Raw genomic sequence first — 57,671 nt, forward strand, 5'->3', positions numbered from 1 at the left:
CAGACCCAAAGCGCCAAGGTTGAAGCTGAAGGTGTTGAAGTAGGACTTCTTGTTGCTGCCCACAGCGCCGTCATGCGGGCCTGCGGCAAAGCCCCAGCCGGAACCTTCGGTCATGCTGCCGGCCGTCAGGAAGGTGCCCGAGGCCATGGCGAAGGGGTGTGCGGCGGCGTGGCCGTTGTACACTTCATTGGACCAGCTGCTTACCGAGTAGAGGCCGGCGGCATCGGTGCCCAGATTGGTACCGTAGTAACCTTTGGTCAGGTTGCCGAAATCCACGGCGTATTCGTACGTGGATTTATCGCCATCGAACGACAGCGCCAGATCACCGTTGTAGTAATCGCGGCCGCCGGTGTAGTGATGACCATCGATAATATCAAAACCGGTTTGCAGGCCAACGCTCAGCGTGTTGGTGGCTGAATCGAATTTGTAAAACAGAAATTCCACGTCGAAGGCCTGACCGCCGCCACCCGGGCCGACGATGCCGTCACCGTGACCGGCGGTTTGGCTCATCTGGGTCCAACCGTCCGTGTCCCAGAATGAAAGCTTGGTAGCAGAAGCGGTTGTTGCCAGTGAAAGCAATACTGCCGCTGCGAGTGTTTTGCTGAAAAAAGACATTGTTAAACCCTTCCTGAGTTTCAGATTGCGCGTGGCATTAAGCGCCAAAGCTCTTTGCCCTTTTAGCATTTTGTGTGCCAATTCGTAACTGATTGAAAATTATGGGCTTTTATCAGCATTAATGACCTAGGTGTTAAATATTCCGACGGGTTAAAAGTGGCAGACAGAGGTTTTCCGGCTGGTGCTAGTGACTGACTTGTTAAAATTCCCGACAGGTCAAAGGCAGTTGAGGCGGGCGTCTTATTCAGGCTGTCTGGTGCTGGCCGTCGTCTACACTTAGCCCATAGCTGGCCCGGGTGGGCCACACGATCTGATCAAGGGGCTGACATGCGGTATGTGTGGGGTTTGGGGGTGCTGTTGGCGCTGGCACCCTGGGTAAGTGCAGACACCGGCTGTAAAGTGGAACGCTCGGCTCAGGTGGGTTTTCAATCGCCCGGGTCTAAAGACCGGTTGACCGTCACGGTGGCGGGCGAACCCTGCAGCGAGGCGCAACTGACCATAAAAATAGATGACGCCAAAGGCCGGGAGCTATACCTCTACGAAGGTCTGTTGCTCGATCATCTGCCGTTCGTGGTTTACGAGCCGGACCTGCAGCCTTTGGTTACCTACTTTGCTGAAAAGGTGATTCGCGACGGTTTTATCCGGACCACCCGGGATCTGCCGGCGTGGGAGCCGGTGGAATCCTATTACGAGAAAACCAATGACATCATTATTATTCCGCAGGCGGCCTACCGGGCACTGCGCGAGACCCCGCGCCCAATCTTCTGGCACGCGGCCGGCGATGCCACCTGGGTGCATGTGGTGTTTAACCCGGACCAGCGCTATGGCCAGATTATCATGCGCGGTGGCGTGTTCCAGAGCGCGGTGAATAACCCCGAGAGTGCCGATTGATGCAACAGGCCTTTCCTGCCATCAAACCCTTTGCGCGTCGTCATCTATCGCTTCAGCATCAACAGATTTATCTGGAGCAGGCGGGCACGGAATCCGGTATTCCACTGCTGTTTCTGCACGACGGCCCGGGCCTGGGCTGCCATCGCGCGGATCGCTGTTTATTTGATCCCCAGCATTTTCACATGCTGCTGCCGGACCAGCGCGGCTGCGGACGCTCGACGCCGCATCTGGTGGTAGAGGCGAATCACCGGGATAGCTTGTGCGACGACCTGAGGCAGATGCAAGACGCCTTGGGCATAGACCACTGGGTGATTGCCGGGGTGGGCTGGGGCGCTCAACTGGCGTTGTGGTTTGCCCATCAGCATCCCGAGCGGGTGCGGGCCTTGCTGCTGATGTCGACCAGTTTGGGGCGCAGGGCGGAGCTGGCGTGGCTGTTCGAACAGGGGGCGCCGCAGGTGTTCCCCGATGCGTTTCAGCAGTTTGTGGAATCGATCAAACCGACGGCGCTGACCGCCGACGCAATACTGCAAAAGGTGTGCGATGTCTTTGCCCGCGGCAATGAAATCGAGCGCATGGCGTTGGCGCGGCAGTGGGGCAATTGGATGTGGCGATGTGCCGGCGTCAAACCCCAACAGGAGTTGCAGCAGGAATACCTTGAACCTGCGGTGGTATTGGCGCACGCCACCCTGGCGTCACATTATATGGCCCGCCAATGGGGCTATAAGCAGGCCGAAGGCCTGTTGCCATTTTTGTCATTGCCCGAAGGCCTGCCGATGATTGCGGTACACGGTCGTTTCGACATGGTTGCGCCCCTGTCTGGCGTATTGGCACTACAGCGCCACCAACCGCAATTACAGCTGAACATAGTGCGCGAGGCAGGCCATTCGGTGCGCGAAGCCAGCATGGTTGATGCAATTGTCAAAGCGCAGGCCCGTCTGGCCGATATCTGTGGCGCAACCCCGCCTGCCTGCGGTTAAATTCCTCCTTTTGGGTGGAAATTCAGTGAAGGCATTAATCCAGCGGGTGTCGCAGGCTGCAGTGACGGTGGACGGTGACACGGTGGGCGCAATTGATCAGGGACTGTTGGTCTTGCTGGGCGTGGAGCGTGGCGACGACCAGGCCATGGCGGATCGTTTGCTGGACCGCTTATTACGCTACCGGGTGTTTTCCGATGCGGACGGGAAGATGAACCTGAGCGTGTCCGACATTGAGGGTGGCTTATTGCTGGTGTCGCAATTTACGCTGGCAGCCGATACCCGCAAGGGCCTGCGTCCGGGGTTTTCCGGTGCGGCCGAACCGGCGTTGGCAGAATCCCTGTACAACTATATGCTGGATCAATTGCGTACACGCCTGGCCAGGGTCAGCAGTGGTTGTTTCGGGGCCAACATGCAAGTGAGCCTGATCAATGACGGGCCGGTGACTTTTTTATTAGAATGACTATCTATCGACGCACAGGGAAGTTAATCACAGTCGGGAGGCGAGAGCAGTGAAAGTGCATCAGGGCAAGGTGCTGATTGTTGACGACAATGCCGTCAATATCGTCATCGTGGAAAAAATTCTGCGCCAGGACGGATTCAATAATATTTATTCCACCACCGACGCCAAGTCCGTCCGGGATCTTTATCGGGAGCATGATTTCGACGCCATTTTACTCGACGTGCATATGCCGGAAATGAACGGCTTTGATGTCATGGCCGAGTTACAAGCCGATAACCCGGATGATTACCTGCCTATTTTAATGCTGACCGCAGACCACACCCCTGAAACACGTCATCTCTCCCTCAGTTCGGGCGCCAAGGATTTTATCAGCAAGCCGTTTGAGCGGGTGGAGGTGCTGTTCCGCGTGCGCAACATTGTGGAAGTGCGCATGTTGCACAAAGAAGTATTGAACGCCAACGAGGTGTTGGAGGACAAGGTGCGCGAGCGCACTCAACAGTTGTACGAGGCCCAGATAAAACTGATTGAATGCCTGGGTAAGGCGGCGGAGTACCGGGACAATGAGACCGGCATGCACGTGGTGCGCATGAGCCAGTCGTCCGCATTGTTGGCGCGGCAAATGGGGCTTTCGGCGGAAGAGTGTGAAATTATCCTGCACGCCAGCCCCATGCACGATATTGGCAAGATCGCCATTCCCGATAGCGTGTTGCTGAAGCCCGGAAAGCTGGAGGGCAAAGAGTGGCGGACCATGCAGTCCCATGCGGAAGTCGGTGCCCAGATCCTTGCCAGCTACGATTCCAAACTGATGGAAGTGGCCTCTATTATCGCCCGGACCCACCACGAACGCTGGGATGGAAAAGGTTATCCGGAAGGCTTGCAGGGAGAAGAAATTCCCCTGTACACACGCATCGTCAGTGTCTGCGATGTGTTTGATGCCCTGACCTCCACCCGGCCTTACAAAGTCGCCTGGCCTGTGTCCAAGGCATTGGGTTATCTGAAGGAAAACAGTGGCAGCCAGTTTGATCCGCAAGTGGTGAACGAATTCATCGCCATTATTGACCAGGTGCTGGAAATTCGTCAGCAATACCCGGACAGTCAATCGGCTGGGCAGCATTGATCCGTACTGCCGCAGTGCAATAAAAAAAGGGCCTGAAGGCCCTTTTTTATCGCTTGGCGAGGTATTACAGCGGGGTAACGTTCTCTGCCTGCAGACCCTTCTGGCCCTGTGTGACGTTCATGGTAACTTTCTGACCGTCGCGCAGGGACTTGCGTCCATTGCCATTGATAGCGCTGAAGTGAACAAAAACATCTTTGCCGCCTTCTTGCTCAATAAAACCGAAACCCTTTTCGTCGTTAAACCACTTCACAGTGCCTTGGATCAAATCAGACATAGTCCTTCCATCTTTTAATGCTGCCCCATTTTGGGGCCGTTTAGCCCGTCCGTGCCAACTCCGATGATCTTGCGCGTGTGTGATCAGTTGGTCGAACACCTCTCTGTGCACTCTCACATCCGGCACAGTCAACCCGATTCTACACATTTAGAATGAATTTGTTAGGGGCGAATCACGCTTTGTGCAGAAAAAATCCAACGAAAAATCAGGGTTCAGAGGATGTGTCTTTTGAGTGTTCTTTTTTGGCGTCTGTTTTCTCAGACTTTTGGATCAGGCGTCCCACCAGTATCCCGCTTTCAAACAACAACCACATGGGCACCGCGAGCAGTGACTGTGAAATGATGTCGGGCGGCGTGAGTAGCATCCCGATCACGAAACAACCCACGACAATGTAGGGTCTTTTTGCGATTAGCGAATCCACGCTGGTCATGCCGGCGCTGATCATCAGTACGGTGGCGACAGGAATCTGGAATGCCATGCCAAATGCAAAAAACAGTTTCAGCACAAAGTTCAGGTACAGGCTGATGTCGGTCATCACTGTGACCCCGGCCGGACCGACACTGGTGAAAAAGCCGAACACCAGCGGGAACACAATAAAATATGCGAAGGCCATGCCCGCGTAAAACAGGCTGACACTGGCCACCAGCAAGGGCGCAGCGTAACGCTTTTCATGTTTGTACAGCGCCGGCGCCACGAAGGCCCAGATCTGGTAGAGCAAATAGGGAATTGCGATCACAACCGAGGTGAACAGTGTGAGTTTAAACGGCGTGAAGAACGGCGACGTGACATCGGTGGCGATCATGCTGGCGCCTGCAGGCAGAAATTTCTGCAGCGGCGCGGCCACAAACGCATAGATGTCATTGGCGAAATAAAACAGGCCGGCAAATACCAGCAATACCGCGAGCAGCATGCGCAACAGGCGATCACGCAATTCAATAAGGTGTTGTACCAGCGGCAGCGGTTGGTCGGTCATTTTTCGGGCTTGTCCTTCGCGTCGCTGTCGGGGCCTTCTTTTTTGGTGTTGTGCTCGGGGTCGTCGCCGTGGGCGTGATCGGGCAGCTCTACGTGCTCCACATAGTTGTCGCGCAGCACCCGTTCGATTTCTTCCCGGCTGGCATTGAGCTCGCGCATGATGGATTCATTGTGCAGCTGTCGCCGGATATCGTCCGCACCCAGCTGTTGCTCCAGCTCCGCTTTGGTATTGCTCAGGCTGCGTTTGATCCGGCCTATCCACAGGCTGATGGTGCGGATGGTCTCGGGCAGTCGCTCGGGACCAATGACCAGCAGCCCTACAATGGCCACCAGCAAAAGCTCAAAAAAGCCAATATCAAACACCGGCCGGCTCCTGCGTTACTTCTGTTCTGACTTGATGTCGGACTTTGTGGCAGCGCTGTCTGCAGGCTTGTCGGCCTCCAGTTTTTTATCTTCCTGCTCGGGCGCCGGTTTGTCGTCGCTCACCGATTTGCGAAAGCCTTTGATGGCATCGCCAATGTCGCTGCCCAGGCCTCTGAGTCGTTTGGTCCCGAACAGCAGAACCACAATCAGAAGAATAATGAGTAATTGCCAAATACTGATACCGCCGAGTCCCATGGTCGTCTCCTTTGGGGGTGGTTAGGATTTATTTCGGTTGGCCTTTTCTTCCAGGCCCGACAGGTCGAACCGGCGCGCCAGTTCGTCCAGCACATCCTGTGCGGTTAAATCTAAATGCGACAGCATCACCAGCGAGTGAAACCAGAGATCGGCGGTTTCATACACCAGGTCGCGCTTGTCGCCGCCATTGGCGGCATCTTTCGCGGCGAGAATGGTCTCGACGGATTCCTCGCCCACTTTTTCCAGGATCTTATTCAGGCCCTTGGCGTGTAACGATGCTACATAGGAACTGTCGGCGCTGGCCGATTTGCGCGCTTCCAGCACCTGCGTCAGGGCTGTGAGTAGGTCACTCATGAGTAAATGTCCTCGGGGTTCTTCAGTACCGGGTCGACGGTTTGCCATTGCCCGTCCTTGAATACCCGGTAAAGACAGGACTCGCGCCCGGTGTGGCAGGCGATGCCGCCGGCCTGGTCGACCTGCAGGCAAAGGAGGTCGCCGTCGCAATCCAACCGGATTTCGCTCACTTTCTGGGTGTGGCCGGAGCTTTCACCCTTGTGCCAGAGTTTCTGGCGCGAGCGACTGAAATAGACGGCCTCGCCGAGCGCAATGGTGCGCGTCAGCGCCTCCCGGTTCATCCAGGCCATCATCAGTATTCTGCCGGTCGCCGCATCCTGGGCAATCGCAGCGACTAAGCCATCGCTATTAAAATTCACGTCTTTGAGGTATGTGTCAGACATACAATCCTTCAATAGATCCAGTTTATCGCATTCTCATCGCTCGCCAATCCTCCGGATGAACTAGGCCATGGCTCGGGTCAGGCACTTATCCAGAGGACGCCGGCAAGGCTCGCCAGCCCCCAGCTGATCGGCGGCACGGCAGCGAGGCTGGCGCCCACAGTGGGTATTGCCAGGGCGACGGCCGTCAACGCGGCAGCGGTGGCCAGCCATCGCTTGTGCTGGCTGCGGCGCCGGCGTGCGCCGGATACACTCAGGTTCTCTGCCAGTTGTTCCAGGCGTGCAAGCTTAGCACTGCTGGCTTCCAGGCTGGACAGGGCACCGTAGAGTTTTTGCGGCATGTGTGGCAATTTTTCCAGCCACTCGGGGCCAAAGCGCTTGATATCGGCCCACAGTGTGCGCGGGTGATAGCGGTCTTTCAGCCAGGCTTCCAGGAACGGGTGGGCCGTGCTCCACAGGTCCAGCTGGGGATAGAGTTGTCGCCCCAGGCCTTCGATATTGAGCAGGGTTTTTTCCAGTAACACCAATTGCGGCTGCACTTCCATGTTGAACCGGCGGGCAGTGCGGAATAATTGCACCAGCAGTTGGCTGAACTCAATTTCCGCCAATGGCTTCTGGAATATCGGTTCGCACACGGTGCGGATGGCGGATTCAAACTCGGTCACCACTGTTCCGGCCGGCACCCAGCCGCTGTCCACATGCAACTGGGCTACGCGCCGGTAATCGCGCCGGAACATGGCCACCAGATTGGCGGCCAGATAATACTGATCGTCCTGGGTCAGGCTGCCCATGATGGCGGTGTCGATGGCGATGTACTGGGGTTGGTCCGGGTGTTCGCGCGCGACAAAAATGTTGCCCGGGTGCATGTCGGCATGGAAGAAATTGTGCTTGAACACCTGGGTAAAAAAGATTTCTACCCCGCGCTCGGCCAGCAGCTTCATGTCGGTGCCCTGTGCCTGCAGGGCATCCACGTCGCTGACGCCAATGCCATAAATGCGTTCCTGCACCAGTAAATTTTCGCGGCAATAGTCCCAATAGACGTCCGGCACATACAGCAGCGGTGAGTCACTGAAGTTACGTCGCAACTGCGCGCAATTGGCGGCTTCCCGTTGCAGGTTGAGTTCATCCAGGATGGTGTGGCGGTAGTCTCTCACCACATCCACCGGGCGCAAACGGCGACCGTCGTCGGACAGCTGGGCCACCAGTTTGGCGAGTTTGAGTAACAGGGTAATGTCGCGTTCGATGGTGGGCGCTAAGCCCGGCCGCACCACTTTGACGATGACCTCCTGGCCGGACTTGAGCTGTGCCGCATGCACTTGCGCGATCGATGCACTGGCCAGCGGCTCGGCGTCGAAGCGGGCGAAGACATCATCTACGCCTTGTCCCAGCGCCTGTTCGACCAGTGCGCGGAAGCGCGCCGGGGCAAAGGGTGTGACTTCATCCTGAAGCTTGCTCAGCGACAGCACCAGGTCGGCGGGAATCAGGTCGGGGCGGGTGGATAACAGCTGGCCGAATTTAATGAAAATCGGGCCGCGCGATTCCAATGCGGCCCGCAGACGCTCTCCCCGGGAGTGTGCGCCGCGCGGAATCAGGTACGCGGGCAGCAGGGGCAGTCGGACCCACCAGGGCGCCTGGGCCGGGATCAGCTCATCTAATCTGAAGCGCAGAACGGTCAGGTAAATGCGGAGCAGGTGGATGGTGGCAATCAGGGTGTTCACGTCAGTGTCCGGATCGGGTATTCAGCAGCGCCTGCAGCCGGGCTTCGAGCCGGTCGGCGGCCTGGGCCAGCGCCTGGACATCGCGGCTGAATTGATTGAGCGAGGGCTTGGTGGCCAGCAGCGCCAGTTCTTCGGAAAGCCAGGGTTCTACCTGTGCGCGGGTTTGCGCCAGTTGCCGGCAGCCATAACGATGAAAGGTGCGGGCGCCCTGTGCCAAAGGGTGCGCCAGTTCGTCACCAAGCAAGCCTGCCAGCCAATCTTCCCAGTCGATGTCGAGTTGGGCGGCGATTTGCTTGAGTGTCTGCAACAGCGACGTCTCGCCTTTGACGTTAACGCCCGAGCCCGCCAGATTAAAGCGCTCCTCCCGGGCCAGTGCCAGCAGGTCGGCGAGTTTACCGGACACCGTGCAATGCGCCGGCAGCTCGCAATGGGTGCGCAAATCGACGCCGTGGTCCAGAAAGCAGACCCACAGGGACAGGTTGGGCTCGGTCATTTCCACCCGCAGAACTTTGCCGCAGAGCTTGCGCACGGCGGCCTGGCTGGCGGGATCATATTCGAGCGCTTTGTTGAGCAGTGTTTCTGCACTGGCAACCGCGAGCATCAGGCCTTCGTTGATCAAGGTTTGATGCCCTTGTGCAGCGCCACAATACCGCCGGTCATATTGTAAAAACGGGTTTCTACGAAGCCGGCGTCGTCCATCATGGACTTGAGTGTTTCCTGATCCGGGTGCATACGGATGCTCTCCGCCAGATAGCGGTAGGAATCGGCATCGTTGGCGATAACCTTGCCCATGAACGGCAGCAGACGAAAGGAATAGGTGTCGTAAACTTTTTCCAGCAAGCCGCTGGTGGGTTTGGAAAACTCCAGCACCAGCAGCCGCCCGCCGGGCTTCAGCACCCGAAGCATAGAGCGCAGGGCCAGATCTTTGTCGGTCACATTGCGCAGGCCGAAAGCGATGGTGATGCAGTCAAAGGTGTTGTCGGGAAACGGCAGATACTGGGCATCGGCCTGGGCGTAGTGCAGGTTGCCGGCGTGGCCCAGGTCGGTGAGCTTGTCGCGTCCCACCCGCAGCATGGATTCATTGATATCCGCCAGGATAACCTGGCCTTCGGGGCCCACCAGGCGGGCGAATTTATGGCTCAGGTCACCGGTCCCGCCGGCAATGTCCAGCACCTTGTGGCCACTGCGAACACCGGACAGTTCAATGGTGAACCGCTTCCAGAGCCGGTGGATACCGCCCGACATCACATCGTTCATCAGGTCGTATTTGGCGGCTACCGAGTGAAATACACCGGCTACCCGCCCGGCCTTGTCTTCCTTGCGGACGGTTTCGAAGCCAAAGTGGGTGGAGTTGTCGTCGGTCATCGCTGTGTGCCTGGCTACTGCATGAATAGAGCGGATTCTACCCTGTTAGCGGGGCTTTGTCCTTGCGGCCAACGTATGGGGGAACAAACGTTAGCGACGCAGTGGCGCCGCCAACGTTGAGGTGTGGGTCAGGCCTTGGCCTTAAACTTTTCCCGCATCGTCTGGATGCCCTGATAAAACGAGGGCAGCAATACGGTGCCAATAAGCGTGGCGGCCAACATGCCACAAAGCACCGTGGTGCCGAGCGAGACCCGCGACGCGGCGCCGGCGCCGGTGGCGACGACAAGCGGAATCACGCCCAGCACAAAAGACAAGGCGGTCATGAGCACGGCGCGGAAGCGCAGGCGGGCAGCGTTGGCGGCAGCGTCGGTGATCGAGTGACCATCGGCCCGTTGTTCCATGGCGAATTCCACAATCAGAATTGCGGTTTTTGCCGCTAACCCGATCAATAAGACCATGCCTACCTGGGCGTACACATCATTGACCATGCCGGCCAAAAACAGACCGGCCATGGCCCCGAAAATGGCAATGGGTACGGCCGCCATCACTGCAAACGGAATGTTCCAGCTTTCGTACTGGGCCACCAGGAACAGGTACACGAACAGCAACGCCAATCCGAACAGTACCGGCGCCAGGTTGCCGGCCTGGATTTCCTGGCGGGACTGGCCGGCCCACTCAAAGCTGTAGCCATCGGGCAATTGCGTCGACAGGTTTTGCATGGCCGCCAGCGCATCGCCCGAACTGTAACCGGGTGCCGCTTCACCGCTGATGGTGGCAGAGCGGAACAGATTGAAGCGATTGATGGCGGTGGGGCCCTGGGTTGGGGTCAGGGTCGCCAGCGTCGACAAAGGCACCATGTCACCATCTTTGTTGCGCACGAAGAAATGCAATAAATCGTCGGGTTCCTGACGGAACTCGCTTTCGGCCTGAATGATGACCCGGTAATTGCGGCCAAACTTGGAGAAGTCGTTGATGTAGAACGAGCCCAATTGCGCCTGCAGTGTCAGGAAAATATCCGACAGCTGAATGCCCATGGCTTTGGCTTTGTTGCGATCCACATCCAGATAGTACTGCGGCACATTGGCGCGGAAGGTGGAAAAGGCGTAGGCCAGATCACTGCGTTCGTTGGCGGCGAAGATCATGCCGCCCATTACCGCGGCCAATTCTTTCGGATCGCGGCCCTGAGTATCCTGCAGTCGGAAGTCAAAACCGGATGAGCTGCCAAGCCCCGGCACCGGCGGCGGGTTGATCACCATCACCTGGGCGTCGGGCATAGCCCACAATTTGCCTTGCAGTTTTTTCTGCAGGGTATCGGCAAACAGCATCGGGTCGCGGCGCTCGGACCAGTGGTCCAGAATCACAATGCCCAGACCGCCATTGGTGGCGCCCCCGCTCAACAGCGAGAAGCCGGACACGGTAATGACGTTTTTCACCCCGGCTTCCTGCCGGGCCATGGCTGTCACTTTCTGCATAACAGCTTCGGTGCGGTTGGCACTGGCCGCGTCGGGCAGCTGGACGTCAATGAACAGGAAACCCTGGTCTTCGTTGGGCACGAAGCCGGTGGGTGTGGACTTCACCAGCCAGCCGGTGCCCGCGAGCAGCAGCACCGAAAATACGGCGACCCGGCCGCCGCGCTTCAACAGCCAGCCCACCAGTCCGGTGTAACGGGCGGTGGAAAAATGAATCAGTTTTTCCACCGGCGCCAGCCAGCCGATGGGCTTCATGTATTCCGGTTTCAACAATACCGCGCACAGCGCGGGGCTGAGTGTCAGGGCGTTGATGGATGAAATAAACACGGCCGAAGAAATAGTGACGGAGAACTGCTTGTAAATTTCACCGGTAATGCCGGGCATAAAGCCCACAGGGACGAACACCGCCATCAGCACCAGTGTGGTTGCAACGATGGGGCCGGTAACCTGCTCCATGGCCTTGAGCGTGGCTTGCACGCCATCCAGACCTTCTTCTTTCATTAATCGCTCAACGTTTTCGATCACCACGATGGCGTCATCCACTACCACACCGATGGCCAGCACCAAACCGAACAGCGTGATGACGTTGATGGTGTAGCCGAGCGCGTTCATCAGGGCAAAGGTACCGATCAGTGATACCGGAATGGCGATGGCGGGAATCAGGGTCGCGCGCCAGTTCTGCAAGAACAGGAACACCACCAGAATCACCAATGCCACCGCGACAAACAAAGTCTCGTACACTTCGGCAATGGATTCGTTAATGAAATCGGTGGTGTCGTACAGAATCTGATAGCTGACGCCATCGGGTAGCATGGTGCCCAGACGCTGCATTTCTGCGTGCACGGCTTCCGCCACCAGTGTGGCGTTGGCGTCGCTCAACTGATAAATCACCAGGAAGGCGGTGTCTTTACCGTCGAGCTTGACCGCATTGCGGTAGCTGCTCGAACCCATCTCGACGCGGGCCACATCCTTCAGGCGCAGGTAGCTGCCATCGGCGCGGGCGCGGATAATGGTATCGGCGAATTGTTCTTCGTTCTGCAACCGGCCTTGGGTCTGAATGGTGTATTCAAATTGCTGGCCGGGCACCACCGGACCGTCACCGAGTTTACCGGCCGCCACCACCGTATTCTGTTCGGAAATGGCGGTTTGGATATCGGTGACGGTGACGCCCAATGCGTTCATTTTGTTGGGGTCCAGCCAGATCCGCATGGCGTACTGGAAGTCGCCCATCACCTCGGCTTTGGCTACGCCCGGAATCCGCGCCAGCGGTTCCTTCAGATTACTGATGGCGTAGTTGGACAAAAAAGTGGTGTCGAACTGGGCCTGCTCACCAATCAGGTTGATACCCAACAGCATGCTGGTGGATTGTTTGAGGGTCTGTACGCCGTTGCGCATCACTTCCGGTGGCAGTGAAGACTCGGCCAGCGAGGCGCGGTTTTTGACATTGACCTGCGCCATGTCCCCGTCGACGCCGTTTTCAAACGTGACGGTGATGGTGGCCTGGCCGCTGTTGCTGGCGGTGGATTCCATGTACTCCATGCCTTCCACGCCGTTGATCTGTTCCTCCAGCGGGCGCAGCACGGTTTCTTCCACCACCGCGGCCGACGCACCGGGGTAGCTCGCCGTCACCTGGATCTGCACCGGTGCGATTTCGGGATAGAGGTTAACGGGCAGGGTTACCAGCGATAACATGCCCGCCAGAGTGATCACGATGGAAATGACAAAGGCGAATTTCGGACGGTGAATAAAAAATTGGCTGATCATGGATTAGCCCTCGGTCTTTTCACCAATGGCGCTGACAGCACCGGTGATTGGGTCCACAGTTTTCACCGTGGGTGCGACCTGGCTGCCTGTGCGTACTTTTTGCAGACCTTCCACAATCACTTTTTCACCGGCGTCAATGCCTTCCTCAACTACCCACATAGCGCCGTAACGCTGGCCGAGTTTGGTGAACCGTTGGGATACGGTATTGTCGTCGCCTACGACCAGCACAAATTTGCCTTGTTGGTTTTCCTGAACGGCGGCTTGTGGAATCAATGCCCGCTGTTCCTTGATCTGGCTTTCGACCCGCAGGGTGGTATACAAGCCCGGTAAGATAGTGGCGTCGGGATTCGGGAACAGCGCACGCAGGTTGACCGTACCAGTGGTAGCGTCCACTTTGGTATCGGCAAAATCCAGCTCACCGGGGTAGGGATGCTCGGTTTTATTCGGCAACAGCAGGCTCAGCGTGTAGAGCTTTTCTGCCTCCGCGGAACGGGCGCGCTCCTGCAAATAGGCGGTGTAGCTGGCTTCTTCCAGCTGGAAATTCACCTTGATTTTGGAAAGATCCACCAAGGTGGCGAGGGCGCCGGTGGTCGGCCCCACGGTGTTGCCTTCGGAGTAGACCGATTTGCCGATCTGGCCGGCAAAGGGAGCGCGGATCTGGGTGTAACTCAGGTTGATTTTGGCGGCTTCGACCGCCGCCTCTGCGGCCAGTACCGCCGCTTCGGATTGCTGCTTGTTGGTGATCAGCTTGTCCAGATCCGATTGGGAAATGAAGCCCTGAGGTGCCAGCTCCTCGCCGCGCTTGTAGTCGCGGGCGGCCCGGTCGCGCTCGGCAGTGCGCGCGGCCAGCTCGGCCTGCGCCTGCGCCAATTGCGCTTTGTAGGTGTCCGGGTTGATTTCGAACAGCAGCTGGTCTTTTTCGACCATGCGGCCCTCAGAAAAGTTCTTCTTCAGCAGCGTGCCTTCTACGCGCGCCACCAGCTGTACTTCGGAAAACGCTTCTGTTCGCGCCACGAACTCGCGGCTGCCGCCGATATCCTGAGTGGCCACTTCAATGACGCTGACCGCCGCCGGTGGTGTGGGGGGCGGTGTGGCGTCACCGCTGCAGCCAATGAGTAGCGCGGTGCTGACCAGTGAAAGAAGGAGGGAAGATGTGCGGATAGTTTTCATAACGCGTCCTTGTGTAAGCGTGACGTTAGTTGATGAAGCGCACGACACTGGTCTCAGGGTCGCGGGTTTTTTGTTGTGCGTGCAGGGTATCCAGATAGACCTGCCAACGGGCTTCGCGTTCCGTTGCCAGCTGGTAAAGGTAGGCCCAGGTGTAAATGCCGGAGTCGTGACCGTCATTGAAGATGAGCTTGAGCGCGTAATTGCCCACCATTTCCACCTTGTCCAGCTTTACATGGCGTTTGCCGTATTGCAGCACGGCTTGGCCCGGGCCGTGGCCCTGCACTTCCGCCGAGGGCGAATGCACCCGCAGGTACTCTGCGGGCAGTTCATAGTCCTGGCCCGCAAAACGCAGTAATAGCAGGTTAGCGCCTCGATGAAGCTTTATCTTTTCGGGAATCATGGGTAATTCCGCTAGAAAAAAGCGGAGTATACCAGTGCAAAGGAGATTTGTGCTTCACACGCAAATACGGTTCAGGGACGAATCCACCTGATTGGCTTCCTTATCCAGGCTTTTTGCCAGATTGGCATTGCCGCTGAGCTGCTGGCTCAATTGATGGCTGACCTGATTGATGTGCAGCATTTTCTGGTTGATGGATTGGGTGGCGTCCTGTTGTGCCTGGGTGGCGCGTGCCACTTCGTGGGTGAGTTTGTTGACGTGCGCGGTGGCGTCGCGTGCCTGCTGGATGACCGATTCCATGGACATGCTTTGCTCAAGACTGGTGTGGCTGAGGCTGAGGCATTCACTGATCGCCGATACCGCATGGCTGGCGCTGCTTTGCAGGTCGGACACTGTCTGCTGGATTTCGATGGTGGATTCCTGTGTGCGATGGGCCAGGGCACGCACTTCATCGGCCACTACCGCGAATCCCCGCCCTTGCTCGCCAGCACGGGCAGCCTCGATAGCGGCGTTGAGCGCGAGTAAATTGGTCTGCTCGGCGATGCCGCCAATTACATCCAGCACGCTGCCGATCTGGGCGCTGCGCTGTTTCAGGTGTTCGATATCATTGGCAATGGCCTGAATATTGTCCCCCAGATTTTGTACCGAGGCGCGGCTGGCGCTGTAGGCATGCACACCGCTGTCTAGCAGTGAGCGGGTGTTGTCGGCGGCGCTGCTGATGGCCTGGCCCTGTTCGGACAGGCTGCGTGATGCGCTCGATACCTGTTCGATCATGTGGGTCATTTGCTCGATGTCGCGGGATTCCTGATCAATTTCCGCATGCGCTTCATTCGTTGCCTGATTAATGGTGTGGGACAGTGTGCGCATTTGGGCGGATGCGTGGCGGGCTTCAACCAGCACTCCGCGCAAGTTCTCGACAAAATCGTTGAGTTGCCGGTTGAGTTGGCTGATTTCATCGTCGTAGTCGTCGGTAAGGGCATTGTTGGGGGCGCGCTTGGGGTCCGCCACCAGCGTCAGGTACTCATTGACCTTCTGGCAGCGGGCAATCACGCGCATCTGGATGCCAGCGACAAGCGTTAACGCCACGACCAGGCCGCCTGCCAGCGTTGGCCACAGGCTGGCTGTGCCACCGATAAGCGCGGCGATGCCGCCGGCCAATACAAGCGCCACAGCGCTGATGAGGATGAGAAATTGGGTCAGGCTCGCGCCAGCCTGGCTGCGGTGCGTCATTGGGGGCCCCGGTGCTGCGTTTTATTTCTTTCAGTGTAGTCAAAGGTTAGCGGCAGCAACCGGGGAAGCTTGAGGCGCCGCAGCGCCCCGGGGTTTTTCGATAGTTCGGTTAGAGGATATAGCGACTCAGGTCTTCGTCTTTAGCAAGCTGGCCCAGTTGCTGGTCCACAAAGGCGGCATCGATAGTGAACGCTTTGTTGCCATTGCCGGACTCAAACGAGGCCTGTTCCATCAGTCGTTCAATGACCGTGTGCAACCGGCGTGCACCGATGTTCTCGGTGGACTCGTTGACCTGGTAGGCGGTTTCGGCAATGCGGCGGATACCGTCGGGGGTGAAGCTCACTTCCACGCCTTCGGTGGCCATCAGCGCTTTTTGTTGCTCTGTCAGCGACGCTTTCGGCTCTGTCAGAATGCGTTCAAAGTCTTCCGGCGTGAGGGCTTTCAGTTCCACCCGGATTGGCAGGCGGCCCTGCAATTCGGGAATCAGGTCCGAGGGTTTTGCAAAGTGAAAGGCGCCGGAAGCCACAAACAAAATGTGGTCGGTTTTAATCATGCCGTGCTTGGTGGACACGGTGCAGCCTTCAATTAACGGCAGCAGATCGCGCTGCACGCCTTCGCGCGACACATCCGCCCCGCTGGCGCCGGAGCGCTTGGCCACCTTGTCGATTTCATCGATAAACACAATGCCGTTTTGTTCGGCGGCTTCGATGGCGGTGGATTTGATTTCTTCTTCGTTGACCATTTTTGCAGCTTCTTCTTCGCACAATTGCTTGAACGCCTGCTTCACGGTCATCTTGGTTTTTTTCTTTTTGTCCTTGCCCATGGACGAGAACATGTTCTGCAGCTGGCTGGTCATTTCTTCCATGCCCGGTGGGGCCATGATTTCTACGCCCACACTCACTGCCGCTACATCGATTTCAATTTCCTTGTCATCCAGCTGGCCTTCGCGCAGTTTTTTGCGGAACAGCTGGCGGGTGCTGGAATCGGTGCTGGCGGCTTCGCCATCGGCGCCGCGCGCAGGTGGCAGCAGCACGTCCAGAATGCGCTCTTCGGCGGCCTCTTCGGCGCGGTATTTGACCCGCTCCTGGGCCTGTTCTCGATGCATTTTGATGGACACGTCCACCAGATCGCGCACGATGGAGTCCACGTCGCGGCCTACATAGCCCACTTCGGTGAACTTGGTGGCTTCCACCTTCACAAAGGGCGCGTTGGCGAGCTTGGCCAAGCGGCGGGCGATTTCGGTTTTGCCCACGCCGGTGGGGCCGATCATCAGAATATTCTTGGGTGTGACTTCAGCGCGCAGCTCGGGCGCCAGTTGCATGCGGCGCCAGCGGTTGCGCAGGGCAATGGCCACGGCGCGCTTGGCATCGGCCTGCCCGACAATGTGGCGGTCCAGTTCATGCACGATTTCACTGGGGGTCATATTGGACATCAGCTGCTCAACTCTTCAATGGTGAGGTGGTTGTTGGTGAATACGCAGATGGAGCCCGCAATGTTCAGGCCCTTTTCCACTATGTCGCGTGCGCCGAGCTCGGTATTGTCCAGCAGCGCGCGGGCGGCGGCCTGGGCGAAGGGGCCGCCGGAGCCGATGGCGATCAGGTCGTCTTCCGGCTGGATCACATCGCCATTGCCGGTAATGATCAGCGACGCGGTACTGTCGGCCACGGCCAACAGGGCTTCAAGTTTGCGAAGGGCGCGGTCGCTGCGCCAGTCTTTGGCCAGTTCCACCGCGGCGCGGGTGAGTTGGCCGTTGTGTGCTTCCAGCTTGGCTTCAAAGCGTTCGAACAGGGTGAAAGCATCGGCGGTACCGCCGGCAAATCCTGCCAGTACCTGATTGTTGTACAGGCGGCGCACCTTGCGCGCATTGCCTTTCATGACGGTGTTGCCCAGGGAAACCTGGCCATCGCCGCCGAGGACAACCGTGTTGCCCCGGCGTACAGATAATATGGTGGTCACGGGAAGTTCCTGACTGTAGGTGAACTTCCGTAATGGGGGTGGGGCTGACTTAATTCAACCCGGTTTGCGTTTCAGCAACAGGGTATCGAAGCGATTGGATACGAGCGTGGAGCGGGCGTTGGCCATGGCCGAGGTGTTGTCGAAGGGGCCCACGATGACGCGGTGCCAGGTCTCGCCGCTTTTCACGGTGACCTTTTCTACCTTGGCATCCATGTTCAGCAGGATCAGCTTGGCGCGTACGCTGTCGGCATCTTCGGCTTTCTTGAACGAGCCCACCTGCAGCAGGTATTCCACTTGTTCGGTTTTCTGCTCGGCCAGCTGTTTGCGGGTTTCTTCCGGTGTTTCCACCACCACTTCGCTTTCTTCCAGCAGTTTGTAGAAGTCGAACCGGGGTTTGGGTACGGTTTTTTCGGGCGCTTTGGTCTCGGCTTTGGGCGCTTCGGCGACCGCCACTTGCTTGGCCGGTGGCTGGTCGGACAGGTACACCAGAAACATGACAAAGGCGCCCAGCACAGCGCCGGTGAACAGCCAGACCCATCCGGGTACATCGGATTTTTTCTTGCTGGGTTGCTTGCGGCGTTTGCGGTTGGCGAAATCTTGAGTCATGGGTACGGCGTTCTGAAGTGAGCGGGCATTGTAATGCAATGGGGGCGGATTACGAATAGGTGGGATATATTGCCGGTTTCATGCTCAGCACCGTGCCCGCGGCAGGCGATGGGGTAAACTCGTCGGGGACGCGTGAATACCCTCCGGGGCCTGCCATCAAGCCCAGCTTGATGGCGTTCAGCTGCGCGCAATACAGTGTATTGCCAACGCTGGCTTCACCCCTGTAGCTTGACGCCGGCCCTTCGGGACCAGCCCTCAACCATAGGTTGAGGGCGTTTTGTCGATTGCAAAGCACGCTTTGCTGACAATCGCCAAAACCCCTGCCGGCGACACCCCGCCGAATTTACCCCATCGCCTACCACCCATAGAACGGTAGCCATGTCTGGTTCTGTCTACTGCGTCTCTTGCGGGTCCACATCCAATGACCAGCGCACCCGTTTGGCCAGGGCCAGTTGTTCCAGTTCAGCAATCCAGCGCGGCAGGAATTGCTGCATGGCGGGGCGGCGGTCGGCCTGGAGCTGGAGCAGGAAGCGGAAGCGGTCCTGGCGTTTTTCCATGGCGGCGGGCAGTGGGCCCAGGTAGCGGAACTGCGGGCTGGGGGGCATCAGTTGCTCGGCCAATTGCCGTGCCTGTTGCAGGAATTGCAAGGCGTTTTCCGGCCGTTTGGACTCGGCTCTGAGCAACGTCATGCTGCTATTGGGCGGTAATCCGGTAAGTTGGCGCTCACTTAATAGCAGGCGGGCGAGGGGCGCATAGCCTTGCTGGATCAGGGTTTGCAGGTAGGGGTGGTCGCCGTTGTGGGTTTGCAGCAATACCTGGCCGCGCAATTGTTCGCGTCCGGCGCGCCCGGCGACCTGGGTAATCAATTGGGCCATGCGTTCGGTGCCGCGGAAGTCGGCCGAAAACAGACCGCCATCGGCATCCACAATAATCACCGTGGACACGCGCGGGAAATGGTGGCCCTTGGCCAGCATCTGGGTGCCCACCAGCAGGCAGGGCCGGCCGGAGTGGATTTCGTTCAGGGCTTCAGTGAACTGGCGCTGGGAGCGGGTGGCATCGCGGTCGATACGGATCACCGGGTAGTCGGGGAATTGCCGGCTTAAGAATTCTTCGGTGCGCTCGGTGCCGGCGCCCATGGGGGTGAGCTCCGGGGCCTTGCAATCGGGGCACTGGCTTGGCACCCGCCGTTGCAGGTCGCAGTGGTGGCAGTGCAGGTGGCGGGGTTGGCGGTGCAGGGTCATGCGCGCATCGCAGCGCGGGCACTTGGATTGCCAGCCGCAGAAGTGACACATAAGCACCGGCGCAAAACCGCGCCGGTTGATAAACACCATGGCTTGTTCGCCCCGCTGCAGGGCGCCGCGCAGGGCCTGGATAGAGGCCTCGGCCAGGCCATCGCGCAATTGCTTGGCGCGGATGTCGAGGGTACTCAGGTTCGCGGCCTGGCGGCCGGCCGGGCGTTGGGTCAGGTGCAGATGCTGATAGCGGCCGGCGATGGCATTGTTCAGGCTTTCCAGCGACGGCGTGGCGCTGCCCAACAGCAGCGGAATGTGTAATTGGTGCGCGCGGTACACGGCCAAATCCCGGGCGGAGTAGCGGAAGCCTTCCTGCTGTTTATAGGAGCCGTCGTGTTCTTCATCCACGATGATGATGCCGGGGTGCTTAAGCGGGGTGAAAATGGCCGAGCGGGTGCCGATGATGATCCGGTCCAGGCCGGCGCGGGCGCGTTGCCAGGTTTCGCTGCGCCCGCCATCGGCCACGCCCGAGTGCAGCATCCCCACCGGCACCTTAAAGCGGTTGGCAAAGCGCTGCACGGTTTGTGGGGTGAGGCCGATTTCCGGTACCAGCACCAGCGCCTGCCGGCCCGCTGCCAGTTGTTTTTCGATTGCCTGCAGGTAGACCTCGGTTTTGCCCGAGCCGGTCACGCCTTCCAGCAGACCGACCCAGAAGCCGGTGGCTGGCACGGCGTTGAGTGCGGCGGTTTGTTCGCTGTTCAGCGTCAAAGGCGGTTCGCCCAGCGGGGCATCAAAGGTCTGCCGCTCGGCGATGTCCACGCTTTCCACCAGACCCTTGTCGTGCAGGCCGTTGAGCACCGATTTGCTGAAGCCGGCGGCGCTGATGTCTTCGGCCCGGCGACTGCCCGCGCGCAGAAAGGTGAGCAGATCGGCTTGCTTGCGCGCCCCTTTGGGAGCACCTTCGGGCAGACCCAGGCCTTCAATGGTGAGCTGCCAGCGGGTTTCGGTGGGCAGACCGGCCTGGCTGTCACCGCGCAGGTTGGTGGGCATGGCGGCGGCCAGCACCTCTCCGATGGGGTGCTGGTAATAGTTGGCGGCCCATTGGCACAGGTGCAGCAGGGCGGCATCCAGCAGGGGTTCCGTGTCCAGCAGTTCGGCCGGTTTGAGCTTGTCGTGGGCTACGTCGGCAGTTTTGGGTAAGTCTGTGATGACGCCGGTGAGCTGTTGATGCCGGAATTCCACCCGCACCCGCTGCCCGGGCTGGGGTGGCTCGGTGCTTTCGACCTTGTAGTGAAACGACCGGCGCAACGGGCAGGGCACGGCGACGGCGACGAGATAATGCTGATCCATGGGCGGGTGGGGCTGCCGAAATTTTACTCAGTAATGCTTGTGTGGGGGGCGGATTCTGGTAGTATGCGCGATCCTTGAAACCGCTAACATTAACCTTTGTGCGGTGCCCGGCACAAGATCGGGTGGCGGCACACACTGGGAAAGCCAACATGAAAGCTGATATCCATCCAAATTACGTGGCCGTAGTTGCTAACTGCAGCTGTGGTAACAAAATCGAAACCCGTTCTACTCTGGGCCAGGACTTCCACGTGGACGTATGTTCCGAGTGCCACCCTTTCTACACGGGTAAGCAGAAAGAAGTGGCTTCCGGTGGTCGTATCGACCGCTTCAAGAAGCGCTTCGCGGGCCGCACCAGCAAGTAATTGCTCAGCCCCTGCCAAAAAAGCCGCGCCAGTCGCGGCTTTTTTTATGCCTGCCGTTTGAGCCCTCACCCATTCACCAAAGTACCAAGGGGTCAGACCCCTTGATGCTTTTGAGTGAGGGAGTCTGACCCCGCTTATTCACTTGATGCTTTTGAGTGAGGGAGTCTGACCCCGCTTATTCAGAAACCGCCAGCCGTATCACACTTATGTGAAATTGTTATTAAATATATTGTATACAGTATGCTAATCTTGTTTCAGGTGCTGGGGTATCGCGCCTGCCAATCCATAACAATAATTGGGCAAAACAAGATGAAGAAACTAACCACAACCCCCCTGGCGGCGGCGCTGTTGTCTGCGTTGTGCGCTTTACCGGTCGCGGCCAGCGGCCTTGAACATGGGCATCCCGAGCTGGATTCCCGCCACCAGAACAGCCGTGTACTCGATGGCGCCAGCCCTTTGCAGCTGGCGTCCCGAAATACCGTCATGCGAAGCCTGACGTCGGCGCAGGCAGTGCAGGCCAGCTTGTGTACAGCGGCGGAGTTAGCGCCGCTGTCGGGGCAGGCACTGACCGATGCGATCCTGGCGGCGGATTTCAGTTGCATCAACGGCCTGTTTTCCATCACCGGCACAACCGCGAACGCCTTGTTCAATGAAACGGACATGGTGTCAGTGGCGGCCCGGTTGCAAAGCCTCGCGGCCAGCTACGACGGCACCAATAACAGCAACATCCTGAACCTGATCATGTACCTGCGCGCCGGTTACTATGTGCAGTGGTATCACCCGGCTGACGTGGGCGATTACGGCGTGGCACTGAGCAACGCCTCCCGCGCGGCACTGGATGTGTATTTCGCATCAACCCATACCCTGAGCGTCACCGCGGCGCACGGGGATGTGTTGCGCGAAGCGCTCACGCTTATTGACAGCGCCGGCCACAACGCGCGCTTTCTGGGCCTGTTCGAGTCACTGCTGAACCGCTTTGACCAGGGCCATACCGGTATCTATTCCATGATGGCGGCCATGACCTCGGTGCTCACCAATCTGTACCGCGGCCAGTGGGCCGATGGATATGCCGAGGCGCTGGCCAACCGGCTCTCGTTAGTGGATAGCCTGGACAGTTTTATCCGCAATAACGAATCCCTGCTCGGCACCGACGATGACTACATGCTGAAAGATGTGGCGTCTGAACTGGGCCGGATGCTGTTGTTTACCGGCCCGGTGAAAGACCGCGCCAAGCCCTATGTGCAGGGCATTTTCAGTCGTTACAGCATGGATGGTTACGGCAGCGTGGTGTGGCTGGCGGCGGCCAATATGGCGGACTACTACGACAATTGTGCCGACTATGGCATTTGCGGTTATCAGGAGCAGCTGGAAGCGCAGATTCTGTCGATCCATCACACCTGCTCATCCACCATCAAAATCCGGGCGCAGGAAATGAATGGCACCGAGCTGGCCGATTCCTGTAACCAGATGGCCCAGCAGGAGGTGACGTTCCACCAGATGCTCACCACCAACTACCAACCGGTGGCGAATGACCTGAACACCGATCTGGAAGTGGTGATCTTCGACGATTACAACAACTACAACAGCTACGCCGGCACCTTCTTTGGTATCAATACCAACAACGGCGGTATGTATCTGGAGGGTAATCCCGCTCAGGCCGGCAACCAGGCCCGGTTTATCGCCCACGAGGCGAGCTGGAAACGGCCCGAATTCGAGGTGTGGAATCTGCGTCATGAATATGTGCATTACCTGGATGGCCGTTTTAATCTGCACGGCGACTTCGGTGATTCCATCAGCGAAGCCACCATCTGGTGGATTGAGGGCCTCGCGGAATACGTATCGCAGGGCAACAACAACCAACAGGCCATCGATGTCACTCGTGCCAATGGCTACAGCCTGAGCAGCTTGTTCGCCAACACTTACGACAGCGGCACCGATCGCATCTATCGCGGCGGCTACATGGCGGTGCGTTTTATGTTTGAGCGGCACCGGTCTGAAGTGGACACCATTCTCGGCTATTTCCGCGCCGGCAATTACACCGGTTATGCCAGTTTCATGGCGTCCATCGGCACAAGCTACGACAGTGAGTTTGCCAGCTGGCTCGCCAGCGTGGACACCGGCGGTAACCCCAGCGGTGATGCGGATGGTGACGGCTACCCCGACGCCACCGATGCCTTCCCGAATGATCCCACCGAATGGTTGGATACCGATGGCGATGGCATTGGCAACAATGCCGATACCGATGACGACAACGACGGCGTGCCGGATGCCAGCGATGCCTTCCCGCTCGATCCCACCGAGTGGCTGGATACCGATGGCGACGGCATAGGCAACAATGCCGACACCGACGACGACAATGACGGCATTCCCGATGTGTCCGATCCGAATCCGCTGGAGCCAGATACCGGCAGCGGCAATTGCACCACTGAAGCCTGTGATCCCACGGTATCGCGCATGCAGGCGGGCATCGCCAAGGTGGGTGTTGCGTCCAGCTATGCGGCTTACTACGCCATCTGGGTGCCTGCCGGTACGCAGAGTCTGCAGCTGACCAGTTCGGGCGGCACTGGCGATGCCGATGTGTACCTGCGCGCAGGCGGCTATCCATCGCGCACCAATTACGACGTTAAAGGTGCGGTGGCCGGCAATGCGGAAAAGCTGCGTGTCGAAAGCCCGCAGGCCGGTTGGTACTACATCACGGTCTATGCCACGGAAACCTTTGCCGGTGTTAATCTGCTGGCCGAGTTCAATGTGGATGCCGGCACGCCCACGCCCGATCCCACCGAGCCTGAGGGCGCTACTGACCCCGCTCAGCAAAATCTCTACAACGGGTGGGCCAAGCAAGGCATTGATGGCACCGATGCACGCTACTACGCCATCTGGATACCGGCGGGCGCGAGCAATCTGAAAATTGCCACCAGTGGCGGCACGGGTGATGCCGATCTCTATGTTCGCTTTGGTCAATGGCCAACGGAAAGTACCTGGGATTACCGCCCCTATCAGACCGGCAATGCGGAAACCGTCTCCATCGCGGCGCCACAAACCGGCGGCTACTACTACATCATGCTGAAAGCCTATGAGCCCTTCACCGGCGTAAAACTGTTAGCCACTCACGATTAATCTCGACAATCGGGGTCTGGCCCCTTGGTGCTAAAGCACCAAGGGGCCAGACCCCATCTTTTATTGCGTTTGAGTTTCGGGCACATTGGCAGCAGGATTTGGTGAGTTAAGCGATCGTGTCGAATTTTTGCTGCCGTCTTTTCATTTTTGTTGTTCTCGTTTGTTTAGCGTCACCGCTCTGGGCCGAGGCCTGCACCTATACGTTTAAGGCGCTCGAACGAAACCCGGTTTCCGTGACCCATGTTTACGACGCCGATACCTTCAAGCTTGGCAATGGCCAGCGTTTGCGTTTAATTGGCGTGAATGCGCCCGAAATGGGACGCGACGGTAAACCGGATGAACCGCATGCGCGTGCAGCCACGGATTTTGCCCGGCGCTGGTCTAAAGACCGTGCGTTGTATCTGTCATTGGATACCGAACACAAGGATCGCTACCGCCGCACCCTGGGCCATATCACCGACGCCGACGGCGCAAGCCTCAGTGTAGCGTTGCTGGAAGCGGGGCTCGCCTGGCCGGTAGCGGTGCCGCCCAATACCCGGATGGCAAGCTGCGAATTTGCGGCCGCGAAACACGCCGCCGCCCGCGGACTGGGCGTTTGGTCTGCTGATCCTATAAAAGCCAAAAGTCTGAGCAAGGGCGGATTCGCCCGGGTTACGGGCGTGGTGAGCCGGGTTGACCGCGCGCGCAATGGCGATCTGTGGCTGGATCTGGGGGCGAATCTGGCGGTGCAGATCCGCGTTCAGGATCAGGGCTATTTTGATGATTTGCCCGACAGTGATTGGCTTAACCGTGAGCTCACCTTGTTGGGTTGGGTGGTGGACCGGCGCGGTGACAAGCGATTGGCCGCCAAGGGTTACGCACCGTTCCGGTTGCAATGGCGTCACCCGCTGATGGGCGAACTGGCCGAAAAGTGACTATTCTCGCTGTGGATAGTGGCGATTACGCGGTTGTCGTGGAACAGTAGCTGGCGCTATGCTCCCGGCCATAACCATAAGAATTAATCCAACGAATAAAAGAGATTCCCGCAGAGAATCCCCGAACACTACGAGAGCGGTTGCGTTTATATGTCCGAGTCACGCAAGAAAGCGGCGCTCGATTATCACGCTTTTCCGGTACCCGGAAAGCTGAGCATCGAGTTATCCACCCCTGCTGAAACGCAGGAAGATTTATCCCTCGCCTACAGCCCCGGTGTGGCAGAGCCCGTGCGCGAAATCGCGCGCGATCCGGAACTGGCCTATCGCTATACCGGCAAAGGCAATTTAGTGGCAGTGATTTCCGATGGCAGCGCCATCCTGGGGTTGGGTAACCTCGGGCCATTGGCGTCAAAACCCGTGATGGAGGGCAAGGGGCTTTTGTTCAAGCGCTTTGCTGGCATTAACTCCATTGATATTGAGGTTGAATCGGAATCGCCGGCGCAGTTTATTGAAACGGTTGCCAGCATCGCGATTACCTTTGGTGGTATCAATCTGGAAGACATTAAAGCGCCCGAATGTTTTGAGATTGAAAACCAGTTGAAAGCGCGCTGCGATATTCCGGTATTCCATGATGATCAGCACGGCACGGCGATTGTGACAGTGGCCGGTATGTTGAATGCGCTGGAAATTCAGGGTAAATCCATCGAGGATGCACGTATTGTGTGCCTGGGAGCCGGTGCTGCCGCCACGGCCTGCTGTAAATTGATGATGGCGGCCGGCGCCCAGCCGGAACACATCACCATGCTCGACAGCAAAGGCGTGATCCACAGTGGTCGCACCGATCTCAACCAATACAAGGCCTTGTTCGCCACGCCCACGTCGGCGCGCACGCTGGATGATGCAATCGAGGGCGCCGATGCGTTTTTGGGGGTGTCGGGACCTAATCTGTTAAACGCGGCGCAGCTTTCCCGGATGGCGGTCAACCCGGTGGTGTTTGCCTGTTCGAATCCCGATCCGGAAATCGATCCTGCGCTGGCGCACAGTGTGCGGGATGATCTGATCATGGCCACCGGCCGCTCGGATTTTCCGAACCAGGTGAACAATGTGCTGTGTTTCCCGTTCTTGTTCCGTGGTGCACTGGATGTGCGTGCCACCATCATCAACGAGGACATGAAGCTGGCCGCGGTGGAGGCGATTCGCGCGATTGCGAAGGAGCCGGTGACCGACGCCGTACGGCGTGCCTACGGCGGTGTGGATTTACAATTCGGGCGCGACTATATCCTGCCTAAACCCACTGACGAGCGGTTGCTCGGCCGGGTCGCCGCGGCGGTTGCGCAGGCGGCAGTGGACACCGGAGTGGCGCATCTGCCATTCCCCGATCACTACCCGTTGGCGGGGTTGGCGGATATAAAACTGTGAGTGATGCCCCTGCGCTATGGCGCAGGGGGTTTCCACTCAGAACAACTCTTCCGGCAGGGTTTCTTCGCTGTCTTCTGACGATTGCTGCAGGCCGTGAATGGTATCGGTTTCCTGCGGCGCATTTTCTGCTTTGAAAATTTCGAACAGGGCACCCTGGCTGCCGGGTTGCGCGCGCTTGCCGGTTTTGGGGTCGATGCGCACTGTAATGATGCCGTCGGGCTGGCGCCGGTGTTGCTCCGGAATGCCCTTCAAGGCTTCCGCCATGAAATCGATCCAGATGGGCAGTGCGGCCGTGCCGCCGAATTCGCGCCGGCCGAGCAGGTAATTCTGATCAAAGCCAAGCCAGGCAGTGGCCACCAGCTTATGGTTGTAACCTGAGAACCAGGCATCGCGCGGCCCGTTGGTGGTGCCGGTCTTGCCGGCCAGGTCATCCCGGCCCAGCGCCATGGCTTTGCGGCCGGTGCCTTTTTTCACCACGTCGCGCAGCATCGAGTCGATCAGGTAGGCGTCGCGTTCATTCAGGACGCGATCGGCCAGCCGGATCGGTGCTTCACCAGCGTCGGTTTCTTCGGGTGCGGGCTCCGGCGTCTGGGCCAGCAGCGCCTCGAGGTTATCGGCTTCATCCAAAGGAGTGTCGGCGAGCGGTTGTTCTATTTTTGGCTGCTCTTGTGCCAGCCGCTCCGGGCACTGACGGCAGGCGCGCAACGGGTTTTCCTCGAACAGCAGCTCACCATTGACATCGGTGATGTGGCTCACCAGATAGGGCGAAACGCGGAAGCCGCCGTTGGCAAATACCGCGTAACCGGTGGCAATCTGCAGCGGCGTCAATGCATGGCTGCCCAGCGCAAGGGATAGGTCCCTGGGCAGCTTGCTGGTGTCGAAGCCAAAGCGACTCAGCTGCTCAATGGTGTTATTGATGCCCATGGAGCGCAGAATACGGATGGAGACCAGGTTGCGCGATTGGTACAGCGCTTGTCGCATGCGGATCGGGCCAAGAAACTGGCCGCCGTCGTTTTCCGGACGCCAGGTGCCTTCGAGACTGGCGTCTTCGAATACGATCGGCGCATCGTTAATGAGCGATGCGGGCGTAAAGCCGTTTTCGAGCGCTGCCGTATAAATAAAGGGTTTGAAACTGGAGCCGGGCTGCCGCTCGGCTTGCACCACGCGATTAAAATGGCTTTGGCGGAAATCAAATCCGCCGACCAGCGACCGGATGGCGCCATCTTCTGGATCCAGTGCCACTAATGATGCCTGGGCAACGGGGATCTGGGCGAGCCACCACTGGTTGTCTTTAGATTGAATGCGAATTAAATCGCCTTCTTTAAGTACTTCCCCGGCAGTTTGCGGCGGGCTGCCTACGCGGTCTTCATTGATGTATCGCTTGGCATCGGCCAGCCCCTGCTCCCATGCGATAGTGACGGTCTGGTTGTTGTCGCGCAGCACATCCACGCTTTGTTCGTTTATCTGAATCACCACCGCAGGCTCCAATCCGCCCAGATCGGGCTGCCGCACCAGCTCGTCCAGATAGCGGGAGCGTTGTTCATCTTCAGGCAGGCCCGATTGGCGCAGGTTTTTTTCCGGACCGCGATAGCCGTGGCGGCGGTCATAGGTCAGCAGACCATTGATCACTGCTTGCTGGGCGGTGGCTTGCAGGCGGGTATCAATGGTGGTGTATACGCGCAAACCATCGTTGTAGGCGTCTTCACCATAGAATTCCAATACTTGCTGGCGCGCCATTTCTGCCACATAGGGTGAACTCAGGTCCAGCGCGAACTCGTGAAAGCGGGCGGTCAAGGGAGCGGCTACGGCTTCGTCGTATTGAGACTGAGTTATTTTGCCCAGTTCCAGCATCCGCCCAAGAATCCAATTGCGGCGGGTGGTGGCGCGCGGGGGGTTGGCAATGGGGTTATAGCGCGAAGGTGCTTTTGGCAAACCGGCAATCATTGCCAGTTGCGGCAAGGTTAATTGGTCTATGCTTTTGCCGTAGTAGACCTGTGCAGCCGCCTCGATGCCGTAGGCGCGATTGCCTTGGTAAATTTTATTGACGTAGAGTTCTAAAATTTCTTCTTTTGTGAGTTCAGTCTCAATTTTGATCGCCAACAGAATTTCGTTGGCTTTGCGCAAAAAGGTCTGATCAAAAGTCAGGAAAAAATTGCGCGCCACCTGCATGGTGATGGTGCTGCCGCCGCCCTGAATCTGGCCTGTTTGCAATATTTGTGAAGCTGCTCGCAAAAGTCCTTTAATGGAGACGCCGTGATGTTTGTAGAATTGGTCGTCCTCAGCCGCAAGTATGGCGTCAATGTATGCCTGAGGGATCTGGTCGTAGCGGATAGGGCTGCGTCGTTTCTCTCCGAACTCGCCAATCAGCTTTCCATCGGCCGAATACACGCGCAGTGGGGTTTGGAGACGCACCTGTTTAAGCGTCTCCACAGAGGGCAATTTAGGGTTGAGATACAGGTAGAGCCCCCCGGCAGATAGGGCAACAGCGCTGATTCCGGTCAGCGTGAGCCAGCCCATAACCCGCAACCAGCGGTACTTCTTAGGTAATTTTTCCATAGGAATTAGTAGCTTAGGTGGTTCCAACTGTGAGGCGGCCATTATACGGGCTTTTCCGGGCTTTACATATTGCGACTATTGTTGCAGGCTTAACTTAAAGTGCTATAACATAACTTGACTGTAAGTTACGGAAATAGATAGAAAAATGGGGATTTTGGGATTTCTCGAGAAAAAGACAAAACCGGTGATCGGACTGGATATCAGCTCCACGTCCGTCAAGCTGCTTGAGTTGTCCCGCCAGGGCGAGCGCTACCGTGTTGAAAGTTACGCCGTCCGGGCCCTGCCGCCAAACGCCGTATCGGAGAAGAATATTGCCGATGTGGAAGTGGTGGCCGACGTGGTCAAGAAGGTCGTCCAGCAGGCGAAATGCAAGACCCAGAACGCGGCTGTAGCCGTGGCGGGCTCTGCAGTGATCACCAAGTTGATCGAAATGCCGGGTGGATTGTCAGACGATGCCATGGAATCCCAGATCTCGCTGGAAGCGGATCAGTATATTCCGTATCCATTGGAAGAAGTCGCCATCGATTTCGAGGTTCAGGGCCCATCGCCCCGCAACCCCGACCAGGTGGAGGTGCTGTTGGCGGCCTGTCGACGTGAGAACGTAGATCTTCGGACAGAAGTGCTGGAGCAGGCCGGTTTGACACCCAAGGTGGTTGACGTTGAAGCCTATACCATGGAGCGGGCCTTCTCGTTGGTAGCGCGCCAGCTCGAAGACGATTCCGATCAGGTGGTAGCGATCGTGGATATTGGCGCCACCATGACCACGCTCAGCGTGCTGTTGGAAGGCAAAACCATTTACACCCGCGAGCAACTATTCGGCGGCAAGCAGCTGACCGAGGAAATCCAGCGCCGTTATGGTTTGTCGGCTGAAGAGGCTGGTCTTGCCAAGAAGCAGGGCGGTCTGCCCGATGACTACGAAACCGACGTCTTGTTGCAGTTCAAAGAAAGTGTGGTGCAGCAAGTAACCCGTTCTTTGCAGTTCTTCTTTTCTTCCAGTCAATACAACGATGTGGACCACATTGTCCTCGCCGGTGGTGTCGCCGCAATGGAAGGCCTTGCGGATCTGATTGAAGAAAAACTGGGCACGCAAACCAGTATTGCCAACCCCTTTGCGAGCATGTCTGTCTCGCCCCGAGTGAATGCAGTAGCGCTGGCCTCTGATGCGCCGTCGCTCATGATTGCCACCGGATTGGCTATGAGGAGCTTTGACGACTGATGGCACGCATAAACCTATTGCCCTGGCGCGATCAATACCGCCAGGAGAAAAAACAAGAATTCTTCACCGTTTTAGGCGGTGTTTTTGTCATTACCGCGGCGGTGGCCTACCTATGGGTGACGTCGGTCCAAAACGCGATCGAGCACCAGAATCAACGAAATGCTTTATTGCAGCGTGAAATTCAGCAGCTGGAAAAACAAGTGGCCGAAATTCGCGAGCTTCGGAAACGTAAAACCGAGCTTTTGGATCGTATGCGGATTATCCAAGGCTTGCAGGGCACTCGCCCGGTTATTGTGCGCTACTTTGACGAAATGGCGCGGGCGATTCCTGATGGCGTGTTTTTGCTGGAGCTTAAGCGCGAGGGCGACCGTATCAGTTTGACGGGCATTGCTGAGTCCAATAACCGGGTGTCTTCACTCATGCGTAATTTGGATGAATCGGATTGGTTTACTTCACCAAATCTGACCTCTGTGGAGGCCGCTGCCGACTATGGGGAGCTCGCAAATAAATTCAGTATGAGTGTGGTGTCAACGGTGCCTGAATCCCATAAGGCAGAGGGCAACAAGTAATGGCTTTTGCAGATACGTTAGAACAAATCCAGAACTTTGACCTGTCCGAGGTGGATTGGGATAAGGTTGGTGTTTGGCCTGTCTGGGTTAAAGTATTTTTATCTTTGTTGTTGGCGATCGCGATTTTGGTTGCTACTTATTTTCTGATGGTGAGTGATCTCGAAGTTCAGCTGCAATCGGTGGTTCAGCAAGAGACCTCACTGAAGAAATCCTTTGAGGATAAAAGTGAGCAGGCGGCAAATTTGGAGGCTTATCGTCAACAGATGGTTGAGATGGAGCAGTTGATGGCTGCTTTGGTGGCTCAGTTGCCTAGTGACACAGAGGTGCCTGGTCTGTTGGAAGATATCGATGACAAGGGTGCGGGAAGCGGTCTGTCGATTGGCAGTATAAAGCTGGAGCCAGAAAAAGCTGCTGAATTTTATATCGAGTTGCCGATCAAGATTGAGGTGCAGGGCGGCTATCACGATTTTGGTACTTTTGTATCTGGTATCGCCAGTATGCCGCGAATTGTGACTTTGCACGATTATTCGATCGCACCCAATAAAGAGGGAACGCAGCTGGATATGGTGATTTCAGCCAAAACCTATCGTTATAAATCAACGGAGGCGCAATAGGCATGAAAAAACTTATTGCAGCCAGCCTGTTTGGCTTAATGGCCACCGGGTGTAATTACGGGGCTCCTGATTCCGATTTGACGGCATATGTTCAGTCAGTGAAACAGCGTCCCGCCGGGCCAATTGACCCCGTGCCCGCATTCCGCCCGTACGAATCTTTCAGCTACAGCGCCATGCTGAAACGGAGTCCTTTTGACCGGCCTGTTGTTGAACTTCAACAACTGTTGAGAGCTGCCGGAAAGACTATTCAGCCAGACTTCAATCGTGAGCGTGAGCATTTGGAAAACTTTCCTGTTGGGGCGCTTTCGATGGTCGGTACCATTAAAAAGGATGGCGTACTGTGGGGGCTTGTCTCAGATGGTCAAGGTGGCGTTCACCGCGTTCGTCAGGGTAATTATCTGGGCCGTAATCATGGCAAGGTGATCACTGTGGCACAGACCCAATTAGAGTTTATCGAAATAATTTCAGACGGTTTAGATGGTTGGGTTGAAAGACCCCGTAGCTTACGCATTGAGGAAAAGGAATAGCAACCATGAACAGCATAAGAAAATCACTTGCCTTGTCGATGAGCAAGATGGTTGCAGCGGCTACGCTTGTTGCTGCACCCTTTGCTTCCTTGGCTGCGACCCTGCAGGATATTAAATTCGCTGAGTTGCCTGGTCAGCGCTTTGAAGTACATCTTAAATTCGACTCAGCACCGGAAAAGCCGGATGGCTATACCATCGATAAGCCAGCGCGTATCGTGCTGGATTTTCCGGACACGGCGAATACGCTGAAAGAGAAGAAGTACGCCCTGTCTTTTGAAAACGCTAACAATGCTGCGGTTGTCAGCGCTGGTGGTCGCACCCGGCTGATTTTGTCCCTCGATGAGCTGCAACCCTATAGCACGAGAGTAGATGGCTCGTCCTATGTGATTGAGGTGGGTGGCACCAACGTTGATGATTACCTGGCGAAAAGCAGTGCGACTCGTGGCTCTGCGGTAGCAGCCCAAGCTGCAACCGGTAGTAAAACGGCCAGTGCAACCAATAATCGCGTACAAGTCGCAGACGTGGATTTCAAGCGCAACCCACAGGGTGCGGGCGAATTGATGTTCACCCTGTCGGATTCGCATTTGGAAGTGGATGTGGATGAAACCAGTAGTGGCGTACGCGTCACATTTATCAACACATTCCTTGAGCAGGACCTGCGTCGCCGTTTGGATGTCACCGACTTTGCCACTCCGGTTTCCACTGTCAACATGGACTTCGATGGTAAAAACACCGTGGTAGATGTGGCTGCACCCGGGCAGTTTGACTATATCGCGTACCAAGCGGACAACAATTATGTAGTCAGCCTTAAGCCTCTGACGGCTGCAGAGAAAGAAGAGAAGAATGCGCGGTTTGCGTTTGTGGGCGATAAGCTGTCTTTGAATTTCCAGGATATTGAAGTGCGGTCGGTGCTGCAGTTGATTGCCGACTTTACCGAATTAAACCTGGTTGCTTCCGATACGGTTAGTGGTCGTATTACTTTGCGTCTGGATAATGTGCCATGGGATCAGGCATTGGATCTGGTATTGAAGACCAAGGGCTTGGATAAGCGCCAGGTTGGTAATGTGTTAATGGTGGCTCCTGCGGCTGAGATCGCTGAACGGGAGCGCCAGGAGCTTGAGACCAAGAAGCAGCTGGAAGAACTGGCCCCACTGAGAACTGAATATATCCGCGTTCGTTACGCCAACGCGGCAGAATTGTTTGAGCTCTTCAAAGGGCGTAGAGATAGCGGCAATAATGGGCGTGATTTTGGTGGTTTTACCAACGATGATCGGAATTCAACAGGCTCTTTGTTGTCGGAGCGGGGTCGGGCAATTGTCGATGAGCGCACAAACTCTATTATATTGACCGACACCGAAGAAAAAATTTCTGAATTCAAACGCGTAATTGCAGAAATTGACATTCCAATTCGTCAGGTTCTGATCGAAGCCAGGATCGTGATTGCCAATTCGGATTTCCGCGAAGAAATTGGTGTTCGCTGGGGTGGTCTCAAATTTGGAGCCGCAGGTGACGGGCAGTCACGCTTGACTGGTGAGCTCGAAACGCTGGATTACGATGAAGATGAAAACGGAAGGATCGAGTTTGACCTATCTCGCTCGATGATGGTCGATCTGGGTGTGCAAAATCCAGCCGGCGCTATCACTGCAGCCTTCGTTGATGACAATACTTATCTCGCGCTGGAGTTGTCCGCTCTGGAAGATTCAGGTCACGCTGAGGTAGTGTCCCAACCAAAAGTGATTACCGGTGACAAACAGAAAGCGACGATCTTGTCGGGTACTGAAATCCCCTATCAGGAAGCGTCATCATCTGGTGCGACGACGACTGCTTTTAAGGAAGCTGTGCTGAAACTGGACGTGACACCCCAGATCACACCGGATAACCGCATTATTATGGAACTGGCTATTCACAAAGATAACGTGGGTGAAATCACCCCGACTGGTATCCCGTCAATTGATGTGACCCAATTGGAAACCAAGGTGCTGGCTGCAGACGGTGAAACCATTGTGCTGGGCGGCATATTTGAAACTGAACAGATCAAGGGCGAAACCAAGGTGCCGTTCCTGGGTGATATTCCCTACCTTGGCCGCGCTTTCCGCCAGGACGTGACACGCGACAGCAAAACCGAGTTGCTGATCTTCATTACGCCGAGAATTATGTCTGACAGTTTCACTCAATGAGTCGTCCCGTTTTTCTTGTCGGCCCCATGGGGGCCGGCAAGACCACTATAGGTAAGCTTCTCGCCCAGCAACTGGGTTATCCCTTCAAAGACACTGACCGAGAAATCGAAGATCGCACAGGTGCCGATATCCCATGGATATTTGACGTTGAAGGCGAGGCGGGGTTTCGCGATCGGGAAGTGGCGATTCTGGCTGATATTGCAACGCAGGGACAGCAGGTGATTGCCACCGGCGGCGGCATTATTATGCGTGAGGAAAATCGCGAGTGTCTGAAAGTCTCGGGCATTGTATTTTTCCTTACCGCGTCGATAGAGCAGCTGCTTGAACGAACAGCCAAGGACAAGCGGCGCCCCCTGCTCCAGGTGGCAGATCCGGAAGCACGTATCCGGGAATTGATCGCACTGCGAGAGCCCTTGTACCGAGAAGTGGCGACCCATGTGATCGATACCAATCGCAGGCCGCCGCGGCAAGTCGCGCAAGAAATGGCTGAATTGGTGCGTAATAGCTGATTTTTGTGGCGTAAATCTGCTATCTTTCCGGCCCGAACAACAAACGGTGCGGAGCGGCTATGCAGCAGTTAACGGTAGACCTGGGCGATCGAAGCTATCCGATCTTTATTGGTGAAGGCTGCCTGGACGCCACTCCGTCCTATCTTCCCTACATAGCCGGCGAGCAGGTATGCATTGTGACCAATGATACCCTGGCGCCGCTTTACCTATCCCGCGTACAAAAGGTGCTCGAAGGCAAGAAGGTTACGGCTGTAATTCTGCCTGATGGTGAAGCTCACAAGCATTTCGGCACGCTGAATCTGATTTTCGATCATTTACTGGCAAAGAAGCACAATCGCAAAACCACCCTGATTGCCTTGGGTGGTGGTGTTATTGGCGACATGACCGGTTTCGCCGCCGCGTGTTATCAACGCGGCGTGGATTTTATTCAGGTGCCCACCACATTGCTGTCGCAGGTGGATTCATCGGTAGGTGGCAAAACCGGTATCAATCATCCGCTTGGCAAGAATATGATTGGCGCCTTTTACCAGCCCAAAGCCGTGGTTATTGATACCCAGGTGCTTTCAACTTTGCCCGCGCGCGAAATCTCCGCCGGCATGGCAGAGGTCATTAAATACGGCTTGCTGGGCGATGCGCCTTTTATCGATTGGCTCGAGTCCAACATGGCTGCGTTAATGGCCCTTGAACCATCGGCTTTGGCCTATGCGATTTACCGCTCCTGTGAGAATAAGGCCAGGATCGTCGCACAGGATGAGCGGGAAGGCGATGTGCGCGCTCTGCTGAATCTGGGGCACACCTTTGGTCATGCCATTGAAACGCAGATGGGTTACGGTCAATGGTTGCATGGCGAGGCTGTGGGCGCGGGTATGGCAATTGCGGCTGAAGTATCGCACCGGTCGGGCTGGATTTCCGACACTGACTTAGCTCGTGTCCACAGGCTGTTAGCTGCGGCGTCACTGCCTACTGCCGCACCAGCCAGTATGACCGTCGATCAGTTTCTGGAGCATATGGCGGTTGATAAAAAAGTGTTGGATGGCCGCTTGCGCTTTGTTCTGCTCCGCCGTTTGGGGCAAGCGTTCACTACCAGTGACGTGCCCGTAGCATTGGTGCAGGACGTGCTGGTAAAGTCGATTGCCAAGGGGCTTGTTGGTCCCGGTTAAAGGCGGTAGTCTGATCTAAACCGCTACAGGGATGCGCAACATGGGGGAAGGGGTAGACAGGGGCTTTGCTCGCGAGCCGACCATCGGAGCTCCGGTGTTGCCGGATTATGAGGACCGTTTTGGCCTCAGCGGTTTGCCATTCAGTGATCAGGTCAATCGGTTTTATCCGGGGCATGGTCGACAGAATCTCAAGGATCAACTCCTTCATTTACTCCATTTTTCTGATGCCCCTACCTTGGCCACCGGTCCGATCGGGTGTGGTAAAACGTCTCTCATTACTACCTTGGCCACTGACCTGGCCGGCGAAGATCACTGCTTCGTACCGTCGGTATCCTGTTACACCAGCGCTTCCGGTTTATTATTCCAGCTGGCGCAGCACATTGGATTGGCTGTTGATAAAGCCATGCCTTTACCTGTGCTGTGGACCAAGCTCAACGAATGGGCAGAGTTCAGCGAAGGCAATTTGCAGGTATTTATACTGCTGGACGACGCGCACGAGCTGGCGCCGGATGCTGCGCAGCAGATTATCCGTTTGGTGAGCGCAGACAGTGAGACTAACTGTTGGCACTTGCTGATGGTGGCTGACGAGGGGTGGGAGGCTCGTATCAGTCAATGGGACGCCAGTCTGTTGCAGTCTATGCAAGTGTTTAAGTTGCCTGCGATCACCGCATCATTTGTCAGCGACTATCTGGCGTTCCGCCTGTCGGAAGTTGGCTACGACGACGCGCCTTTGTTTGAAGAGAGCGAAGAAGAGCAATTGTGGCTGGATAGTGGTGGCGACTTGCATCAGCTGCACCGGTTGGCTGAGCAGCGAATGGCGGAAAAAATATCCCAGCAGGAATCCGGCACGGAGTCGGCTCTGCCGTGGCTGCACTTGGGTGCTCTGGCCCTATTGCTGTCGGTGTTGGCCGGTGCTTGGCTGTGGCAAGGCAATGCAGAAGCACCCGCGCCCGTTACTCTCACATTACCGCCAGCGGCCAATGTGGTGGAGGTTGAACCAGATCGAGCACTCGTCCACGCGGAACCAGCCGCAGTGCCCACGCCAGCTGTCGCCGCCGCTCCCGATCAGCCCTCTTTGGTGAGCTTGGCACCGGACCCGGTGCAGTCAGACACCCCGGAGCCAGCACCCGAAACTATCAGGGACCCGTTGAGTCGCACTGGCGGTATGCCGCACGCGGAACCAGCGCCGGAAGCCACCCCCGTTGCAGAAAAGGCTACACCTGCATTGTCTTCAACAGTCGAACATACCGCTGATGAGCGGGCCTTGTTGGCGTTGGCGCCGGATCGCTACGTGATACAGGTTCTGGGTGCTGCGTCTGAATCGGGCGTGGCGCAATTTGTAACGGAAAACCGCGGTCTTGGTTTACGGGTGTATCGCAGTGAGCGGGCAGGTAAGCCCTGGTTTGTGGTGGTCCAGCCAGATTTTGCCAGTCTGCCGGCCGCCCGCGCCGCAATCCAGAAATTGCCAAAAAAAATCCGCGATAGTGGTCCTTGGCCCCGCGCCGTGGCAGAGGTACAGCAGCAAATCCGGTCCGAATCCTAGCGTGCGCAATAAATATAAACTTAACCGAATTTGTTGCGTTATTTGTTGCGCAGCCTTGCTTGCGTGAACCTGCTATTGCAGGTAATATTCTGCGCCCATTTGCCCACAAAACCGCAGAAAATACTGCGCGAAGGGGACGAGTGAGGTTAGAGGAACCTTTTTTCGAAAGTTATATCCTCTTTATGTGCGGTTGCGAATAAAAAATATTGCGCAACAACTCCCCGCCGGGTGACACAGTGTGTCCCGGCACCACTGCTTTCAACGCGTGTTTCCAGCACCTGCAGGGTATACCTTGCGGTGCCAAGTGCGCCCTGAAGTTTGTGGATGGGTTGAGTGAGCCGCAGCCACTGAGACATCACGAAGTTGAAGGATTGCTTATGAGCACAGGCCTGTATCGATTAGACGAGTTCAAAGACAACTGCGGCTTTGGTCTGATCGCCCATCTGAAAGGGGAACCCAGCCATCGCCTGCTGACCACCGCCATTGAGGCCCTCACCTGTATGACCCACCGCGGTGGTATTGCAGCGGATGGCAAGACCGGTGACGGCTGCGGCTTGTTATTGCAAAAGCCCGACAGCTTCCTGCGTGCAGTGGCCGCTGAAGCCGGCTGTGCTGCGCTCACCGACGTCTATGGCGTGGGCGTGATGATGCTATCTACTGATGCGGTGGTGGCGCAATCCCAGCAGCAACAGGTGAACGAAGAGATTGAAGCGCAGGGGCTGACGGTTGCCGGCTGGCGGGCGATGCCCACGGATAATGCCTGCTTGGGCCCCATTGCACTGGAGTCGGTACCGTCCTTTTATAATGTCTTCGTGAATTGCAAAGGGCTGACCGATGAGCAGCTGAACGCCCGCCTGTTTATGGCGCGCCGTAAGGCCGAAAAGCGCCTGGCGGCCGATGCAACCTTTTACGTAGCCAGCCTGAATGCCAAAGTCATGTCTTTCAAAGGCCTGATGATGCCGGTGGACCTGCCGCGTTATTTTCTTGACCTGGCCGACCAGCGTCTCGAAACCGCCATTTGTGTATTCCACCAGCGTTTTTCCACTAACACCATGCCGCGCTGGCCATTGGCGCAGCCGTTCCGCCTGCTGGCACACAACGGCGAAATCAACACCATTACCGGCAACCGTAATTGGTCAGTGGCGCGCACGCCCAAATTCAAAACCGATTTGCTGCCCAATCTGGAAGACATCACCCCGCTGGTAAACCGCACCGGCTCAGATTCATCCAGTCTGGATAACATGCTCGAAGTGCTGTTGGCCGGGGGTATGGAATTGCACCGTGCCATCCGCATGCTGGTGCCGCCTGCCTGGCAGAACGTGGAAGACATGGACCCGGATCTGCGGGCTTTTTACGAATACAATTCCATGCACATGGAGCCCTGGGATGGTCCCGCCGGCCTAGTGATTACCGACGGCCGCTACGCCGTATGTACGCTCGACCGCAACGGTTTGCGTCCTTCCCGTTACGTGATCACCAAGGATGATTTCATCACGGTGGCGTCCGAGGTGGGTGTGCACGGCTACAAGCCTGAAGATGTGGTGGCGAAAGGCCGTTTGGGTCCGGGCCAGATGCTGTCCATTGATACCCAGGAAGGCAAACTGTATTTCAGCCACGACATCGACAAGATGCTGAAGGATGCGCAGCCCTACAAGCAATGGTTGTCCAAGCGCGCCACCCGTTTGCGCGCCGACTATAATGGCCCGGCCATTGACAACCAGTTCACCATGGACGAGTTCCTGCGTCACCAGAAGCTGTTCCAGGTGACGTTTGAAGAGCGCGATCAGGTGATCCGCCCATTGGCCGAGGGTGGTCAGGAAGCGGTTGGTTCTATGGGAGATGACACGCCAATGGCCGTGTTGTCGGAAAAACAGCGTTGCCTGTACGACTTTTTCCGTCAGCAATTTGCTCAGGTGACTAATCCACCCATCGATCCCCTGCGCGAAGCCATCGTGATGTCGCTGGAAACCTGTTTGGGTGCCGAAAAATCGGTGTTCGAACATGTTGAGGATCATGCGGACCGTTTGATTCTGTCCTCGCCGGTACTGACCTGGGCCAAGTGCGATTACATTCTGAAATTCGACAAGCCGGGCTACCGCGTCCGCAAGTTCTCTCTTTACTACGATCCAGCCGAAAAGAGCCTGCGTCAGGCCATTGTGGATCTGTGTGATGAAGTGGAAGCCGCCGTGCGTGAAGGCACGGTGATTGCCGTGCTGTCCGATCGCGATGTGGAGCCGGAAAAATTGCCAGTGCATGCCTTGCTCGCGGTGGGCGCGGTTCATGCTCGCTTGGTGGAAACCGGTTTGCGTTGTAACTCCAATATTGTGGCGGATACCGCCACTGCGCGCGACTCGCATCAGATTGCCTGTTTGATTGGTTACGGGGCAACAGCGGTACACCCCTACCTGAGCTACTCCATCATCAATCACCTGATTCAGACCGGTGAAATGCTGGACGACGCAGCCGCCGCGCAAAAGCGTTATGTGAATGCGATTTGTAAGGGCTTGCTGAAAATTTTGTCCAAGATGGGCATTTCAACCGTCGCGTCTTATCGCGGTGCGGCTCTGTTCGAAATTATCGGATTGGATGCCGACGTGGTGGCGCTGTGCTTCCCCGAAACCCCAAGCCGGATTGCTGGTGCAGGTTTTGATGATCTGCAGTCGGATTCCGCCACGGTATTGAAGTATGCCAATACCACGCGCAAACCCATCCAGCCCGGCGGCTTGTTGAAGTACATGCACGGTCAGGAATATCACGCCTTTAACCCGGATGTGGTGCAAACCCTGCAGCGTGCAGTACAAACCGGCGATTATTCTGTGTGGCGCGATTACGCGGGGCTGGTCAATCACCGGCCTACAGCGACGCTGCGCGATTTGCTGAAAATCAAAGACGGCATCACGCCGGTGCCGCTGGAAGAAGTGGAGCCGGTGGAGGCGATCGTCAAGCGCTTTGACTCCGCTGCCATGTCACTCGGTGCCCTGTCACCGGAAGCGCACGAGGCGCTTGCGGAAGCCATGAACCGGTTGGGTGGTCGTTCAAACTCCGGTGAAGGCGGTGAAGATCCCGCGCGTCACGGCACCATTAAAACCTCTAAAATCAAACAGGTGGCCTCGGGTCGCTTCGGTGTGACGCCGGAGTATCTGGTGAATGGCGAGGTGCTGCAGATTAAAGTGGCGCAAGGTGCCAAACCTGGCGAAGGGGGGCAGCTGCCCGGTGGTAAAGTGAATAAACTGATTGCCCGCCTGCGCTATTCCGTGCCGGGTGTGACGTTGATTTCGCCGCCGCCCCATCACGATATTTATTCTATCGAAGACTTGGCGCAACTGATTTTCGACCTGAAGCAGGTGAATCCGGATGCGTTGGTTTCCGTGAAGCTGGTATCGCGTCCGGGCGTGGGCACCATTGCTGCGGGTGTGGCAAAAGCTTATGCCGACCTGATCACCATTTCCGGTTACGACGGTGGTACTGCGGCGAGTCCTATCACGTCTATCCGCTACGCCGGTTCACCCTGGGAGCTGGGTCTGTCTGAAACTCATCAGATGCTGCGCGCGAACAATCTGCGCGGCAAGGTGCGGGTACAGACCGATGGCGGTCTGAAGTCCGGTCTGGATGTGGTGAAAGCGGCTATGCTCGGCGCCGAAAGCTTCGGTTTTGGTACCGCGCCTATGGTGGCGTTGGGCTGTAAGTACCTGCGCATTTGTCACCTGAACAACTGCGCCACCGGTGTGGCGACCCAGAATGACAAGCTGCGCAAAGACCACTATATCGGCACCGTGGATATGGCCATGAACTTCTTCAAGTTTATGGCGGAAGAAACCCGCGAATGGATGGCTCGACTGGGTGTGCGTAGCCTGGACGAACTGGTGGGCCGTGTGGATTTGCTGGAGCGCATTGAAGGACGCACTAAGCGTCAGGGTCAATTGGATCTGAGCCCGGTGATATACACCGATGATTTCCTGGCCAGCAAACCGCAAACCTGTCAGCAGCCGCGCAATGTGCCATTTGATGAAGGTCAGTTGGCGGAAACCATGGTGAAAACCCTGTTACCCGCCATCGAAGCAAAATCCGGTGGCGAGTTCAGTTTTACTGTGACTAACTGCGACCGTTCCATCGGCGCGCGTTTGTCCGGCGAAATTGCCAAGCGCCACGGCAACCTGGGCATGAATGACGCGCCGGTTAAACTGAATCTCACTGGTGTGGCAGGCCAAAGCTTTGGCGTGTGGAACGCCGGCGGTCTGGAGTTGTATCTGGAAGGTGATGCCAACGATTACGTAGGCAAAGGCATGGCCGGCGGCAAGATTGTGATTCGCCCGCCGAAAAATTCCGGCTTTAAATCACAGGAGACCTCAATCATCGGCAACACCTGTCTGTACGGTGCGACCGGCGGCAAACTGTTTGCATCGGGCACGGCCGGTGAGCGTTTTGCCGTGCGTAATTCCGGTGCCCATGCCGTAGTGGAAGGTGCTGGCGATCACTGCTGTGAATACATGACTGGCGGTGTGGTCACCGTGTTGGGCAAAGTGGGGGTGAACTTCGGTGCGGGTATGACCGGTGGTTTTGCCTATGTGCTCGATATGGAGCGGACTTTTTCCGATCGCTACAACCGCGAGTTGGTGGAAATCACCCGCATCAACAACGAAGAGTTGGAGCAACACCAAACGCACCTGCAACAGATTATTGAAGAGTACGTCGCTGAAACGGACAGCGAGTGGGGTCGCTATCTGCTGGAAAACCTGACCGATCTGATCGGCAAATTCTGGCTGGTAAAACCCAAAGCCGCCAACCTTGAAGGTTTGCTCAAGCAAACCGTGGCCAGCCCGCAGTAACGGTTCAGAGGAAAGATTATGTCCACACGCTTGAACAACAGTTTTCAGTTTCTCGACGTGGGTCGTGAAGATCCCAAGAAGAAGCCGTTAAAAGTCCGCAAACACCAGTTTGTGGAAATCTACGAGCCTTTCTCCGAGGAGGAAGTCAAAGAGCAGACCCACCGCTGCCTGGAATGCGGCAACCCCTATTGCGAATGGAAGTGCCCGGTGCACAATTTCATTCCCAATTGGTTGAAGCTGATCAGCGAAGGCAATATTTTTGAAGCCGCCGAGCTGAGCCACCAGACCAACTCACTGCCTGAAGTGTGTGGTCGCGTGTGCCCGCAGGATCGCTTGTGTGAAGGCGCCTGTACGCTCAACGACGGTTTTGGCGCGGTGACCATTGGCAACGCGGAGAAGTACATTACCGATACTGCGTTTGCCATGGGCTGGAAGCCGGACATGTCCAACGTAGTGTGGACCGACAAAAAAGTCGCCATCATCGGCGCCGGCCCTGCCGGTATTGGCTGTGCCGATATTCTTGTGCGCAATGGCGTAAAGCCCGTGGTGTTTGATCGCTACCCGGAAATCGGCGGTTTGCTGACGTTTGGTATTCCCGAATTCAAGCTGGAGAAATCCGTGTTGGTGCGCCGGCGCGAAATCTTCACCGAGATGGGCGTGGAATTCCGTCTCAATACTGAAGTGGGTAAAGACATCACCATGGAAGAACTGCTGCGCGATTACGATGCGGTATTCATGGGCATGGGCACCTACAAGTACATGAAAGGTGGTTTCCCCGGCGAAGATCTGCCCGGCGTGTTCGATGCTCTGCCATTCCTGGTGGCGAACGTAAACCGCAACCTGGGTTTTGAAAAAGACCCTGCCGATTTCATCAGCGTGGAAGGTAAGCGCGTGGTTGTGCTGGGTGGTGGCGACACCGCCATGGACTGTAACCGTACCTCCATCCGCCAGCAGGCGGCGAGTGTGACCTGTGCATACCGTCGCGACGAAGCCAACATGCCCGGCTCCAAGCGCGAGGTGGCCAACGCCAAGCAGGAAGGCGTGAAATTCAAGTTCAACCGCCAGCCGGTGGAAATTGTTGGCGACGGTAAAGTGGAAGGTGTGAAAGTCGTCACCACGCAACTGGGTGCGCCCGACGAAAATGGTCGCCGTCGTCCCGAGGTGGTGCCCGGTTCCGAGGAAATCATCCCGGCCGATACGGTACTGGTGGCCTTCGGTTTCCAGACCAGCCCGGCGCCCTGGTTCGAGCAGAACGGCATCAACACTAACAGTTGGGGCGGCGTAGAAGCGCCGGAGCATCAGGAATTCAAATTCCAGACCAGCAACCCCAAGGTGTTTGCCGGTGGTGACATGGTGCGTGGCTCCGATCTGGTGGTCACCGCCATCTGGGAAGGCCGCGAAGCCGCTCAGGGCATTCTGGATTACCTGGAAGTCTGATCCGCTACCCGGCCCCGACGCCGGGTGACGCCTGCCGCTCAACGGGGCGTCCTGCCCCGATTCGCTCGCGGGCATCCTTGTCCTTGCAAGCATCACCCGGCGTCGGGGGCTCCACCTCCGTGCCAGCCTCCGCTAAATCACTTTGATCCGTAGGGTGGAATAAGCAACGCGCATTCCACCGTCGCATTCCACCTTTAAGGCCATACCCACCCCACGGCGAATGACCTGCCAAGCCCTCGCTTTTCCCGTACAATGCGCCCTCCAGAATGAATGTGAATGGCCATGACCGAGTTAAAGAACGACCGCTTCCTGCGTGCGCTTTTGCGCCAACCCGTTGATGTAACCCCTGTATGGATGATGCGTCAGGCGGGTCGTTACCTGCCCGAATACCGCGCCAGCCGTGCCAAAGCCGGCGATTTCATGGGTTTGTGCACCAATCCCGAGGCCGCCTGTGAAGTGACGTTACAACCGCTGGAGCGCTACCCGCTGGATGCTGCCATTCTGTTCTCCGATATCCTGACCATACCCGATGCCATGGGCCTGGGCCTGTATTTCGAAACCGGCGAGGGGCCCCGCTTCAAAAAACCGGTGCGCACCGAGGCCGACATTCAGGCGCTGAAGGTGGTCGATCCTCACAAAGACCTGCCCTACGTGGTGAACGCGGTCAGCACTATCCGGCGCGAACTGAATGGCCGGGTACCCTTAATTGGCTTCTCCGGCAGCCCCTGGACGCTGGCTACCTACATGGTAGAGGGCGGTTCCAGCAAAGATTTCCGTCGCGCCAAGACCATGGCGTTCAATCAGCCGGCGTTGATGCATCAGCTGCTGACTGTACTGGCAGACTCGGTCACCGTTTACCTGAATGCGCAGATTGAAGCCGGCGCCCAAGCGGTGCAGATCTTTGATACCTGGGGTGGTGCGCTCAGCCACGCGGCCTATCAGGAGTTTTCTCTGGCCTATATGAAACGCATCGTGGCAGGCCTGATCCGCGAACGGGAAGGTCGCCAGGTACCGGTGATCCTGTTTACCAAAGGTGGCGGTCAATGGCTTGAGCTGCTGGCGGATACGGGCGCGGATGCGCTTGGGCTGGACTGGACCACCGATATTGGCCAGGCGCGCGCGCGCGTGGGTGATCGCGTGGCGCTGCAGGGCAATATGGATCCCACCATGCTGTACGCCAGCCCGGCAAGGATCGAGGCTGAAGTGGGCAGTATTCTGGCATCTTATGGTAATGGCCCCGGCCATGTGTTCAATCTGGGGCATGGCATCACGCCGGAAGTGGATCCTGCCCACGCGGGCGCATTTATCGACGCCGTTCATCAGCTTTCTGGCAAGTATCATCAATGAATGATGGGATTGTGATCCGATTCCTGCGATAAACTCGCCAAATGCGCCTCTAAGGCGCTAAAATCCATACTTAAGTCAAAAGCTTAGCGCCTGTACCTCATACGTCGTCTGAGGTGCTGGCCGCCAGCGCGGGGGTATGTGCCCCGCGCGATTGTATATAGCGGGGGCCCATTGGCCCGTCAGGCATGAGTATGGTCTGCCAGAACGGAAGACCGGTATAGCCGCAACGAGGAAGTTGCCTTGGCGATAAAACAGCTAAAAGTTGATGTAAATGAGTTGACCCTCGGCATGTTCGTGTCGGGTCTGGATCGCCCGTGGTCGCAAACACCGTTTCCTTTACAGGGTTTTTACATCCGCGAACTGGATGAAATCAAACAGCTCAAAGCACACTGCAAGCACGTTTATATCGATGTGGCCAAAGGCAAGGCGCCCGTGGCGACCAAGCTCAAAACCCTGGCCAGGCCAGGCGTTTCGCAACCGGTAAATGGCCAGCGCACGGCCAAAAATGCCAGCGTAAACATTCCTGTCGCCCCGCTCAAAATCAAGCGCAATGTGTACCAGCAAAAGGCTGCGCTCAAGAAAGAAGTGGCGGTAGCCAAAGAGCTGCACCAGCAGGTTCACACTGCCATGGGGCAGGTGCTCCAGCAGTTAGAAGCTGGCCGTGATATTCCGGTCAAAGATACCAAGCGCGCGGCCAGTGCCATGGTGGATTCGGTGATCCGCAACCCGGATGCGTTTTCCTGGTTGGCGCGGGTGAAAGAAATTGACGAACACACCTATACCCACGCCATGCGCTCCGCCGTGTGGGGCATTCTGTTTGGTCGGCATATCGGCTTGAGCAAAACTGACCTGGATACGCTGGCGCTCGGCATTCTGCTCAAGGATGTGGGCAAGGTTAACATCGATAAAAAGCTCATTGCCAAAAAAGACAGAACCCCGGCCGAGGAGCTGGAGTACGAAAAGTTTGTCCTCAATGGCTGCGATATTCTCCGGCAAATGCCCGGCATAGAGCCGCGGGTAATTGCCGTGGTGAAAACCCACTGCGAGCGTCTGAATGGCAGTGGCTTCCCTCAGCATTTACGCGGCGACAAAATACCGATGTTAGGCAAGATTGCCGGCATCGTGACCTATTACGATGACACCACCAACCCGCGTGGTGAGACTTACCCCTTGGCTCCTTCAAAGGCGGTTGCCAAGTTGTATGAGTTGCGCGATGTGCAGTTTCAGGAAGAGCTGGTGGTGGAATTTATCCGCGCCATCGGCCTCTACCCCACCGGTACGCTGGTGGAGCTATCCACGGGCGAAGTGGGTGTCGTGGTAGAGCAGAATTTTGAGCGCCGGTTAAAGCCGAAAGTGATGCTGGTGCTGGATTCGTGCAAGCATCAGATGCGAAAGCCTTTGCTGCTGGATCTGGCAGAGGATGACCGGCAAAAACAGGCGCTGATTGATTCCGGTAAAAAGCGCATTTCGGAAGTGGAAAAAATCGAAATCGCGCAGGATCTGGAACCGGGCAGCTACGATGTGGATATTGCCTTTATCCGCGATCAGTATTTGTTTAAGCCCGAGAAAAAGGGTTGGCTTTCTACTATCTTCGGTAAGGATTAAAACAAGTTGCTAGTCAGGCGGATTCTCTTGCTGGAGAATTGAGACCAGTGACTTATCCCCCTTTAAACCCTTTCGCCACCACGTAGACTTCCCGCGAGCGTGCGCGCGATGCGGCCGGTTTGCGGATGACCACTTTGTCGAAGCTTTCGCGAACGTCTTTAAGATAGTCGTCATAACCTTCGCCCATGAATACTTTGGCCACAAAGCTGCCTTTTTTGCGCAGTACCTGGCGGGCCATGTCGAGTGCCAGTTCTACCAGATACATGGAGCTGGCCTGGTCGGCGGCATTGACCCCGCTGATGTTGGGCGCCATGTCAGAAATCACCACATCTACCGCATCGCTGTTGATGGTGGCCATGATCTGGTCGAACACCTTGTCCTCGGTGAAGTCGCCCTGGATAAACTCCACCTGGGCAATGGCATCCATGGGCAGTATGTCGGAGGCAATCACCCGCCCATGCTCGCCCACCAGCTTCATCGCGACCTGCGACCAGCCGCCGGGCGCCGAGCCCAGATCCATAACCACCTGGTGCGGGCGGAAGAGTTTGTCTTTTTCATTCAATTCCAGCAGTTTGTAGCTGGCGCGCGAGCGATAACCGTCCACCTGGGCCCGCTTCACATAGGGGTCATTCACGTGTTCTTCCAGCCAGCGATTACTGCTTTTGGAGCGGGCCATGGGACTCTCTCTCGCAAAAAAACGCCTATTGTAAGCGGTGGCCGGGGCAAATTCACGGTCGGAGGCCCCGGTCAGGTTAAAACACAGTTAAAATGGCGGTATCAGGCCTAAACTTATTACCCACTGCCGGATAGCCCCCGGCCGGAGTTACCTATGTTGCGAATTAACGAGCTTTCCCTGCCCTTAGATCACCCGGAGGACGCGTTGGTGCAGGCGATTGCCAAGCGCCTGAAGCTCACGCCGGGCGAGCTGCAGGGCTTTGAGGTGTTCAAGCGCAGCTACGATGCACGCAAGAAAAACTCGGAAATCAAGTTTATCTATATCGTGGATGTCGCCGTGGCTGACGAGGCTTCAGTGCTGGCCCGGTTGGGGAAAGACAACAAGGTCGGCCCGGCGCCCGATACCCGTTATTACCCGGTCGAGCCGGCACCCGCGGCGTTGACCGAGCGCCCGCTGGTGGTGGGCTTTGGTCCCTGCGGCCTGTTTGCCGCGTTAATATTGGCGCAGGCCGGCTTCAAGCCCATTGTGTTGGAACGGGGCCGCGATGTGCGCAAGCGCACCAAGGACACCTGGGCATTGTGGCGCAATAAAGTGCTGACGCCCGAATCCAATGTTCAGTTTGGCGAGGGCGGCGCGGGGCTGTTTTCCGACGGCAAACTCTACAGCCAGATCAAAGACCCGAAGTTTTACGGCCGCAAGGTCATGCAGGAGTTCGTCAAGGCCGGCGCACCGGAAGAAATTCTGTACGTGAGTAAACCGCACATTGGCACCTTCCGCCTCACCGGTGTGGTCTCGCGCATGCGTGAAGAAATCATCCGCCTGGGTGGCGACGTCCGGTTTGAAAGCCGTGTTACCGAATTTGACATTCAGGATGGTCGCATTGCCGGGGTGACACTGGCCGACGGTTCCCACATCGCCAGCCGCTACGTGGTGTTGGCGTTGGGTCACAGCGCACGCGACAGTTTCCGGCAGTTACACAAGCAGGGAGTGTTCATTGAACCCAAACCTTTCGCCATCGGGTTTCGCATTGAGCACCCGCAATCGATGGTGGATCAGGCACGTTTGGGGAAATACGCCGGTCACCCGGAGTTGGGTGCGGCCGATTACAAGTTGGTGTATCACGCCAGCAACGGGCGGCCGGTGTACAGCTTTTGCATGTGCCCCGGTGGCACCGTGGTGGCAGCCACCAGCGAGCCCGAGCGGGTAGTTACCAATGGCATGAGCCAATATTCACGCAACGAGCGCAATGCCAACGCCGGCATCGTGGTGGGTATCAACCCCGCAGACGATTTCCCGGGCGATGCATTGGCGGGCGTTGCCTTGCAGGAAGAGCTCGAATCGGCGGCTTACACGCTAGGGGGCAGCGACTACTGCGCGCCAGGGCAACTGGTGGGCGATTTCATTGCCAATCGTCCGTCCACGGCATGGGGGGAGGTGGAGCCATCCTATAAGCCGGGCGTAAAACTGGGCGATCTGACGCCGTCACTGCCCGCTTACGCAATTGAGGCCATTCGCGAGGCGTTGCCCGAATTCGGCAAACAAATTAAAGGCTTTGACCGCGCCGACGCCGTGCTCACCGGTATTGAAACCCGCACCTCCTCGCCGGTGCGCATTACCCGCGATCGCGAAACCTACCAGAGCCTGAATACCCGCGGACTCTTTCCCGCCGGTGAGGGTGCCGGTTATGCGGGTGGAATTCTTTCTGCCGGCGTAGACGGCATTCGCGTGGCCGAAGCCGTGGCGCAGGCAATGCGCGCCGACTGGCAGGCTGAGAACGCCTGAGGAAGCACTGATGAAATTGGATGACGCAAAAAAATTGCATCAGAAGAAATACCGTCAGTTAAGCGGATGCTATCTGGTGGAAGGCGAGCATTTGGTATTGGAGCTGCTGCGCGCCTTGGCACAACGAACGGCGCTGGCGCAAAGCCACGTGTATGTGACCGAAGAATACCGCGATTTTCAGCAGCAATTGCCGCAAACGGTTGTTTCTGCCAGGCAGATGGCGCAGATGTCTGATACCAAGTCTCCGCAGGGGATTGTGGCGGTGGTACCGCAGCTGCCCGTCTCCGCGCAGGGGCAGGAGCAGGCCATTTATCTGTGGCAATGTCAGGATCCGGGTAACCTCGGCACCATCATGCGTACATTGGCCTGGTTCGGGCGTTTTCAATTACTGCTGAGTCCGGATTCGGTGGACCCTTACAACCCGAAAGTGGTGCGGGCAAGCATGGGGGCTGTATTTCACTTGCCCATGCAATTGGATGTGGCTCCCGATACCCTGCCATCCCGGTTTTCCCACTTCGCCTGTCTGGATATGGCCGGGCAACCGCTGACCGAATTGCGGGCAAGCGGCGGCAGTTGTTTAGTGTTTGGCAATGAGGCCCGGGGTCTGCCAGCGGAATTGGTGCAGGCGCTGGGTGCCGAGGCATTTACCATTCCCGGCAGTGGCGCCATTGAATCGCTGAATCTGGCGTCCGCACTCAATATGTGCGTGTGGGAGCTGCGAAGGAGCGGGTGATGGCGGACTTCTTTCTGCGGTTGACGTGGTGTGCAGTACTTTTTTATTTTGCACGTCGAGCCTGACTGCCGCGCAAAATGCCATTGAGCCAGAGCATGCATTCGAAGAGCAGTCACCGTTTGATGGTGACCTGGCCATCGAAGCGTTAATGCCGGTGAGTCATCAGGATGACTTGTTTGAAATGCTTGAGAGTGGCGTGGTCCGGCAATGCAGAGCACATGGCGGCGCGGTATATCGGCCGTGAAACAGTGAGTTACGTAGCGAATATTGCCAAGTATTATCTGGCCTACAAATTGATTTCGGAGCAGCAAGCCATTCGAGACGAATTAAAAACCGTGTCTGATGCAAGCTGCGTTACAGCGCTTGCTTGCTGACCGCCAGCCAGAAAATTGCCAGGGTTACGGGCGGTAGGGTGAAGGTCGCCACGCGGGTGAAAGGGCCATGATAAAAGGTTTCCGCGCGGGTGAGCGGGGTTGGTTGCGCGGCGTTGCGACGCCGATGCAGGCGCACTAACAGAAAATTTCCCAGCCAGATATCAATCACTTCCAATACCACGATGGCACTTACCAGCCAGAGCTTTTGTTGCAACCATGGTGCCTGCCACCAGTTGAGCAGGGAGGCCATCAGAATGCCTGTGGTAATCAATGTAAAAAAGGCCAGGTGTTCAACGATCAGCGTACCCAAAAATACCCGCTCCACCAAACGGTATTCGCTTGAGTGTGCCGGGAACGCGATACGGGCTTTGCGCAGTACTAACCAGGCGCCCAGTGCCGGACCAATCCACAGGATCAGTGCACCCAGATGAATGACTTTAAGCAGGCTGTAAGTCAGCACGATTAAATAAGGTGTGGGCGATGATCAGCATCCAGAGTGTGCTGCATACCATGGCGGTGGCGGTGAAAAATTCCGTGAGCGCCATATTGCCCACGGCAACGGCCGCACTGAGTCCCAGGCCGAGGCTCCAGCTGATCAGGCCGCTCACCGCGATCCAGCGCGCGAGCGTCCGCTGTCGGATCAGCAGCAAGGTCAACAGCATGCCGCCCAGATTGTATAAGCCATTGCCGAGAAAACCCGTGAGGAACATGGCGAGCTGCTCGATCAAGGCCAGCTGGCTTGCGCCCACCGCGATGGCTTGGGGCAGAATAAAACTGTAAATCACCTCGGCCATCAGATCGGGCGCGATGCCAATGGCCACCAGTGTCAGTCCCAGCGTGCGCAAGGGGCCCGGGTTCACCTGTTGGGCCAGCAAGGTACAGAAAGTTAACAGCCCCAGTGCGGACAGCATCCAGAGATACCAGCCGGCGCGCCACAGACCCAGATTGTCCACAATGAACTGCATGCGTTCGCCCAGTTCATTGCCCACCGGGAAGCCGCCGCGCATGGGGCCTGCCATCATCAGGCAGGCTGCGGTGATGACCGCTACGATGCCATAGGTGAGGATGAGTTGGTGTTTTCCCTGCATCAGGCAGACTTGACGAGGGTGCCAATTTTCTCACCCATCACGGTGGGAGTGCCGGCGGCGTATTGGGCATCCCATTCAATGACATCTTTACCGAATACCACGATGGCCGTGGAGCCAAGTTTAAAGCGGCCCATTTCATCGCCCTTGTCCAGAAATACCGGTTTCTGGTCGAGGTAATCGGTGCTGACAATCTGACGCTTGTAGGGTGTCACCTGGCCGGCCCACACGGTTTCGATGGAGGCCACGATCATCGCGCCCACCAACACCAATGCCATGGGACCGGCGTCGGTTTCAAAAAAACACACCACGCGCTCGTTGCGGGCAAACAGCCGCGGTACATTGTCGGCGGTGGCTTCATTCACCGAAAACAGGTCGCCCGGTACGTGCACCATGCGCGTGAGCTTGCCCGCCAGCGGCATGTGGACCCGGTGGTAGTCTTTGGGCGATAAATACACAGTGGCGAATTTGCCGCCCTGAAAGGGCGTGGCATGGTCAGCGTTGCCGCCGAGTAATTCGGTCAGGCTGTAATCCTGGCCTTTGGCCTGGAATACGCGGCCCATTTCGATATTGCCGAGCTGGGAAATCGCGCCGTCGGCGGGGCAGACGATGCTGTTCGGCGAGTCATCAATCGGGCGCATGCCGGGCTTGAGTGCGCGGGTAAAAAACGCATTGAAGCTTTTGTAGGCGCAAGGGTCCTGTTCCAGTGCCTCATCCATATTGACCTGGTAGCGGTTGGCAAACCAACGGGTAAACGGGTCTTTGATCCAGCTGATGGAGGTTTCGGCCAACCAGCCTGCGGCACGTGACAGCGCGTGCTGGGGAATAAGGTACTGGAGCAAGGCAAAAAATTTCGGATTCATGAGTCTGTTGTCGTGTTGGTCGGAAAATTAAATTTCAACGGGCGTATCGGGGTGGTTGCCCCACTCGCTCCATGAGCCGTGGTAGGCGCGGATGTCAAAGCCCAGAGTTTTGCCTACCAGGTAGGTAAAACCGGAGCGGTGATGGGTCTGGCAATGGGTGATGATGTGTTTGTCGCGGGTAATGCCCAGACTGGCCAGATACTCGCGTGCATCCTCGCGAATGCGCAGCTGGCGCTTCTGGTCCATGAGGTTGGTCCATTCACAGTTGATTGCACCGGGAATATGCCCGCCTTTCTGGGCAAACACTTTTTCGCCCCGGTATTCGGCCGGGCTGCGCGCGTCCCATACCAGAAAATTGTCGTCGCCAATGCGCGCGAGAATGTCCGGGATGTCGACAGTAAACTGGGCACTTTTAAACAACTTGGCGTCAGATGCTTTGACCGGACGGGTCATTTGTTCCAGCGGCAGGCCTTCGGCTTTCCAGGCCAGTAAGCCCCCGTTGAGGTAGGAATACTTGTGGTGACCGATCACGTCCAGAATCCAGATCATGCGCCCGGCCCAGCCGCCGCCCTCATCGTCGTAGACCACCACATGGGAGGCTTCGGTCAGTCCCAGCCGGCTGAACAAGGCCTTCAGGTGTTCATCCGATGGCAGCTTACCAACGCCCGGTGGAGTGCCGGCGGCCGTCTCTTGCGGCAGCACGCTTTGTGCGCCGGGTATGTGGCCGGTGGCGAAGGATTGTTCGTTACACAAGTCGATGATCAGCAGGTGTGGGTCGTTCAGTTTGTCCTGAAGCGCCTGGGGTTCAATAACGAGCGGTAGCATGGGATCGCGTCCTGTGCAGATCGGGTGAATCAAACCCGCATTGTAAACAACTCAGGGCTGTTGGCACCAATGGAATCGCGTGGCCATAAAACCACGCGTTTCTAGCCCGAGGCCACCTGTCGGCGCAGCTTCATGGCCAGGCGTTCCGTGGCGGTCTGCAAAGCCAGATTGAGCTGTTTGAGCGCACGCAGCCTTGGCGGGCTTAGGTCGGGCTCGGCGCACAACAGTAAGGCAACGGGTTTGCGCTGCATCACCAGTGAGTGCAGCAGCAGATGATTGGTCTGGCTGAGCACGGCCAATTCTGCTGGCAGGTGTGGGCGCATGGCATCGCGGTTGTCGTCGTTAATAAACACGCTGGCGGTTTTTTCGCACAGCTTATCGAGCAGTGCGCTGGTTTTCAGGGTGGCAAGGTCGCCCGCCGGATTCTGGAACCGGGCCAGCCAATGCTGGCGGTTTTTGTCGGGAATCAGCACGGCACACACCGCCATACCCATACCGTCGGCACAGCCGCTGAGCCAGCTGTTGAGTAGATGATTGAGCGATTGTAAGCGCTCATGGCCACGCGCCAGATCGGCGAGCTCGCGTTTGACAATGTCGGCGTTGCGAAAACGGTTGTCCAACAAGCGCGCGGTGCCGGCAGCGGTTGGCGTGTCTTTCGGGGCGATTGGCGCTGGTTTGGCATCGCGGCTTTGTGGCGCCTTGGGCAACGCATACACCGGGCCCGCGGGTCGATGGCGGGCACCGGCTAACAGCGCACGTGCCGGGTGCTGGTCCACCAGGCTGTGATGGACGGCATCCAGTTCGCCCGCAGCCTGGTGCAGGCAGCCCGATACTTTATCTGCGCTGGTTTGCAGCAGTTGTGCCAGCATGCGCACCAATCGGTTAACCCTGGGGTGCATCGGCGCTTGCATGAACTGCCGGCCCAGCTGGTCCAGCAGAAACACCAGCGCGTGGCGCCGGTGAGCAATAGGGTCAAATGCCAGGCCCTTCGCGGCGCGCAGTAAAGCCCTGGCCTGCGCGCGCCATTCAGCGGGTTTAATGGCCAGGGTTTCCAGCAGCGGTTTGGGCAGGGCTTCACGGCCAAGCCACTGGCTCCAGGGCAAGGGCTGGCCGTACACCAATTGCGTGGCCTTGGCGGGGCCGATGCGCGGATTGCGGGCAAGGCCAGCGCGATTGAGCTCTTCGCGCGCGGCGCTGTGCCAGCAGAGCCAATGCGGCAAGCCGGAAAAGAGCACCGAAAAGTGTAGCTGTTGCGCATCGATCCCCGACTGGCCCAGTGGCAGCTTGTGTAAAAGTGTCGTTCTCAGCAGGCCTTCCTGCAGTTGGCGCCAGTAAAACGGCAGCGGCCGTTCGGCCACCGGCAGCGCGGCGAGCAGCTGATTGCATTGCGGGTACCCCAGCAGGCTGACCAGGTGCGCCAGGTTGTGGATCTCGTTGCCAGTGCGCGATACCAGTTGATTGGCGCGCAGGAAAAAATGCAGGCAGGCAGCCGGATCGGCGGCAATGGCCAGGGCGACCTTGTCGGCATTGCTGTTGATGCCCTGCAGAGCGCGTTTGATACGGTCGTAACTGCCCGGTAACAGGGTCAGCTTTTTACACACCAGCTGTGCGCGCCAGTGGTCCAGCCCCTTGGGTGGCGGTAATTGCAGGGTTTCAATGGGATGTGTCATCCCTTAAGCATAGAGCGTCAGCGGTTGGGCGTCAGACTTTCCAGGATCATCTGGCAGCTGTCGTAGCGCGACTGGCTGATGTCGCCGGCGTCGATGGCGCGGTGAAGCGCGCAGCCCGGTTCCGACTGGTGCCGGCAGTCGCGGAATTTACAGTGGCCCAGGTGCGGCCGGATCTCGATAAAGCCTTCTAATACCTGTTCTGGCGCCATGTGCCAGAGCCCGAACTCGCGGATACCGGGCGAATCGATCAGGTGCCCGCCCGAGGGGAAATGGTAAAGGTGTGCGGTGGTGGTGGTGTGGGTGCCTTTCTGGGTGGCCTCCGACAGCTCGCCCACCTTGATCTCATAGCCCGGCAGCAGGGCATTGATAAGTGAAGACTTACCCACGCCTGACTGCCCCACAAACACACTGGTATAGTTTGCCAAAAACCCCTTCAGTGCCTCGATGTTTTCACCCGTGCGCGTAGACACCGTGAGCACTTCGTAGCCCAGCTGCTCGTAGCGGTCGCGCAAGCGGTCGATTTTTGCCCGATTGTTGTCGTCTATACGGTCGGCCTTGTTGAACAGCACCAGCGGCGTGATGTCCAGCGCCTCGGTAGCGACCAGATAGCGGTCGATCAGATTCGCGTGGGGCTCGGGGTAGGGGGCAGACACGATGATAATGCGGTCGATATTGGCGGCCACTGTTTTCATGTCGCCGTAAGGGTCGGGGCGTTGCAAATGGGAGTGCCTGGGTTGAACCGCTACAATCACGCCGGCGTCTTTGCCACGGCGCCAGATCACCCGATCGCCGGTGACCAGTGAGCCCAGGTTGGCCCGGAAATGGCAGCTCACCACCTCGCCATCGGTGTGGCCGGCATCGGCCTCATCAGCAATCGCCTCTACCATAATGCGCTTGCCATAGTGTGCCACCACCAGCCCGAATTCCTCCGGCCCCAGGCTGTCATCGCTGAGCTTGTCATCCACCTGCGCGTCCCGCCGGGCTGCGCGCTCGGCACGTTCAGACTGGATTTTTTCAATGCGCCAGGCCTGGCGACGGGTGAGCTTGCGTTTGCTCATGGGTGTTGGCTGCACAAATTGCTAAACTTGCCGCATTGTAATGCCCGGTCGGCCAAATGCCTATGACCCGCCATTGCCCCAAATCAAAACAAGGAATACACACCCATGACCCAATTGGCTGACGACAACCTCATCTGGATTGACCTGGAAATGACCGGCCTGGACCCGGATACCGATGTCATCATCGAAATCGCCACCATCGTCACCGACGCCCAGCTCAACATACTGGCCGAAGGCCCCGTATACGCCATTCAGCAACCCAAGGCCGTCATGGACGCCATGGATGATTGGAATACCAATCAGCACGGAAAGTCGGGCTTAACCCAGCGGGTACTGGATTCCAAGGTAACGCTTCAGCAAGCAGAGGCGGACACCATCGCCTTTTTAGAAAAGTGGGTGCCCAAGGGCAAATCGCCGATCTGCGGTAACTCCATCTGCCAGGACCGTCGCTTTTTAGTGCGCGGTATGCCGGCACTTGAGCGCTACTTCCATTACCGCAACCTGGATGTCAGCACCGTTAAAGAGCTGGCCCGCCGCTGGGCGCCAGAGGTACTTAACGGCGTGAAAAAATCATCAACCCACCTGGCGATGGACGATATCAAAGATTCCATCGCCGAGCTGCATCATTACCGCAAAACGTTCATAAAAGCTTAATCTCACCCGCCGGTTTTACCGAGCCAGCAGTCAAAGTCTTTGCGCGCCGTTGGGGCGCAAAGGCCAGACCAACTCACCCCCTGATTACAAAAACCTCCGGGCCAAAAGCGGCGGCAAGCATACTGCGCTAGAAGTGTATGTTTCGCCCTGCAACTGCCCCAATTGATAGTTGAGCTCCGCCAGATGAACTTGCCATTGCCTGCCACACGTGTTTTTTGTGGGTTGGCCAAAGGGGGACGAAGTCTGAACGTTTATACAGTGTAATTGAAAAAGCCAGATTATATGGCTCGTTTTGCTTTTCCATTTGGCTCGTTTTGCGCCTAGCAGAAAAACAAATCTTCTGAAAAATCAGAGTGTTATAAAATCCGACGGGTAGTTATGGGGGTGGCTCGAAAAGGTTTTATAGTGCGCGCACGCTTTTTTGGCGTATAGTTCAACCACTATTAAAAACAATAGATAAATCAATAAATTACAGCCGTTGATTTGCGCGCCAAATGGCAAAGCGAGTTGGCTCAGTAATTAAATGTTAGGATTTACCTACATTGAATATCGATTTAAAAAAGCTATCTGGTCGTGAGTCTGGCCCAAGCGGAATGACTGACCGTGATCGAATTTATATGAGTCCTGATAGCAAGGCTTTTGCACTAGCATATTCGATAGATGAGTGGAGGATGGGTGCGCCAGCAGGAATTCTAGCGTACGGTGTTTTGCAAGGAGATGAGGCAAAAATTTTGGGCAATCCGCCCGGTCTTATGGTTGATCTGCTTGGAAGGCCCGCCCTTCATTGGCTCAACAATACCCAGTTTGTGTACAGGTCGGTGCAGCGCCTCAATGATCGAACAAACACCGATCTACGAAGGAGCTTTCCTGTTTGCGTAGTAGATATAAATAAGGGAGTCTGGGTAGATGTAAAAGGGTATGTTGGTTCACTCAGTGAATATGTTTATGAGTCAACGTACGAAAAATCCTAACAAACGCTTGCAGCCGACAAGCGGCTGAAGCGGGCGTTATTGAGCCTTAATTAATTTAGGGCTTGGCAAGAAAGGATTGGGTTCAGGAGCGTGCCAGTGTTCGGCGCGCCGGCATCAAGGAATGTGCTGTCATCAGCATTGCAGTTTCGTTCCTTGTGCCACTAGGT

51 protein-coding genes (1 of these 51 running past the window's edge) are annotated in these 57,671 nt (G+C 57.0%); 25 read left to right on the forward strand and 26 right to left on the reverse strand.

Annotated features, from left to right (window positions below; translation table 11 throughout):
• Window positions 1-615, reverse strand: the 5' portion of a protein-coding gene (locus M5M_RS20520) for a PEP-CTERM sorting domain-containing protein (protein WP_015048206.1). Its footprint begins 162 nt before the window's first position; only the first 615 of its 777 coding nucleotides appear in the window; its start codon is at window positions 613-615; the stop codon falls past the left edge of the window.
• 327 nt (window positions 616-942) lie between these two features.
• Between M5M_RS20520 and M5M_RS14315 the strand changes: the two genes are divergently transcribed.
• Genes M5M_RS14315 through M5M_RS14330 form a run of 4 tightly spaced genes read left to right on the forward strand, consistent with a single transcriptional unit; the run spans window position 943 to window position 4,060 of the window.
• Window positions 943-1,506, forward strand: coding sequence for a hypothetical protein (locus M5M_RS14315; protein WP_015048207.1), 564 nt, complete (start codon window positions 943-945; stop codon window positions 1,504-1,506).
• Window positions 1,506-2,483, forward strand: coding sequence for an alpha/beta fold hydrolase (locus M5M_RS14320; RefSeq protein WP_015048208.1), 978 nt, complete (start codon window positions 1,506-1,508; stop codon window positions 2,481-2,483). Before M5M_RS14315 ends, M5M_RS14320 begins: the two co-directional genes overlap by 1 nt.
• Before the next feature lie 25 nt (window positions 2,484-2,508).
• Window positions 2,509-2,943 (forward strand): D-aminoacyl-tRNA deacylase, encoded by a 435-nt coding sequence (gene dtd / locus M5M_RS14325; protein ID WP_015048209.1) that lies wholly within the window; start codon window positions 2,509-2,511, stop codon window positions 2,941-2,943.
• A gap of 49 nt (window positions 2,944-2,992) precedes the next feature.
• Entirely contained in the window at window positions 2,993-4,060 is a 1,068-nt protein-coding gene (locus M5M_RS14330) for an HD domain-containing phosphohydrolase (RefSeq protein WP_015048210.1), read from the forward strand.
• 64 nt (window positions 4,061-4,124) lie between these two features.
• Here the strand turns inward: M5M_RS14330 and M5M_RS14335 are convergent, their stop codons facing one another.
• The 17 genes from M5M_RS14335 to M5M_RS14415 all read right to left on the reverse strand — a co-directional run bounded on the left by M5M_RS14335 (window position 4,125) and on the right by M5M_RS14415 (window position 20,915).
• Window positions 4,125-4,334 carry a cold-shock protein gene (locus M5M_RS14335; RefSeq protein ID WP_024330469.1) on the reverse strand — a complete coding sequence of 70 codons (210 nt, stop codon included), beginning with the start codon at window positions 4,332-4,334 and terminating at the stop codon, window positions 4,125-4,127.
• 205 nt (window positions 4,335-4,539) lie between these two features.
• On the reverse strand, window positions 4,540-5,307 hold the full coding sequence (gene tatC / locus M5M_RS14340) for a twin-arginine translocase subunit TatC (protein WP_015048212.1): 768 nt from the start codon (window positions 5,305-5,307) through the stop codon (window positions 4,540-4,542).
• Window positions 5,304-5,669 (reverse strand): Sec-independent protein translocase protein TatB, encoded by a 366-nt coding sequence (tatB, locus tag M5M_RS14345; protein WP_015048213.1) that lies wholly within the window; start codon window positions 5,667-5,669, stop codon window positions 5,304-5,306. The genes tatC and tatB overlap by 4 nt, the downstream gene beginning before the upstream one ends.
• Window positions 5,670-5,684: 15 nt before the next feature.
• Window positions 5,685-5,924: a twin-arginine translocase TatA/TatE family subunit gene (tatA, locus tag M5M_RS14350; RefSeq protein ID WP_015048214.1), complete on the reverse strand. Its 240-nt coding sequence runs from the start codon at window positions 5,922-5,924 to the stop codon at window positions 5,685-5,687.
• Window positions 5,925-5,945: 21 nt separating this feature from the next.
• Complete coding sequence (locus tag M5M_RS14355; protein ID WP_015048215.1) at window positions 5,946-6,278, reverse strand: phosphoribosyl-ATP diphosphatase; 333 nt, start codon at window positions 6,276-6,278, stop codon at window positions 5,946-5,948.
• Window positions 6,275-6,661: a phosphoribosyl-AMP cyclohydrolase gene (hisI, locus tag M5M_RS14360; protein ID WP_015048216.1), complete on the reverse strand. Its 387-nt coding sequence runs from the start codon at window positions 6,659-6,661 to the stop codon at window positions 6,275-6,277. Before hisI ends, M5M_RS14355 begins: the two co-directional genes overlap by 4 nt.
• Before the next feature lie 77 nt (window positions 6,662-6,738).
• Entirely contained in the window at window positions 6,739-8,376 is a 1,638-nt protein-coding gene (gene ubiB / locus M5M_RS14365; RefSeq protein ID WP_015048217.1) for a ubiquinone biosynthesis regulatory protein kinase UbiB, read from the reverse strand.
• A gap of 1 nt (window position 8,377) precedes the next feature.
• Window positions 8,378-8,995 carry a ubiquinone biosynthesis accessory factor UbiJ gene (locus M5M_RS14370; protein ID WP_015048218.1) on the reverse strand — a complete coding sequence of 206 codons (618 nt, stop codon included), beginning with the start codon at window positions 8,993-8,995 and terminating at the stop codon, window positions 8,378-8,380.
• Window positions 8,992-9,741, reverse strand: a complete 750-nt coding sequence (gene ubiE, locus M5M_RS14375; RefSeq protein ID WP_015048219.1) for a bifunctional demethylmenaquinone methyltransferase/2-methoxy-6-polyprenyl-1,4-benzoquinol methylase UbiE — start codon at window positions 9,739-9,741, stop codon at window positions 8,992-8,994. The genes M5M_RS14370 and ubiE overlap by 4 nt, the downstream gene beginning before the upstream one ends.
• Window positions 9,742-9,869: 128 nt before the next feature.
• On the reverse strand, window positions 9,870-12,974 hold the full coding sequence (locus M5M_RS14380; protein ID WP_015048220.1) for an efflux RND transporter permease subunit: 3,105 nt from the start codon (window positions 12,972-12,974) through the stop codon (window positions 9,870-9,872).
• 3 nt (window positions 12,975-12,977) lie between these two features.
• Window positions 12,978-14,144, reverse strand: coding sequence for an efflux RND transporter periplasmic adaptor subunit (locus tag M5M_RS14385; protein ID WP_015048221.1), 1,167 nt, complete (start codon window positions 14,142-14,144; stop codon window positions 12,978-12,980).
• A 25-nt stretch (window positions 14,145-14,169) separates the two neighbouring features.
• Entirely contained in the window at window positions 14,170-14,544 is a 375-nt protein-coding gene (locus M5M_RS14390; RefSeq protein ID WP_015048222.1) for a gamma-butyrobetaine hydroxylase family protein, read from the reverse strand.
• Between the two features lie 54 nt (window positions 14,545-14,598).
• The gene (locus tag M5M_RS20405; protein ID WP_015048223.1) at window positions 14,599-15,771 is read right to left on the reverse strand and encodes a methyl-accepting chemotaxis protein; all 1,173 of its coding nucleotides are present in this window, start codon (window positions 15,769-15,771) and stop codon (window positions 14,599-14,601) included.
• Window positions 15,772-15,880: 109 nt separating this feature from the next.
• On the reverse strand, window positions 15,881-17,203 hold the full coding sequence (hslU, locus tag M5M_RS14400) for an ATP-dependent protease ATPase subunit HslU (protein WP_016389614.1): 1,323 nt from the start codon (window positions 17,201-17,203) through the stop codon (window positions 15,881-15,883).
• A complete protein-coding gene (hslV, locus tag M5M_RS14405) occupies window positions 17,203-17,727 on the reverse strand; it encodes an ATP-dependent protease subunit HslV (protein WP_015048224.1) in 525 nt (174 codons plus the stop codon). The genes hslU and hslV overlap by 1 nt, the downstream gene beginning before the upstream one ends.
• A 54-nt stretch (window positions 17,728-17,781) precedes the next feature.
• Entirely contained in the window at window positions 17,782-18,333 is a 552-nt protein-coding gene (locus M5M_RS14410) for an SPOR domain-containing protein (protein ID WP_015048225.1), read from the reverse strand.
• 392 nt (window positions 18,334-18,725) lie between these two features.
• On the reverse strand, window positions 18,726-20,915 hold the full coding sequence (locus M5M_RS14415) for a primosomal protein N' (protein WP_015048226.1): 2,190 nt from the start codon (window positions 20,913-20,915) through the stop codon (window positions 18,726-18,728).
• A 149-nt stretch (window positions 20,916-21,064) separates the two neighbouring features.
• On the opposite strand from M5M_RS14415, the gene rpmE reads away from it, so the two are divergent.
• The 4 genes from rpmE (at window position 21,065) to M5M_RS14435 (ending at window position 26,727) form a co-directional block, all read left to right on the forward strand.
• Window positions 21,065-21,277, forward strand: coding sequence for a 50S ribosomal protein L31 (gene rpmE / locus M5M_RS19990; protein ID WP_015048227.1), 213 nt, complete (start codon window positions 21,065-21,067; stop codon window positions 21,275-21,277).
• Window positions 21,278-21,586: 309 nt separating this feature from the next.
• Window positions 21,587-24,394: a M9 family metallopeptidase gene (locus M5M_RS19675; protein WP_015048228.1), complete on the forward strand. Its 2,808-nt coding sequence runs from the start codon at window positions 21,587-21,589 to the stop codon at window positions 24,392-24,394.
• 233 nt (window positions 24,395-24,627) lie between these two features.
• A complete protein-coding gene (locus M5M_RS14430) occupies window positions 24,628-25,308 on the forward strand; it encodes a thermonuclease family protein (protein ID WP_015048229.1) in 681 nt (226 codons plus the stop codon).
• Window positions 25,309-25,458: 150 nt separating this feature from the next.
• Window positions 25,459-26,727 (forward strand): malic enzyme-like NAD(P)-binding protein, encoded by a 1,269-nt coding sequence (locus M5M_RS14435; RefSeq protein WP_015048230.1) that lies wholly within the window; start codon window positions 25,459-25,461, stop codon window positions 26,725-26,727.
• Window positions 26,728-26,763: 36 nt separating this feature from the next.
• Here the strand turns inward: M5M_RS14435 and M5M_RS14440 are convergent, their stop codons facing one another.
• Entirely contained in the window at window positions 26,764-29,283 is a 2,520-nt protein-coding gene (locus M5M_RS14440; RefSeq protein WP_015048231.1) for a penicillin-binding protein 1A, read from the reverse strand.
• Window positions 29,284-29,428: 145 nt separating this feature from the next.
• Here M5M_RS14440 and M5M_RS14445 point away from each other — a divergent pair, with 145 nt between their 5' ends.
• From M5M_RS14445 to M5M_RS14500, 12 genes are all read left to right on the forward strand, one after another.
• Window positions 29,429-30,499 (forward strand): pilus assembly protein PilM, encoded by a 1,071-nt coding sequence (locus M5M_RS14445; protein ID WP_024330466.1) that lies wholly within the window; start codon window positions 29,429-29,431, stop codon window positions 30,497-30,499.
• Window positions 30,499-31,068 carry a PilN domain-containing protein gene (locus M5M_RS14450; RefSeq protein ID WP_015048233.1) on the forward strand — a complete coding sequence of 190 codons (570 nt, stop codon included), beginning with the start codon at window positions 30,499-30,501 and terminating at the stop codon, window positions 31,066-31,068. Before M5M_RS14445 ends, M5M_RS14450 begins: the two co-directional genes overlap by 1 nt.
• Window positions 31,068-31,682 carry a type IV pilus inner membrane component PilO gene (locus M5M_RS14455; RefSeq protein ID WP_016389624.1) on the forward strand — a complete coding sequence of 205 codons (615 nt, stop codon included), beginning with the start codon at window positions 31,068-31,070 and terminating at the stop codon, window positions 31,680-31,682. The genes M5M_RS14450 and M5M_RS14455 overlap by 1 nt, the downstream gene beginning before the upstream one ends.
• Before the next feature lie 2 nt (window positions 31,683-31,684).
• Window positions 31,685-32,209: a pilus assembly protein PilP gene (locus tag M5M_RS14460; protein WP_015048235.1), complete on the forward strand. Its 525-nt coding sequence runs from the start codon at window positions 31,685-31,687 to the stop codon at window positions 32,207-32,209.
• 5 nt (window positions 32,210-32,214) lie between these two features.
• Window positions 32,215-34,386, forward strand: a complete 2,172-nt coding sequence (locus tag M5M_RS14465) for a type IV pilus secretin PilQ (protein WP_015048236.1) — start codon at window positions 32,215-32,217, stop codon at window positions 34,384-34,386.
• The gene (locus M5M_RS14470) at window positions 34,383-34,895 is read left to right on the forward strand and encodes a shikimate kinase (protein ID WP_015048237.1); all 513 of its coding nucleotides are present in this window, start codon (window positions 34,383-34,385) and stop codon (window positions 34,893-34,895) included. The genes M5M_RS14465 and M5M_RS14470 overlap by 4 nt, the downstream gene beginning before the upstream one ends.
• A gap of 59 nt (window positions 34,896-34,954) precedes the next feature.
• Window positions 34,955-36,055: a 3-dehydroquinate synthase gene (gene aroB, locus M5M_RS14475; RefSeq protein ID WP_015048238.1), complete on the forward strand. Its 1,101-nt coding sequence runs from the start codon at window positions 34,955-34,957 to the stop codon at window positions 36,053-36,055.
• A gap of 40 nt (window positions 36,056-36,095) precedes the next feature.
• Window positions 36,096-37,598 carry an SPOR domain-containing protein gene (locus M5M_RS14480; protein WP_016389627.1) on the forward strand — a complete coding sequence of 501 codons (1,503 nt, stop codon included), beginning with the start codon at window positions 36,096-36,098 and terminating at the stop codon, window positions 37,596-37,598.
• 377 nt (window positions 37,599-37,975) lie between these two features.
• Complete coding sequence (gene gltB, locus M5M_RS14485; protein WP_015048240.1) at window positions 37,976-42,424, forward strand: glutamate synthase large subunit; 4,449 nt, start codon at window positions 37,976-37,978, stop codon at window positions 42,422-42,424.
• Between the two features lie 18 nt (window positions 42,425-42,442).
• Entirely contained in the window at window positions 42,443-43,861 is a 1,419-nt protein-coding gene (locus M5M_RS14490) for an FAD-dependent oxidoreductase (protein WP_015048241.1), read from the forward strand.
• A 282-nt stretch (window positions 43,862-44,143) separates the two neighbouring features.
• Window positions 44,144-45,208 carry a uroporphyrinogen decarboxylase gene (gene hemE, locus M5M_RS14495; RefSeq protein ID WP_015048242.1) on the forward strand — a complete coding sequence of 355 codons (1,065 nt, stop codon included), beginning with the start codon at window positions 44,144-44,146 and terminating at the stop codon, window positions 45,206-45,208.
• 240 nt (window positions 45,209-45,448) lie between these two features.
• A complete protein-coding gene (locus M5M_RS14500; protein WP_015048243.1) occupies window positions 45,449-46,813 on the forward strand; it encodes a cyclic di-GMP phosphodiesterase in 1,365 nt (454 codons plus the stop codon).
• A 52-nt stretch (window positions 46,814-46,865) separates the two neighbouring features.
• Here the strand turns inward: M5M_RS14500 and rlmE are convergent, their stop codons facing one another.
• Entirely contained in the window at window positions 46,866-47,489 is a 624-nt protein-coding gene (gene rlmE / locus M5M_RS14505; protein ID WP_015048244.1) for a 23S rRNA (uridine(2552)-2'-O)-methyltransferase RlmE, read from the reverse strand.
• A gap of 153 nt (window positions 47,490-47,642) precedes the next feature.
• Between rlmE and M5M_RS14510 the strand changes: the two genes are divergently transcribed.
• From M5M_RS14510 to M5M_RS14520, 3 genes are read left to right on the forward strand one after another with little or no spacing between them, the layout of a single operon-like run.
• On the forward strand, window positions 47,643-49,271 hold the full coding sequence (locus tag M5M_RS14510) for an NAD(P)/FAD-dependent oxidoreductase (RefSeq protein WP_015048245.1): 1,629 nt from the start codon (window positions 47,643-47,645) through the stop codon (window positions 49,269-49,271).
• A 10-nt stretch (window positions 49,272-49,281) separates the two neighbouring features.
• The gene (locus tag M5M_RS14515; protein ID WP_015048246.1) at window positions 49,282-50,004 is read left to right on the forward strand and encodes a TrmH family RNA methyltransferase; all 723 of its coding nucleotides are present in this window, start codon (window positions 49,282-49,284) and stop codon (window positions 50,002-50,004) included.
• A gap of 28 nt (window positions 50,005-50,032) precedes the next feature.
• Window positions 50,033-50,248, forward strand: a complete 216-nt coding sequence (locus tag M5M_RS14520; protein ID WP_144062472.1) for a hypothetical protein — start codon at window positions 50,033-50,035, stop codon at window positions 50,246-50,248.
• Between the two features lie 110 nt (window positions 50,249-50,358).
• On the opposite strand, the gene M5M_RS14525 is transcribed toward M5M_RS14520, so the two are convergent.
• The 6 genes from M5M_RS14525 to rsgA all read right to left on the reverse strand — a co-directional run bounded on the left by M5M_RS14525 (window position 50,359) and on the right by rsgA (window position 55,879).
• The gene (locus M5M_RS14525) at window positions 50,359-50,838 is read right to left on the reverse strand and encodes a hypothetical protein (protein WP_015048249.1); all 480 of its coding nucleotides are present in this window, start codon (window positions 50,836-50,838) and stop codon (window positions 50,359-50,361) included.
• A complete protein-coding gene (locus tag M5M_RS14530; RefSeq protein ID WP_015048250.1) occupies window positions 50,816-51,466 on the reverse strand; it encodes a hypothetical protein in 651 nt (216 codons plus the stop codon). The genes M5M_RS14525 and M5M_RS14530 overlap by 23 nt, the downstream gene beginning before the upstream one ends.
• Window positions 51,466-52,326 (reverse strand): archaetidylserine decarboxylase, encoded by an 861-nt coding sequence (gene asd / locus M5M_RS14535; RefSeq protein ID WP_015048251.1) that lies wholly within the window; start codon window positions 52,324-52,326, stop codon window positions 51,466-51,468. The genes M5M_RS14530 and asd overlap by 1 nt, the downstream gene beginning before the upstream one ends.
• A 27-nt stretch (window positions 52,327-52,353) precedes the next feature.
• Window positions 52,354-53,151, reverse strand: a complete 798-nt coding sequence (locus M5M_RS14540; protein WP_015048252.1) for a rhodanese-like domain-containing protein — start codon at window positions 53,149-53,151, stop codon at window positions 52,354-52,356.
• A 101-nt stretch (window positions 53,152-53,252) separates the two neighbouring features.
• Window positions 53,253-54,821 carry a hypothetical protein gene (locus M5M_RS14545; protein WP_015048253.1) on the reverse strand — a complete coding sequence of 523 codons (1,569 nt, stop codon included), beginning with the start codon at window positions 54,819-54,821 and terminating at the stop codon, window positions 53,253-53,255.
• Between the two features lie 17 nt (window positions 54,822-54,838).
• Entirely contained in the window at window positions 54,839-55,879 is a 1,041-nt protein-coding gene (rsgA, locus tag M5M_RS14550) for a small ribosomal subunit biogenesis GTPase RsgA (protein ID WP_015048254.1), read from the reverse strand.
• Window positions 55,880-55,984: 105 nt separating this feature from the next.
• Here rsgA and orn point away from each other — a divergent pair, with 105 nt between their 5' ends.
• Both orn and M5M_RS14560 read left to right on the forward strand, forming a co-directional pair.
• Window positions 55,985-56,533: an oligoribonuclease gene (orn, locus tag M5M_RS14555; protein ID WP_015048255.1), complete on the forward strand. Its 549-nt coding sequence runs from the start codon at window positions 55,985-55,987 to the stop codon at window positions 56,531-56,533.
• 542 nt (window positions 56,534-57,075) lie between these two features.
• The gene (locus M5M_RS14560) at window positions 57,076-57,504 is read left to right on the forward strand and encodes a hypothetical protein (RefSeq protein WP_144062473.1); all 429 of its coding nucleotides are present in this window, start codon (window positions 57,076-57,078) and stop codon (window positions 57,502-57,504) included.
• Window positions 57,505-57,671: the final 167 nt, after the last annotated feature.

The sequence above is a fragment of the Simiduia agarivorans SA1 = DSM 21679 genome (assembly GCF_000305785.2).
Classification (GTDB): domain Bacteria; phylum Pseudomonadota; class Gammaproteobacteria; order Pseudomonadales; family Cellvibrionaceae; genus Simiduia; species Simiduia agarivorans.

Coding starts and splice junctions, on each gene's coding strand:
- M5M_RS14320 (WP_015048208.1), top strand. CDS start 1,506: ATGCAACAGGCCTTTCCTGCCATCAAACCCTTTGCGCGTCGTCATCTA.
- gltB (WP_015048240.1), top strand. CDS start 37,976: ATGAGCACAGGCCTGTATCGATTAGACGAGTTCAAAGACAACTGCGGC.
- M5M_RS14460 (WP_015048235.1), top strand. CDS start 31,685: ATGAAAAAACTTATTGCAGCCAGCCTGTTTGGCTTAATGGCCACCGGG.
- tatC (WP_015048212.1), bottom strand. CDS start 5,307: ATGACCGACCAACCGCTGCCGCTGGTACAACACCTTATTGAATTGCGT.
- M5M_RS14540 (WP_015048252.1), bottom strand. CDS start 53,151: ATGCTACCGCTCGTTATTGAACCCCAGGCGCTTCAGGACAAACTGAAC.
- M5M_RS14455 (WP_016389624.1), top strand. CDS start 31,068: ATGGCTTTTGCAGATACGTTAGAACAAATCCAGAACTTTGACCTGTCC.
- M5M_RS14315 (WP_015048207.1), top strand. CDS start 943: ATGCGGTATGTGTGGGGTTTGGGGGTGCTGTTGGCGCTGGCACCCTGG.
- rpmE (WP_015048227.1), top strand. CDS start 21,065: ATGAAAGCTGATATCCATCCAAATTACGTGGCCGTAGTTGCTAACTGC.
- M5M_RS14515 (WP_015048246.1), top strand. CDS start 49,282: ATGAAATTGGATGACGCAAAAAAATTGCATCAGAAGAAATACCGTCAG.
- M5M_RS20405 (WP_015048223.1), bottom strand. CDS start 15,771: ATGACGCACCGCAGCCAGGCTGGCGCGAGCCTGACCCAATTTCTCATC.
- aroB (WP_015048238.1), top strand. CDS start 34,955: ATGCAGCAGTTAACGGTAGACCTGGGCGATCGAAGCTATCCGATCTTT.
- M5M_RS14450 (WP_015048233.1), top strand. CDS start 30,499: ATGGCACGCATAAACCTATTGCCCTGGCGCGATCAATACCGCCAGGAG.
- hslU (WP_016389614.1), bottom strand. CDS start 17,203: ATGTCCAATATGACCCCCAGTGAAATCGTGCATGAACTGGACCGCCAC.
- M5M_RS14355 (WP_015048215.1), bottom strand. CDS start 6,278: ATGAGTGACCTACTCACAGCCCTGACGCAGGTGCTGGAAGCGCGCAAA.
- M5M_RS14410 (WP_015048225.1), bottom strand. CDS start 18,333: ATGACTCAAGATTTCGCCAACCGCAAACGCCGCAAGCAACCCAGCAAG.
- tatA (WP_015048214.1), bottom strand. CDS start 5,924: ATGGGACTCGGCGGTATCAGTATTTGGCAATTACTCATTATTCTTCTG.
- M5M_RS14465 (WP_015048236.1), top strand. CDS start 32,215: ATGAACAGCATAAGAAAATCACTTGCCTTGTCGATGAGCAAGATGGTT.
- M5M_RS14510 (WP_015048245.1), top strand. CDS start 47,643: ATGTTGCGAATTAACGAGCTTTCCCTGCCCTTAGATCACCCGGAGGAC.
- M5M_RS14385 (WP_015048221.1), bottom strand. CDS start 14,144: ATGAAAACTATCCGCACATCTTCCCTCCTTCTTTCACTGGTCAGCACC.
- M5M_RS14545 (WP_015048253.1), bottom strand. CDS start 54,821: ATGACACATCCCATTGAAACCCTGCAATTACCGCCACCCAAGGGGCTG.
- M5M_RS19675 (WP_015048228.1), top strand. CDS start 21,587: ATGAAGAAACTAACCACAACCCCCCTGGCGGCGGCGCTGTTGTCTGCG.
- M5M_RS14480 (WP_016389627.1), top strand. CDS start 36,096: ATGGGGGAAGGGGTAGACAGGGGCTTTGCTCGCGAGCCGACCATCGGA.
- M5M_RS14380 (WP_015048220.1), bottom strand. CDS start 12,974: ATGATCAGCCAATTTTTTATTCACCGTCCGAAATTCGCCTTTGTCATT.
- M5M_RS14440 (WP_015048231.1), bottom strand. CDS start 29,283: ATGGAAAAATTACCTAAGAAGTACCGCTGGTTGCGGGTTATGGGCTGG.
- hemE (WP_015048242.1), top strand. CDS start 44,144: ATGACCGAGTTAAAGAACGACCGCTTCCTGCGTGCGCTTTTGCGCCAA.
- M5M_RS14435 (WP_015048230.1), top strand. CDS start 25,459: ATGTCCGAGTCACGCAAGAAAGCGGCGCTCGATTATCACGCTTTTCCG.
- M5M_RS14490 (WP_015048241.1), top strand. CDS start 42,443: ATGTCCACACGCTTGAACAACAGTTTTCAGTTTCTCGACGTGGGTCGT.
- M5M_RS14530 (WP_015048250.1), bottom strand. CDS start 51,466: ATGCAGGGAAAACACCAACTCATCCTCACCTATGGCATCGTAGCGGTC.
- asd (WP_015048251.1), bottom strand. CDS start 52,326: ATGAATCCGAAATTTTTTGCCTTGCTCCAGTACCTTATTCCCCAGCAC.
- orn (WP_015048255.1), top strand. CDS start 55,985: ATGACCCAATTGGCTGACGACAACCTCATCTGGATTGACCTGGAAATG.
- ubiE (WP_015048219.1), bottom strand. CDS start 9,741: ATGACCGACGACAACTCCACCCACTTTGGCTTCGAAACCGTCCGCAAG.
- M5M_RS14335 (WP_024330469.1), bottom strand. CDS start 4,334: ATGTCTGATTTGATCCAAGGCACTGTGAAGTGGTTTAACGACGAAAAG.
- hisI (WP_015048216.1), bottom strand. CDS start 6,661: ATGTCTGACACATACCTCAAAGACGTGAATTTTAATAGCGATGGCTTA.
- M5M_RS14445 (WP_024330466.1), top strand. CDS start 29,429: ATGGGGATTTTGGGATTTCTCGAGAAAAAGACAAAACCGGTGATCGGA.
- rsgA (WP_015048254.1), bottom strand. CDS start 55,879: ATGAGCAAACGCAAGCTCACCCGTCGCCAGGCCTGGCGCATTGAAAAA.
- M5M_RS14415 (WP_015048226.1), bottom strand. CDS start 20,915: ATGGATCAGCATTATCTCGTCGCCGTCGCCGTGCCCTGCCCGTTGCGC.
- rlmE (WP_015048244.1), bottom strand. CDS start 47,489: ATGGCCCGCTCCAAAAGCAGTAATCGCTGGCTGGAAGAACACGTGAAT.
- M5M_RS14470 (WP_015048237.1), top strand. CDS start 34,383: ATGAGTCGTCCCGTTTTTCTTGTCGGCCCCATGGGGGCCGGCAAGACC.
- M5M_RS14390 (WP_015048222.1), bottom strand. CDS start 14,544: ATGATTCCCGAAAAGATAAAGCTTCATCGAGGCGCTAACCTGCTATTA.